Below are 43,531 nucleotides of genomic sequence, written 5' to 3' on the forward strand. Positions count from 1 at the left end.
CGAGTACAGCAGCCCGCCGGCACCGCCGGCGGGCTGCTGTCGTTCCACCCGGACACACACCCGAACCAGAACATCATCACCGACCAGATGTCCGTCTCATCGATCACTCTTGCCACCCTGCAACGTTCTCATTTGACATGACCCCGCAAGAGGCCACCTTGAGCTCGGCGCCGCTGGAAGGAACCGGCTCCAGGGCGACGCCGTCGAGGTGCCCGAGGGGCATTGCGGCTTCTCCGCACACTTCGCCCGGCCCGCGGCTTGCGGGCATGCAGTCAGCAACAGTCAGGGCCGCACCCGTTCGGGTGCGGCCCTGACTGTTTGGCTTATGGTTGCTCAGGAGGTGGACAGCACGTCTCTGAGCTTGTAGATTCCGGCTCCGACGCCGAAGATGGCTCCCGCCACCAAGAACGCGATCAATGACACGCTGACGAGTAGGATAGCGACTCCGACAGCTCCAGCGACACTGAAGAACGTGCTCACTTGGCCTCCTCCGTTGCAGGCTCGGTGGGACGGGTTTGCCCTCTATAACCATTGTCGCACATCGATGCATAGCTCGTAACACGCATCACAAGTTAGACAGGTCACACGAGTGTACAGTGAACCGATCTCACGCCTTCCGGTCACACCGCTGCCGGACTCGGTCCGTCGGCGACTAGCCGAAGTCGGGCGCGACCCCATCAACCTGCATCGCTCGCTCGCCCATGCGCCCGCGATGTTGGCGCCCCTCCTCGACCTCGTCCATGCCGTCCGGTACGAGGCGGAAGTCCCTCGGGCCTTGCGGGAATTGCTCATCTGCCGCCTCGCCCAGATCGAGGGCTCGACCTACGAACTCGCCCACCACCTCCCGATGGCGCGTGCCGCCGGCCTGAGTGAGGAGCAGTTGGAGCACCTGGATCGGTGGTCGGAGGCCGACTGCTTCGATGACGCCGAGACCGTCGTGCTGTCCTACGCCGAGCACCTCGGGAACGGTGCGGCGCTCGACGCTGATCTCCTCGGGGCGCACTTCAGCCCCGTCGAGCAGACCGAGCTCACTGTCACCGGCGCCACCTATATCGCTGTGGCACGGATCCTACGGGCGCTCGACGTGCGGATCGACTCCCATCTCGCGTGACAATGCGCCTCGTAACGCGCGGAGATTACGGCATTTCAGTACTAGTAACTGCAAACAGGCTTACGATTTCCCGAGTGCGGTGCCACCCAGTCGCATACGGGAGATGAAGCATGGCAACAGAGAACGAAGAACTGCTTGACGCCAAACCCCCAGCCAGCCCAGCAGCCGCGGTGTTCGTGTCGGTGGCGGCGGCTCTCGGAGGATTCCTGTTCGGCTACGACACGGCCGTCATCAACGGCACGGTCTCGGCACTCCAGGACGGGTTCGAGATCTCATCGGTCGCAATCGGTTTCGTCGTGTCATCGGCGCTCCTCGGCTGCGTCGTCGGCGCCTGGTTCGCCGGTGCCATCGCCAACCGCTTCGGGCGCACCAAGGTCATGCTCACCGCGGCGGTGTTCTTCTTCGTTTCCGCGCTCGGCAGTTCCTTGGCCACCGGGCCCTTCGACCTCACCGTGTGGCGCGTCGTGGGCGGCCTCGCCGTCGGCGCCGCCAGCGTCATCGCCCCCGCATACATCGCCGAGATCGCCCCCGCGCACCTGCGCGGCCGCCTCGGTTCCTTGCAGCAGTTCGCGATCGTCACCGGCATCTTCACCTCCCTGCTGATCAACTACGTCATCCAGGAGGTCTCGGGTGGCGCCAGCGAGGCGGCCCCCTGGGGCGGCACCGCCTGGCGCTGGATGTTCGCCGCCGAGGCCATCCCGGCGTTCATCTACTTCATGGTCGCCCTCCAGATTCCCGAATCGCCGCGCTATCTCGTCGCGAAGCGTCAGGTCGCCAAGGCCAAGGGCGTCCTCAAGCGCTACGTCGGCGGCGACGTCGATTTCCGCGTTCGTGAGATCGAAGACTCGCTCCACAGCGACAAGCCCATCAGGTTCGCCGACGTGCGCGGGCCGCGCCTGGGACTGCTCCCGATCGTGTGGATCGGCATCCTGCTGTCGGTCTTCCAGCAGTTCGTCGGCATCAACGTCATCTTCTACTACTCGACGACGCTGTGGCAGGCCGTCGGCTTCACCGAGAGCGACTCCTTCCTCACCAGTGTCATCAACTCGCTGTTCAACATATTGGCCACCATCGTCGCGATCATGCTCATCGACAAGGTCGGCCGTAAACGCCTGCTGCTCACCGGGTCGTCGATCATGCTCGTCACGCTCACCTCGATGGCCGCGATCTTCGCGACCGCGCCGATCGTCGACGGCGAACCCGACCTGACCGGCACCGGCGCCGTGCTCGCCTTGATCGCCGCGAACCTCTACGTCGTCGGCTTCGCGATGTCCTGGGGCCCGGTGGTGTGGGTGCTCCTCGGCGAGATGTTCCCCAACCGCATCCGCGCCTCGGCGCTCGCCATCGCCGCCGCCGCGCAATGGCTCGCGAACTGGGTCGTCACCACCACGTTCCCCGGGCTCGCCGATACCAGCCTCGGCCTCGCCTACGGGCTGTACGCCACCTTCGCGCTACTGTCGATCGTCTTCGTGTTCAGGTGGGTCCCCGAGACCAAGCACATCGAGCTCGAGGACATGGAGAACCTGGCCCGAGTCGGAACAGCGAAACCTGCCCGCTGATGCGACGAGGAGGGGGCGGTCCGTTTGGACCGCCCCCTCGCTCTCCCTGGTTTCCGGTCGGCAACGCCTATTCGTAGGCGATCGCGCCCAAGATATTGACCCTGGAGGCGCGCACCGCCGGCGCAATGGCCGCCAGCAGGCCCACGAGGACCGCCGCGGCGAGGTAGCCGATGATGAGGCCCGTCGGCAGCGCGAAGACCTCTACGCCGGTGTCGCTGAGCGCCTGCTGGAGCGTCCAGCCCAGGCCGATGCCGACGCCGATGCCCAGCAGCGCGCCGAACAGCGCGATCGTGACACTCTCGACGGTGACCATCCGCGTCATCTGGCCCCTGGTCATGCCGACCGCCCTGAGCATCCCCAGTTCCCTGGTGCGTTCGAGGACCGACAGGACCAGCGTGTTGATCACGCCGATCACGGCCACCACCATCGCGAGTCCGAGCAGCAGCTGGATCCCGATGATCGCGAAGTCGAAGAGCACCGTCAACTGTGCGACGTACTCGCCGTGGTTCTGGACCGAGACCTCCGGCTCGTCTGCGAGGATCCGCTCGAGCGCGGCGGTGACCGCCTCGACGTCGCCGCCGTCGGCCACGTCCACCAGCGCCGTCGTCGGTTTCGTCGTGTAGAACTCGTCGGCGTGGACCGAAGAGACGTACCAGCCGTCGGTGTTCTCGTTGTCGACCAGGATCGCCGCCACCGTGAACTCGTGGGTCTCGGTGCCGCGGCTGAACGTCGCCGTGACCGTGTCGCCGACGCCCACTCCGAGGCTGTCGGCGGCGTGTGCGTTCACGGCGATCTCGTCCTCACCCAGATCCGTGATGGACCCTTCGGCGACCTCGCCGCCGAACAGGCCGATGATGCCGTCGAAGTCGGTGGTGGCGTTGACGTACTGCTCGGTGCCGTCGATGTCGGACGGATCGTAGTAGAGCTCCACGGCGGCCTCGACGTCGTCGACGTCGCGGATCTCGTCCATCTTGGCCGGATCGAACGACGGCGCCACCGGCGAGGTCACCGGCCCGGTGACGAACAGCTCGGCCTTCACCGTGTCGCCGAAGTAGGCCTCGATGCTTTCCTTGACGCTCGTCAGCAGCGTCGCCGTGGCGGTCACCAGTGCGACGCCGATCATGAGCGCCGCCGCCGTGACCGCGGTGCGCCGCGGGTTGCGTGCCGCGTTGCGCCGCCCCAGCCTGCCCGAGAAGTTCCAGGACCACAGCAGCCCGAGCAGGCCCACCAGCGGCCGCGAGAGCCACGCCGTCAGCAAGGTCGCGCCGATGAACACGAGCCCGGCGCCGATGGCCGCGCCGGTGAGATTCTGGTCTCCGAGCCGCTCGGTGAGGCCCAGCGCGATCAGTCCGGCGCCGACGAGCGCGACGATCGCACCGGTCACGGTGAGGCCGGTGATCGGCTTGTCCGCCCTGACCGCCTCGCGCATCGCTTCGACCGGCGGGACCCGCGAGCCCCGCACCGCCGGGACCAGCGCCGCCAGCACCGTCACGCCGATGCCTACCGCGAGCGCGGCGATCACGGCAGAGAGCGGGACGGCCAGGGCCACGGTCGCGGTGCCCAGCAGCGCGCTCGAGGCGAGCTTCGTGAGCGCCACGCCGCCGCCGATGCCGAGCGCCGCACCGACGACCGAGGCGATCGAGCCGAGGATGAGCGCCTCGGCGAGCACCGACCGGACGATCTGGTCCCGGCCGGCGCCGATGGCGCGCATCATCGCGATCTCCTTGAGGCGACCGGCGATCACGATGGAGAAGGTGTTGGCGATGAGGAACACCGAGACGAACACGGCGACGGCGCCGAAGCCGAGCAGGAAGTTCCCGATGACACCGACCGTCTCGGCGGTCTCGGCGTTGGCCTCCGCGTTGTACTCCTCCCAGCTGACCACGGTGGACTCCTCGCCGACGACGGCGGCGAGCTCGTCGAGCAGCCGGTCGACGCTCGTGCCGTCGGCGGCATGGACGGCGACGGCGGTGTAGACGTCCTCGCCGTCGAAGACGAGGCGCTGGGCCTCGGCGGTCGTGAACGCGAGTTCGGTGGCGCCGGCGATCGAGTCGCGCCCGCCGGGATAGCCGTAGACGCCGACGATCTCGTACTCGGTCTTGTCGGTGGCGAGCGAGTACGCCGTGACCGTTTCGCCGAGGCCGAGGCCGGCGTCGTTGACGAACTGCGCCGAAACGGCGACCTCGTCGTCGGCGGTCGGCTCGCGGCCTTCGCGCAGTTGACGGTCGGTGGATTCGTCGTCCCAGTTCACGGCCATCGTCGGCGCGAGCGTGCCGACGACCTTGCCGTTGTCGCCGATGGCGCTGACCATCCAGTTGACGGTGGTGCTGGTGCGCTCGACGCCGTCGGCGGCCTCGACCGCCGCGAGGGTCTCGGCCGAGACGCCGTCGCGCACCATGCGCTCGCCCCGCGTCTCCGGCTCGACCGGTTGGACGAGCGCGTCGACGCCTTCGTAGGAGTCGGCGTTGAGGTCGTTGACGGTGGCCTCGATCGAGGCGGTGAGCACCAGCGCCGCGGCGATGAACGCCGAGCCGAGCACGATGGCGAGGCTGGTGAGGGCGAGGCGCGCCTTGCGGCCGGCCATGCCCTTGAGGGTCGCTCGCAGCATGGCTAGAAGGCCCGCCCTTCGGCCATGGCGTCGAGGCCGAGCTTCTCGAAGCGCTTCATCTTGTCGATGACGGCGTCGGCGGTCGGGTTGTTCATGTCGCCGACGACTTGGCCGTCGGCGAGGAAGATGACGCGGTCGGCGTAGGCGGCGGCGTTGGGGTCGTGGGTGACCATGACGATGGTCTGGTCGAATTCGTCGACGCTGGTGCGGAGGAATTTGAGGACGTCGGCGCCTGAGCGGGTGTCGAGGTTGCCGGTGGGTTCGTCGGCGAAGACGACTTCGGGTCGGGCGGCGAGTGCGCGGGCGCAGGCGACGCGCTGTTGTTGGCCGCCGGACAGCTCGGTCGGTTTGTGGTCGAGGCGGTCGCTCAGGTCGAGGGTGTCGATGATGCGCTTGACCCAGGTGGGGTCGGCTTTGCGGCCGGCGATCGCGGCGGGGAGGGTGATGTTCTCTTCGGCGGTGAGGGTGGGCAGCAGGTTGAATTGCTGGAAGATGAAGCCGATCTTGTCGCGGCGGAGCTTGGTGAGTGCCTTGTCGCCGAGTCCGGTGATGGTGGAGTCGCCGATCGTGACGGTGCCGCGGTCGGTCGTGTCGAGGCCGGCGAGGCAGTGCATGAGCGTCGATTTGCCCGAGCCCGAGGGGCCCATGATGGCGGTGAAGGCTCCGGAGGCGAATTCGACGGAGACATCGCGGAGGGCGACGACCTGCGCCTCGCCGGAGCCGTAGGCCTTCCATACGCCCTGAGCGGCAACGGCGGTGGTCTTTACGGGGGATGCGGTGGACACGACGCTCTCTCTTTCGATGCGGTGGCGGTGTTCCGAAGGATGAAGTTAAGTGACATCGATGCAACAGATTATGACATCATACATGATGTCAATTAGCATCGTGGTACTTCATGATCATGGTTCGACCCTAGGCGACCGCTCCGACGCACGCATCCGCTTTGAGAACGGTCTCGAGGTCCGACTTGAGTCGTAGGAACGAGTACCGGAGTACTACTCGCGCCGGGTCGTGCCGACTGGGGGCGGCGCCGGTCAGCGGGACGGCCGGACGAGGCCGCTCTCGTAGGCGAGCACGACCGCCTGGACGCGGTCGCGCACGCCGAGCTTGGTGAGCAGGTGTCCCACGTGTGTCTTGACGGTGGTCTCCCCGACGGTGAGCGCGTCGGCGATCTCGGCGTTGGTCAGGCCCTTGGCCAGGAGCATCAGGACCTCCTTCTCGCGTGCGGTCAGCGCCTGGAGCAGGGCCGGGGTCGTGTCGTCCCTCGAGCGCTGGTGCTCGGCGAAGCGGCCGAGCAGGGTCGAGAGGATGTGCGGTGCGACCACGGCGCCGCCACGGTGGACGGTGCGGATGGCCTCGACCAGGTCAGCGGCCGGGGCGTCCTTGGTGAGGAAGCCGGCCGCGCCGGCTCGCAGTGCCCCGACGACGTATTCGTCCAGGTCGAATGTGGTCAGCACCAGCACTCTGGTCTTGAGTGACGCCTCGACGATGTCGGCGGTGGCGGCGACGCCGTCGCGCCGCGGCATGCGGATGTCCATGAGGACGACATCGGGCACCAGGCGCCGGGTGAGCTCGAACGCCTCGACCCCGTCGGAGGCTTCGCCGACGATGTCGATGTCGGGCTCGGCGCCGAGCACCATCTTGAACCCGGCGCGCAGCAGCTGCTGGTCGTCGGCCAGCAGCAGCCGGATCGGACGCTCGCTCATGGCTTCACTCCCTGGAGGTGGGCGTTCTTGGGGAACCGGGCTTCGACGAGGTAGCCGCCGCCGGCCTGCGGACCGGCCTGGAGCGTGCCCCCGTAGAGGGTGGCGCGCTCGCGCATGCCGATGATGCCGTGGCCGCCGCTGAAGTCCGAGGTGACCGGTGCGCCCCGGCCTGAATCTCCTATGGAGACCCTGAACTCCCGTTCACCGTAGTCGACCACGACGCCGGCCTTCGCCTTCGGCCCGGCGTGTTTGATGGTGTTCGTCAGCGCCTCCTGCACGATCCGGTAGACCGCCAGGCTCACGCCGGTGGGCAGCGGATACTCCTCGCCGTGGACGCTGTAGCGCACCGGCAGACCCGCCTCCTTCGTCTGGGCGACGAGCGCGCGCAGCGAGTCGACCGTGGGTTGCGGCTCCAGCTGGGCGTTCTGGGACTCGTCGTTGCCGTTGCGCAGAACCGTGAGGATGTCGCGCATCTCCCGCAGTGCGGTGCGGGCGGTCTGGTTGACCGTCGTCAGCGCCTCCTCGGCCGCGTCGGGGTCGAGGCGCAGCACCCGTTTGGCGCCCTCGGACATGACGCCGATGACGGAGATGTGGTGGGCGACCACGTCGTGCAGCTCGCGGGCGATCCGACGCTGCTCGTCGGCCACGGCCTGCTCCGCGAGGGCCTCCCGGCTCTGCTCGGCGATCCGGGCACGGTCGGAGAGCTCTTCGATCTTCATGCGGCGATTGCGCATCACCCAGCCGACGAAGAACGTGGTGATGACGATGATCAAGTTCAGCAGGGTGAGGCTGAGCCGGCCCAGGGCGTCGTCGATGCCGAGCAGCTCGGGCCAGAAGTAGAAGTACAGCCAGAGACTGACCGGGACCCAGATGGCAGCGGTGACGGCGAGCGCGCGGCCCACCGGACGGTGCGCCGCCGCGGTATAGGTGAGGATCATCCATGACAGGCCGTTGTCGCCGATCAACCACGGCTCTTGGAGCAGCGTCGCCAATGCCAGAACGGCGATGACCATGCCCACCGCGCCCCACGGCCGTTTCCGGCGAAAGGCGATCGGAACCATCCCGACCGCCGTCCAGGCGGCCCCGGTCCAGCCGTACTCGGCGGGAGGCCCGGCCGCGGCGATGACGGCGGCGAGCGATAGGGCGGTGCATGCGTACAGCGCCGCCGTGAATATCACGTCAGCCGTGAACGGGTGTTCGCGTAGGAAGACTCGCAGGTATCCGAGACGGGAAGCGGCTTGCACGCTCTATACCGTATCGGCTGTACCGGCCGTCCTCATCGAACGCGAGGACGACAATCGCCTCCGCCTCAAGTAGGAGGCATCTCCAGGCCAGGGAGGACGGTCGTCAGCGGATAGTTCGGCGGCTCGCCCCCGAACTCGGGGCACAACCGCTGGTGGGCGCACCAGTCGCACAGCTTGGACTTCTGCGCCCGGAACTGGCCGGTCGCGATCGCCTCGCGCATCGTCGCCCACAACGCCTTGAGGCCCTTCTCGAAGCGCTCCAACTCGGCCTGGGTGGGGGAGTAGTCGAGGAACTGGCCGTCGCCCAGATACATGAGCCGCAGCAGCTTCGGGACCGTCCCGCGCGTGCGCCACCACACGAGCGCGTAGAACTTCATCTGGAATATCGGCTTCTCGGAGAACCGCTCGGGAGGGCGGCGTCCGGTCTTGTAGTCGACCAGGCGCACCAGGCCGTCGCCGTTGACGTCGGCGCGGTCGATGAAGCCCTTGAGCTGGGTGCCGTCGTCGAGCGTGGTCGTCACGAGGCACTCGGTGCGGTACGGCTCGAGTCGGGTCGGGTCCTCCATGCTGAAGTAGGTCTCCACCAGGCGGCGCACGCCCCGGATCCACGACGACTCGTCGTCCAGGCCGCTGAACAGCTCGGTGACGTCGGCGCCGGTCTGCAGCTTCGCCCACTCCGGCTCGATCAGCGCCAACGCCTCCTCGGGAGTGCGCCGGCCGGCCTCGACCTCGTACAGGCGCTCCAGGACCGAGTGGACCAGCGTCCCCTGCACCTGCGCCTTCGAGGGTGGCTCGGGCAGCCGGTCGACCGCCCGGAACCGGTACAGCAGCGGGCACTGCTGGAAGTCGAGGGCGCGCGAGGGTGAGAGCTGGGTCGGTCGGGTGGCCTGCGACATCCCTCTAGCCTATGACGCGGGCACCGGTGCGCGCGAGGCCGCTCCCGCCCACCTCACATAACGCGTGTACTGTTAGGTGCATGCACAGCGACGAGCGGCCCCCGGACGACCACGCCCGCTCCTTCGGGCAGGCCGCCGACCTCTACGACGCCGTCCGCCCCGACTACCCGCCCGAGGCGCTCGCATGGATGCTCGGCAGCGACCCGGTCGACGTCGTCGACGTCGGCGCCGGCACCGGCCTGCTCACCCGCGGCCTCCTCGCGCAGGGCCATCGCGTCACCGCCGTCGAACCCGACCGCCAGATGCTCGACAAGCTCATCGCCTCCAGCCCCGGCCTCGCCGCCTCCCTCTGCGGACCCGCCGAGCGTCTGCCGCTGCCCGACGCCGCGGCCGACGCGATCGTCGCCGGACAGGCCTTCCACTGGTTCGACCGCGACAGGGCCCTGCCCGAGTGCCGCCGCGTCCTGCGCCCCGGCGGCGTCCTGGCCCCGATCTGGAACGTCCGCGATGAGAGCGTCGACTGGGTCGCGGCGCTCGTGGACATCATCGGCCCCTCCAAAGGCGAGCTCACCGCGATCCACGCCACCGAGCCGGGCTTCTTCGGCCCGCACTTCCGGGAGGCCGACGTGCGCGTCTTCCGCCACGACAAGCCCATGGACGGATCCGGCCTCGTCCGCCTCGTCCAGTCCCGCTCCCCGTATCTCACCGCGAGCACCGAGCGTCGACAAGCGCTCGTCGCCGACGTCGAGGACCTGCTCCGCCACCACCCGCAACTGGCCGGACGCGAGACCTTCGCCATGCCCTACGCCACCTACGCCTGCAAAGTGCGCCCGAACCGACCGTCCGGGCCCCTCGCGTAGCATTGCGCGCGATGTCGACCAACGCGCTGTCGTTCCGCAGCTCCGGGTTCACCCTGTGCCGCGTCCGGGGCATTCCCGTCGTGCTCGGCTACACCTGGCTGCTCCTGGCCGCCATGGTCGTCGCCGTGTACGCCCCCATCGTCCACCGCTCCGTCCCCGGCATCGGCGACGGCAGCGCTTACCTCGTCGCCGCCCTCTTCGCGCTCACCCTGCTCGCCTCGGTGTTCCTCCACGAGCTCGGCCACGCCCTGGTCAGCCTGCGCGCCGGTATCGGCGTGCGCCGGATCAACCTCGACGCGCTCGGCGGCTTCACCGAGATGGAACGCGAGGCGCCCCGGCCCGGCACGGCCGCCGCCATCGCGCTGGCCGGGCCGGCCGTCTCGGCCGCGCTCGGTGCCGCCGGACTCGGCGCGCTGATCATCACCGAACCCGGCTCGCTCGCCTGGCAGCTGTGCTTCCAGGTCTGCGTCGCCAACGTCCTCGTCGCCGTCTACAACCTCCTGCCCGGACTGCCGCTCGACGGCGGCAAGGCCCTTCAGGCGGGCGTCTGGGCCGCCACCGGCGACCGGTGGACCGGCTACCGTCTCGCCGGCTGGGCGGGGCGCCTGGTCGCCGTCGCCACCGCCGGGGCGGGTCTGTGGCTGTTCGCGGGCGGGTGGTTCAGCTGGCTCGGTCTCGCTCTGCTCGCCCTGGTCGCCGTCGAACTGTGGCGCGGGGCGAGCTCGGCGATCAAGGCCGGTGGCATGGGGCCCAAGATCAACGGCCTCGACGCCGCCGCGCTGGCCCGGCCGGTCGCCGTCGTGCCCGCCACCGCCACGCTCGGCGAAGCGCTCGCGGCCGCCGACGGGCGCGATGTCGTCGCCGTGGCCGAGCGGCCCGTCGGCGTCCTCGACCGTGCCGCGGCCGAAGCCGTCCCGCCCGGCCGGGTCGCGTCGATGCCGCTCGACGGGCTGCTGCGCTCGGCCCGGGTGATCCCCGCCATCGAGGCGGGCCTGCGCGGCCAGGCACTGATCGACGCCATCGGGCACAGCGGGGCCGAGGAGTACTTCGTGCTCGATGAGGGCCGTCTGACAGGGCTCCTCCACACCGCCGACGTGGTGAAAGCCCTCCGCTAAGATGCTCCGGGCCTATCCGAAGGAGAATGCGACCGTGGCAGACGAGCTCAAGGCGGGCGACCGCGTCCAGCTGACCGACGCGAAGGGCCGCAAGGCCACCATCACCCTCGCCGACGGTGGCGTCTTCCACACCCATCGCGGCCAGATCCTCCACGACGACCTCATCGGCCGGCCCGACGGTGTCACCGTCACCTCCTCAGGCGGTACCGCCTACTTGGCGCTGCGCCCGCTCCTGCCCGACTACGGGCTCTCGATGCGGCGCGGGGCCCAGGTCATCTACCCCAAGGACATCGCTCAGATCCTCACCTTCGGCGATATCTTCCCCGGCGCGCGCGTCGTCGAGGCCGGCGCCGGCTCGGGGGCCCTGACCAACTGGCTGCTGCGCGCGGTCGGGCCGAGCGGCCACGTCCACTCCTGGGAGCTGCGGGAGGACTTCGCCGAGATCGCCCGCCAGAACGTCGCCGGCTGGTACGGCAAGGCGCCCGACAACTGGACGCTCACCGTCGGCGACGTCGCCGAGGCCGAACTCGAACCGGTCGACCGCATCGTGCTCGACATGCTCAGCCCCTGGGACGCCCTCGACACCGTCGAGCGGCTCCTGCGGCCCGGCGGCGTCTTCATCGGCTACGTCGCCACCACCACGCAGATGTCCGAACTGGTCGAGGCTCTGCGCGAGCGCCGGACCTTCACCGAACCCGAGGCTTGGGAGACGCTCCTGCGCGGCTGGCACCTGGAGGGCCTGGCCGTGCGGCCCGACCACCGGATGGTCGCTCATACCGCGTTCCTGGTGTGCGCGCGCCGCCTCGCGCCCGGCACCGTCGCCCCGACGCGGAAGTACAAGCCCTCCAAGGGGCAGCAGGCCCTGCGCGAGCGCAACGCCCGGCAGGCCCGCGAAGCCGGCGAAGCCGAGTCGGATTCCTGACGCCGGATCGTCCTATTCGGCTTCGGCGCCCGGCCCGGCCACGAGCGTCTGCTCGGCGCGGTCGCGAACGTAGATGCACTCGCCCGGGCAATCGTGAGCGGCATTCACAATGTCCAGACGCAGGCGATCGGGCACCCGCGTTTGCGAACCCTCCGTGGTCAACAGCTCGCCGTCCGCGTCCTTGACGTAGGCCAGTCCGTCGATGTCGAACTCGAACACCTCGGGGGCGTATTGGACGCACAAACCGTCTCCTGTGCAGGCGTCCTGGTCGATCGACACTTCGAGTTCACGTTCCTCAGCCATGCCCCCCACATTAATTGCCGCCGAGAATGTAGCGCAATGTCGGTGTCGAGTCTTACTATTGGCGTCCCCAGCCGGTTACGGTTGGAGGAGGACCCTCACTCGGGAGGTGTGATCCGTGGCACGAAGCAACGATGACCGTCGACAGGGACTGGGCCGGGACTCAGAGCACGACGAACTGTCAGGACAGGTCGAAGAGCTCCAAGAGGAACTGGCCGCGGCTCGCCGTCGACTCACTGAAACGCCCCGACACGTCCATATTCTGGAAGAGCGGCTCGCCGCCGCCCAATCCCAGATCGATCGACTGTCGGAGCAGAACGAACGGCTCGTGGCGACACTGAAGGAGGCCCGCGAGCAGATCGTCTCGCTCAAAGAGGAGGTCGACCGGCTCGCACAGCCGCCGTCGGGATACGGCGTGTTCCTCGGAGCGCGTGAGGACGGCACTGTCGACGTCTTCACCTCTGGGAGGAAGTTCCGCGTCGCGCTCGCGCCGTCGATCGACGCCGACGAGCTCGAACGCGGACAGGAAGTCCTGCTCAATGACGCGATGAACGTCGTCGAAGTGCTCAATTACGAGCGCATAGGCGAGGTGGTGACGCTCAAGGAGCTCATCGAGACCAATGACGGCGGGCCGCCCGATCGGGCGCTGGTCACCAGCCACGCCGACGAGGAGCGCGTCGTGCTCCTTTCGGACGCGCTCATGAACCAGCCGCTCCGAGCGGGCGACTCGATCATGATCGAGCCGCGCGCCGGCTACGCCTACGAGCGCATTCAGAAGAGCGAGGTCGAAGAGCTCGTCCTCGAAGAAGTGCCCGACGTCGACTACTACGACATCGGGGGGCTCGACGGCCAGATCGAGCTCATCCGGGACGCCGTCGAGCTGCCGTTCCTGCACGCGGACCTGTTCCGCGAGCACGAGCTGCGCGCCCCCAAGGGCGTGCTGCTGTACGGCCCGCCCGGCTGCGGCAAGACGCTCATCGCGAAGGCCGTCGCGAACTCGCTGGCCAAGAAGGTCGCCGAGATGCGCGGCGAGGAGGCCTCCTCGAAGAGCTACTTCCTCAACATCAAGGGCCCCGAGCTGCTGAACAAGTACGTCGGCGAGACCGAGCGGCACATCCGCCTGGTCTTCCAGCGGGCGCGCGAGAAGGCCAGCGAGGGCATGCCGGTCATCGTCTTCTTCGACGAGATGGACTCGATATTCCGCACCCGCGGATCCGGAGTCTCCTCGGACGTGGAGAACACGATCGTCCCCCAGCTGCTCAGCGAGATCGACGGCGTGGAGGGCCTGGAGAACGTCATCGTCATCGGCGCCTCGAACCGCGAGGACATGATCGACCCGGCGATCCTGCGGCCCGGCCGCCTGGACGTCAAGATCAAGATCGAGCGGCCCGACGCCGAGTCGGCGAAGGAGATCTTCTCGAAGTACATCACCACGAACCTGCCGCTGCACGACGGGGACCTCGCCGAGCACGACAAGGACCGCGACGCCACCGTCAACGCCATGATCCAGGCGGTCGTCGAGCGGATGTACTCCGAAGTCGAGGAGAACCGGTTCCTGGAGGTCACCTACGCCGACGGCGACAAGGAGGTCCTGTACTTCAAGGACTTCAACTCGGGCGCGATGATCGAGAACATCGTGGCCAGGGCCAAGAAGATGGCGATCAAGGACTTCCTGACCCACGAGTCCAAGGGTCTGCGGCTCACCCACCTGATCGACGCGACCGTCGACGAGTTCAGGGAGAACGAGGACCTGCCGAACACGACCAACCCCGACGACTGGGCGCGGATCTCCGGCAAGAAGGGCGAGCGGATCGTCTACATCCGCACGCTGGTCTCCGGCAAGGGCTCCGACTCCGGACGCAGCATCGACACCGTGTCGAACACCGGGCAGTACCTGTAGCGAAGCGGAAGGTACCGGAAGGCGCGGTCTGGAGCGAAGCGGAAGGTACAAGGGGGACAGTCTGTAGCGAAGCGCAGTATGTAACGGCGCTCGCACCCGAGACGAGTGAGGCGATCGGCCGGCGGCTCAGCCCGCCGGCCGATCGGCGTCCAGGCCCACCCGCAGGATCAGCAGCGAGGAGTCGTCGGTGCGGATGTAGCCGCCGGACTGGAAGTCCTGGCGCAGCACCGAGCGCAGCCGGTGCGGATCGCGGTCGCCTTCCCGAACGTGGCGGTCGATCAGCTCCAGCAGCGGGAACGTCTCGCCGGCCCGGTTGCGCGCCTCGACCAGCCCGTCGGAGTAGGCGAACACCAAGTCCCCGGTCGCCAGGGGCCGCTCGAGCACCTCGGCGGCGGTCGGCGCGAACTCGGCCAGACCCAGCGGCGGGCGCGGCTTCGGCGACAGCGGTTCGGATCGCTCGTGCACCAGCAGCGGCGCCGGGTGCCCGCACAGCATCACCCGCACCGTGTGCTCGCCCGGCGGGATCTCGATGAGCGCTGCCGTCGCGAAGGTGTGCTCCCACTCGCCGCGCTCCAGGTTGTCCAGGGCCACCCGCCGCTCCAGGCGCGAGGCCAGCGCGGTCAGGTCCGGGTCGTCGAGGACGCCCTCGCGGAAGCTCCCGAGGATCGCCTCGGTGATGCGCACCGTGCTCAGGTCGTGGCCCTGGACGTCGCCGATCACGACCCGCACCCCGTGGTCGGTGCACTGGACGTCGAAGAAATCGCCGCCCACCAGGCCAGGGCTGCCCTCGGCGGTGCGGTACGAGGAGGCGACCTGGAGCCTGCCGACGTGGTCGGGCAGCTCGGGCAGGATCGCCAGCTGCGTGGTCTCGGCGACGCTCGTCATGTTCAGCAGCCGAAGTACCACCCGGTCCCTGATCCAGGCGAGCAGGATCGACAGCGAACCGACCGACAGGACGGCCACGACGTCGAGCCAGCTGCTCGCCGGCAGCTCCACCAGTCCGAGCGCATCCTTGCCCGAGGCGACGAGCCCGGCCACCGCCAGCACGGCGATCAGGGTCGCGATCGGGCCGTTCACGAGCGCGGTCAAGGCCGGGAACGTGAAGATCAGGTACGTGTACCGCAGGAACTGCGCGTCGATGGCGAACAGGGCCAGCGGGGTCATCGCGAGCAGGGGGAGCAGGCGCAGCCACAGCACCGAGCGTGGATCGCCGCCGGTGATCCGCGACCACGGGCTCTCGTGCGGCAGGTACGCGCGGGTGAAAGCCTGGTCCTGCGCCTCCTTGATTCTCCCCATCGGGCTGATCGTATGCGGCAGTGCCGGATCGGGAAGGCCGATTGAGAATTCCCCAGGTCCGCGCCCGCCTGTTGCGCATAATTTGGATTGGAAGCGGGCGCAAGGAGCCGATCGGGCCCAGGACGGACTACGCTCGAAGGCATGACCGTACGCCGCATTATGGGCACTGAGATCGAATACGGGATCAGTGTGCCCGGTCAGCCGGGTGCGAACCCGATGGTGACCTCATCCCAGATCGTCAACGCCTACGCCGCCCGGCCGGAGCTGTCCAAGGGCGGCCGGGCGCGGTGGGATTACGAAGAGGAGACGCCGCTGCGCGACGCGCGCGGCTTCACCTACACCGGCGCCCTGTACGACCCGGCCGAGAACCTGGCCGACGAGGACACCGGGCTGGCCAACGTCATCCTCACCAATGGCGCGCGGCTGTACGTCGACCACGCCCACCCCGAGTACTCCACGCCGGAGGTCACGAACCCGCGCGAGATCGTGCTGTTCGACAAGGCCGGTGAAATGACCATGGCCGAGGCCGCCCACCGGGCCGCCCACACGCCGGGCATCGGGGCGATCAACCTGTACAAGAACAACACCGACAACAAGGGCGCCTCCTACGGCGCGCACGAGAACTACCTGATGTCGCGACAGACGCCGTTCGCCGACATCGTCGCCCACTTCACGCCGTTCCTGGTCACGCGCCAGGTGTTCTGCGGGGCCGGGCGGATCGGCATCGGCCAGGACGCTTCGGAGCCGGGCTTCCAGATCTCCCAGCGCGCCGACTTCTTCGAGGTCGAGGTGGGCCTGGAGACGACGCTGAAGCGGCCGATCATCAATACCCGCGACGAGCCGCACGCCGACGCCGAGCGCTACCGGCGCCTGCACGTCATCATCGGCGACGCCAACCTCGCCGAGTACGCCACGTTCCTCAAGGTCGGGACCGCCTCCATCGTCCTGTCGATGATCGAGTCCGGCGCCTTCGACGGCTCCCTGGCGATCAGCGAGCCGGTGGCGGAGCTGCGCGCGGTCAGCCACGACCCGGGCCTGAAGCACAAGATCGAGCTGCGCAACGGCAAGCGCATGACGGCGGTCGAGTTGCAACAGTCGATTCTGGAGCAGGCCGAGGCGTACTGCGGCGAGGACGCCGACCCCGACACGCGCGAGGTGCTCGACCAGTGGGCACACGTGCTCGACGCGCTGGCGCGCGACCCGTTCGAGCTGCAGGACATGCTCGACTGGCCCGCCAAGCTCGCCCTGCTCCACCGCTACCGCGATCGGGAGGATCTCGACTGGGGCGCCTCCAAGCTCCAGGCGATCGACTTGCAGTACCACGACGTGCGACCGGAGAAGGGCCTGTACCACCGGCTGGTCAAGCGCGGCAAGATGCGGCGCCTCCTGACCGACGCCGAGGTCATGGACGCCATGGTCGAGCCGCCATCGGACACGCGGGCGTTCTTCCGCGGCCGCTGCCTGGCCCGCTACCCCTCCGAGGTCGTCGCGGCCTCGTGGGACTCGGTGATCTTCGACGTCGGCGCGGACTCCCTGGTGCGGGTGCCCATGATGGAGCCCGAAAGAGGCACCAAGGCGCACGTGGGGGAGCTGTTCGACCGCTGCGAGGCCGCCAAGGACCTCCTCGACATCATCACCGCCGAATAGCCGATCGCCGCTTGTTCGCCCACGGCGTATATTCGCCGCCCAGGCGAACCCCGCCGAATCGCCCTGTAACGTGACCGGCGCCACTTGCGTACCTGGTCAGCGGTAGTCTGGCGATCGCACTGCGTGGCCGCGCCCCGGTGTGCCCCGAGTGTCGGAAACGGAAGATTACGGGCGGGTACGGCGCCGAATCTGGCGTGGTGTCGTCCCTTCGCGGTACGGTTTAGGCACAGTCGGTCAAAGGTAGAAGGGAAAAGCGATGGCAGCGAAAGACTCCGGCGGGCAGTCGCAGTCGCAGCGGTCACGGCAGGACACGGATGCCGAGGCCACAGAGGCCGCTGTCGACCCCGAGATTGCCGAGCGTCACGAAGAGATCACCGAAGAAGTAGACGACCTGCTCGACGAGATCGACGACGTCCTGGAGACCAACTCCGAGGAATTCGTCCGCTCGTTCGTGCAAAAGGGCGGCCAGTAAGCAGGCCCCCTGCCAATGGACATAGGGTTGCCTGGTGCGCCTGCCGCGGACGATCATCGATGCGTCGTTCGGCACGGTGCACCAGGTGCTCTATACCATCGACGGCCCTCCGGCCCGACAGGCCATCGAGCGGGCCGCGCTTTTGAATAGGGAAATAGGGAGGTCAAGTCGTGACAGGTGAAGGATTCCCAGGCAAGCTACCGAGCGCGTATATGACGGCTGGAACCTCCTCGTTCTCGGAGTTCCTCATCCAGGCCGCCCCGGAGCTGCTGCCAGGCAGACGGCCACTGCCGCCAGGAGACTACGCCCAGATCAGCGGGCACGCCACCACCATCGTGGCGATGAAGACCGATGAAGGCGTCGTGATGGCGGGCGACCGCCGGGCCACAATGGGCAATTACATCTCCAGCCGCGATATCGAGAAGGTCTTCGCCGCGGACGGCTACTCGCTCATCGGCATCGCCGGCACGGCCGGGCTCGGCATCGAGCTCGTCAAGCTCTACCAGGTCGAACTGGAGCACTACGAGAAGATCGAGGGTGCGCCGCTGACGTTGAGCGGCAAGGCCAACCGTCTCGCCACGATGCTCCGCGGCAACCTCGGCATCGCCCTCCAGGGCCTCGCCGTGGTCCCCCTGCTCGCCGGCTTCGACACCGACGACGGCAAGGGCAAGATCTACAGCTACGACGTCGTCGGCGGCATCTACGAAGAACGCGACTTCGACTCCATCGGATCGGGCTCGATCTTCGCCAAGAGCGCCTTGAAGAAGCGCTACCAGCGAGGCATCGACAACGCCGAGGCGATCAAACTCGCCGTCGAATCGCTCTACGACGCCGCGGACGACGACTCCGCCACCGGCGGACCCGACCCCACCCGCGACCTCTACCCGGTCGTCATGACCGCCACAGCCGAAGGCTCCAAACGCGTCGACGAGGACGCGGTGGCCGAAGTCGCGCGCGCGGTCATCGCGTCCCGCACCGAGAACCCCTACGGCTAAGAGAGGATCACGGACATGGGAATGCAGTTCTACACCAGTCCCGAGCAGATCATGCGGGACCGGTCCGAGTACGCCCGCAAGAACATCGCACGCGGGCGCAACGTCGTGGTGCTCTCGTGCGCCGACGGGGTCCTCTTCGTCGCCGAGAACGTCTCCACGGCCCTGCACAAGCTCTACGAGCTGTACGACCGGATCGGCTTCGCCGCCGTCGGCAAGTACAACGAACTGGAGAACCTGCGCACCGCCGGCGTCAGGATGGCCGACCTGCGCGGCTACTCCTACGACCGCCGCGACGTCACCGCGGCGTCGCTGGCCAAGGCCTACGCCCAGACGCTCGGCGCGATCTTCACCGAGCAGACCAAGCCGTTCGAGGTCGAGATCTGCGTCGCCGGCGTCGGGCCCGCGCCCGAGGCCGACGAGCTGTACCGGCTCACCTTCGACGGCTCGATCCTCGACGAACCGGGCTGCCTCGCCATGGGCGGCCAGGCCGACCAGCTCGTCGAGGTCCTCAAGGACGGCCACGACTTCAACGCGCCGCTGGCCGACGCCTTCGCGCTGGCGATGCGAGCCCTCACCTCCGGCGGTGACAACGGCTCGCCCCGCGAGCTCACCACCGATGTGATGGAAGTGGCGGTGCTCGAACGCGCGCGCCCGGGCCGGGCCTTCCGCCGCATCGAGGGCGCCGCCCTCGATGCGCTCATGCCGAGCGCACAGGCCGCCGCATCCGACGAGACCGACGAGACCGACGAGACCGAGACCCCCGGCGGCGGCGCCGAGCCGAGCGAGTCCTGACGAGCCCTGCGGCGGTCCCCGCCGCCGAGTCGCGTTTTCGCGGCCCGGCGGCGGGGAACCACTGGAAGGTCGGCGGCGACCGGAACCGGGATCGAGACAGGCACGGCCGTCTACCGGTCCCACTCAAGTGGACGGTCGTCGCCGCATGGCTCGACCAGCGTCACCGGCAGGTGTCGACTAAATTCCATAGTGCCCGTCGCGGTCCGGAATCGTTTGATCGCGAGGGGTGTTCTCCTCATACGAATAGGGGTAGGGTTTCGACATGGACAGGCGCATTTTCGGACTAGAGACCGAATACGGGGTCACTTGCACATTTAGGGGACAGCGCCGTCTCTCCCCGGACGAGGTGGCCCGCTACCTATTCAGGCGCGTCGTCAGCTGGGGGCGCTCCTCGAACGTGTTCCTGCGCAACGGCGCCCGCCTGTACCTCGACGTGGGAAGCCACCCCGAATACGCCACCCCCGAATGCGACTCGGTCGAAGACCTCGTCAAGCACGACCGGGCCGGAGAGCGCATCCTCGAGGGCCTCATGATCGATGCCGAGAAGCGCCTCCACGACGAGGGCATCGCCGGCGACATCTACCTGTTCAAGAACAACACCGACTCGGCCGGCAACTCCTACGGCTGCCACGAGAACTACCTGGTCAGCCGCCACGGCGAGTTCGGCCGCCTCGCCGAGGTCCTCATCCCGTTCCTGGTCACCCGCCAGCTCATCTGCGGCGCCGGGAAGGTCCTCCAGACGCCTCGCGGCGCGCGCTACTGCCTGTCCCAGCGCGCCGAGCACATCTGGGAGGGCGTCTCCTCGGCCACCACGCGGTCGCGGCCGATCATCAACACCCGCGACGAGCCGCACGCCGACGCCGAACGCTACCGGCGCCTCCATGTCATCGTCGGCGACTCCAACATCAACGAGATCACCACGATGCTCAAGCTCGGCTCCGCCGACCTCGTGCTGCGAATGATCGAGACCGGCGTGACGATGCGCGACCTCACCCTGGAGAACCCGATCCGGGCCATCCGCGAGATCAGCCACGACACCACCGGCAAACGCCTGGTCCGCCTCGCCTCCGGCCGCGAGGCCTCCGCGCTGGACATCCAGCGCGAATACCTCGAGAAGGCCATGGACTTCGTCGACCAGCGCGGCGCCGACGCGGTCACCAAGCGCGTGCTCGAGCTGTGGGGGCGGGTCCTCCAGGCCGTCGAGACCGGCGACCTCGACTCGGTCGCCCGCGAGATCGACTGGGTCGCCAAGCTCAAGCTCATCGAGCGCTACCGCGAGAAGCGCGGCCTGGCCCTCTCCAGCCCGCGCGTCGCCCAGCTCGACCTGGCCTACCACGACATCCGTCGCGGCCGCGGCCTGCACCACCTGATGGAGGCCCGCGGCGATGCCGAGCGCCTCACCCACGACGTCGAGGTCTTCGAGGCCAAAGAGGTCCCGCCGCAGACCACGCGCGCGCGGCTGCGCGGCGAGTTCATCCGCAAGGCCCAGGAGCGGCGTCGCGACTTCACCGTCGACTGGGTCCACCTCAAGCTCAACGACCAGGCTCAGCGCACCGTGCTGTGCAAGGACCCGTTCCGCTCCCGCGACGAGCGCGTCGACAAGCTCATCGCCAGTATGTGAGGACAGCAGTGAGTCAACCCGACTCCCAGCGGCCCGAAGGCCGCGGCCCCGAGCGGCGCCGCGGCATGTGGGACCCCGTCGAGGCCTACCACCGCCGCACCGAACGGATCCGCGAGGAGATCGCGCGCAACCGCCGCGGCGAGTACACGGTCCCCACGTGGGTGCTCGCGCTCGCGCTGGCGGGCGTGATAGCCCTGTGGATCCTCGTCCTGTTCGTGCTGTAGCGCCGCTCAGTCCCGCGCCAACGCCAAGAGCGCGGCGTGCCGTCCCGCGGCGGCCTCGGCCATGAAGTACACGCGGTCGCCCTCCAGCCCGCGGCCCATGGTCGACAGCCGCACCGGCAGCGCCTCCATCGCCTCGGCCAGGCCCGAGCAGTCGATCTCGACGAGCCGGTGCCGGTCGGGCAGCTCGGCCAGCTGCGACTTGATCTTGCCCTCCAGCTCGGCCGGCAGCTCGTCGGGCACCGGGACGTCGGCCCCGGCGAGCGCGACCTTCCCGTAGGCGGTCATCGAATGGTGCGAGACGCCGCGGTGCCGCTCGCGCGCGTCGCCCTCGGAGATCCGCAGCGAGGCCACCGGGCGGCCGCCGAGCACCGAGGCGGCGTTCACGGCCTCGCCCGCGGCCGTCCCCGAGAACCCCCAGACGGTACCGGTGCCGAGATTCCCCGGCCCCTGGGCGACGATGGCGATGTCGGCCCCGCCGACCACCTTGGCGGCAATGAGCGCGTTGTGGACGTTCGTGGCCTCCAAGGCCCCGCCGAAGCACTGGCCGGCGGTGACGACCGTGCACAGCCGGTCCGAGAGCTGGTCGAGCTGGCGGGAGAACCACGCCGGGAGCGCACCGCCGTCGGTCATGACGTAGGCGACCCGCGCGTGGGGCGCCGTCGCACCGATCCCCGCGAGCACCGGCGCGAGCGCCGAGTGCAGGTCGGCGACGACCACCGGCATCCCGCCCAGGCCCTCGCACGCCTCCACGGCGGCCCGGTGCGGCGAGTCGTCCTCGTCGACGGCCAGCCGCATAGCCTGCATCGGCGTGTAGCGGGCCTTGACGATGTGCCCCGGGGCGTCGACGTCGGCCGGGAGCCGGTCGGGCACGGCCACGACCAGCGCGTACCCGCCGGTGCCGAGCCCCTTGGCGATGGCGTTGCAGTTGAGCAGGACCCGGTCGCCCTCGCGCGGGGCCCCCACCAGTTCGTCATAGGCCAGAGCCCGGCACGAGAAGGCCGCTTCGCCCTCGCGCGACTCGACGTCGACCTCCAGCTCGGTGCAGCCACTCCAGCCGCCGCGAACTGCGCGAACGGTGCCGTATCGCCATCTGATCACGCCCGGACACTATCAAGCGGCTCCGCGCGGGCGGCCCATGGCTCGCGAGCGTCACCGGAGCGCGGCCTGCGTGGCGCCGCCGCGCCCGAGGGCATAATCTTGGCGGGTGTCGAACGATCGCACTGAACGGCTGGTGAACCTGGTGTTGTGCCTGCTGTCGTCGCGGCGGTTCCAGACGGCGAGCAAGATCGCCAGGACCGTCCCCGGCTACGAGCACGACCCCGAGGACAAGCGCGCCCACGAAGCGTTCCAGCGCAAGTTCGAGCGCGACAAGGCCGAGCTGCGCCGCATCGGCGTGCCGCTCCAGTCCGGCGTCGATCCCTACTTCGACACCGAACCGGGCTACCGCATCGCCCGCGGCGACTTCGAGCTGCCGCAGATCGAGTTCACCGACGCCGAGGCCGCCGCCGTCGCGGCCGCCGCCAGGCTCTGGCAGCAGCCCGAACTCCAGTCCGGCACCGCCCAGGCCCTGCGCAAGCTCCGCGCCGCCGGCATCGACGTCGAGTCCCACGCCGGCTCCAGCCCCGTCAAGGCCCTGCCCGGCACCGAAGCCGCGCTCTCGCCGCTGCTGGAGGCCATCGCCTCCCGCCGCGTCGTCGCCTTCGACTACCTCGGCGCGCGCGACGAGACCGCGCAGCGCCGCCGCCTCCAACCGTGGGGCTGCGCCGCCTGGCGCGGCCGCTGGTACGTCGCCGGCTACGACCTCGACCGGAGCGCCCAGCGCGTCTTCAAACTCGGCCGCATCACCGGAAGCGTGCGATTGACCGGGCCCGAGGACGCCTACACGATCCCCGAGGACGTCGACGTGCTCGCCTTCGCCTCCGCGGCGGAGGAGCACCAGGCGCCCTCGCGCGCCCGCGTCCTGGTCCGGCCCCGCACCGCCTGGGGCGTGCGCCGCCGCGCCGACCAGATCGGCCCGCGGACCGCCGAAGGCGACCAGGCGTGCTTCTCGTACACCGACACCGCCCTCACCGCCTCCTGGCTCGCCTCCTTCGGCGCCGACGTCCTGGTGCTCGAACCGCCCGAACTGGTCAAGGAGACCGTCGCGTGCCTCCAGAACCTCGCGGAGGACCCAGCATGACCAACACCCGGCTGGCCAGGCTGCTGAACCTGGTGCCCTACCTCGTCGCCCGCCCCGAAGGCGTGCCGATCGCCGAGCTCGCCGTCGACTTCGACGTTTCGGTCGCCCAGATCCGGGCCGACCTGACGCTGCTGTGGATGTGCGGCCTGCCCGGCTACGGTCCCGGAGACCTCATCGACATCGCCTTCGACGCCGACACCGTCCGCGTCAACTTCGCCGCCGGCATGGACCGGCCGGTGCGTCTGGCCGGCCACGAGGCGCTGGCCCTGTCGGTCGCCCTGCGGGTCCTCGCCGACACGCCCGGCGTCGGCGACCGTGCCGCGATCGCCTCCGCGCTCGACAAGCTCGCTGCCGCCGCCGGGGTCGAGGCCGCCGAGGTGCCCGTGCGCGACACCGTCGCCGAGACCGACGTGGAGCGCTACGCGGCCCTGGTCGAGTCCGGCAACGCCGCCCGCATCACCTACTACTCGGCCAGCCGCGACTCCACCTCCGAGCGCATCGTCGACCCGATCGAGGTCCTCGCCGCCGACGGGCACGCCTACCTGCGCGCCTGGTGCCGCACGGCGGGGGAGGTCCGCCAGTTCCGGCTCGACCGGATCGACGCCTGCACCGTCATCGACGAACCGGCCTCGCCCCACGCCGAGGCCGAGGGGCCGGCGCCGACGGCGTTCCTGGAGGCCGAGCTGCCGCTCATCGAGCTGCGCGTCGGCCCCGGCGGCAAGTGGATCGCCGACTCCTACCCGTGTGAAGAGGTCATCGGCGAAGCCGAAGGCCGCCGCCGGGTCAGGATGCGCGCCCGCGACCTGGAGTGGGCGCGGCGCTTCGTCCTCAGTCTCGGCGGCGAGGCAGAGGTCATCGCGCCGGTCGAGCTGCGCGAATCGGTCAGGGACGCCGCGAGGGCTGCGCTCGAGCGATACGCCGGGGCCGCTAGACTGTCGCCATGATCTGGGCGATATCGGGCGTACTGGCGCTCGCCGGGCTCGTGCTCCTGGCGGTCGCGGCCATGAAGCTGCTGAACGGGGTCCGAGAACTCAACGTCGGTCTCGACCTGCTCAAAGACCGCGCAGAACAGGCGCAGGAGCTGCAGGAGCGACTGAACGCCACCATGACGGACGTCGAACGCATAGCCGGAAGCACGCCCCGGCAGTGACGTCCACCCCGCACGGCAGCCACATTCTGGTAAAGATCGGCTCATCCAGAGCCTCCTGAGTTGACGGAAAGGTCAACGGTCGGTCATGCTTGTCCGGCTCGACGATGACGCTTCCGGCCTCGCTGGCCGTCGCTGCTCGGACGGGCATACGATGGTCACGTCACTGACTTACATCCGGAGGGATCCAACAATGGGCGCATTGAAACCCTGGCACATCATCGTTCTCGTCATTGTGATCCTGCTGCTCTTCGGCTCCAGGAAGCTTCCGGACATGGCCAGGGGCCTGGGCCGTTCGATGCGGATCCTCAAGTCCGAGACCGAGGCGATGAAGGCCGACTCGAACAACCCTGAGACCGACACCGACCCGCGTGCCGAGCCGAAGCACTCCCGTGAGCCGCTCGAGCCCCCGCAGCCGGTCGACGAGTCCGTGATCGACGGCGAGTCGGTCGACGCCGACCGCAAGAAGACTCGCTAGTCCGGACACGGCCAAGCGAATATGGCTGTGAAACCGGGACGCGAAGGAAAGCGTAAGTCCAAGTTCCAGCGGGCCGCCGACGGCTCCATGACGCTCATGGAGCACCTGGCGGACCTACGGACCCGCCTGCTGATCTCGGTCCTGGTGATCTTGGTCGGCACGGCGGTGGGCATGGCCTTCGCCGAGCAGATCATCAAATTCCTGTCCGACCCGTACTGCAACTCGAGCGCCTCCGCAGCCGAGGCGGGTGACGGAGCCACCTGCGACTTCGCGCTGGACTCGCCGATCTCCCACATCGGCCTCTACCTCAAGGTCTCGCTGTACATGGCCCTGGTCGGAACCGCGCCGGTCTGGCTCTACCAGCTGTGGGCGTTCATCGCACCGGGCCTGCACCGCAACGAGCGGCGCTACGCCTACCTGTTCATCGCCATCGCCGCGCCGCTGTTCCTGGCCGGCGCGGTCCTGGCCTACTTCGTGGTCAGCCACGGCATCCAGTTCATCATGCTCTTGCAGAGCGAAGAACTGGTCATCATCCTGAACCTCGAGAGCTACATCAACTTCTACATCGCGGTCATGATGGTGTTCGGGATCGGCTTCGAGTTCCCGCTGATCATGTTGATGCTCAACGTGCTCGGGCTGGTCACCGCGAAGCGGATGCTCGGCTGGTGGCGGATCGTGGTCCTGATGAGCTTCGTGTTCACCGCGGTGTTCACACCCACGCCCGACCCGTTCGGCATGACCGCGCTCGCGATCTGCATGCTCATCCTCTACCTCGCCGCATGCGGCGTCGCCCACCTCAACGACAAGCGGCGTGGCGTCACCGACCCGGACCAGTGGTCCGACGACGAGGCCGCCGACATCGGCAACGTCGATGACGTGGGACCCGCCGCACCGGTCGGACCCGACGACCTCGGCGACGACGACGCCCAGCCCGAACGACGCAACCGCCTCGGCAGGCGCGTCGACGGCTACGACGACATCACGTGATCCCGAGCGGATCGAACAACCGGATAGCCGATCGAATGGCCGAGTCAGTGTGAACGGGCCGGGGTCTCAGACCCCGGCCCGCACCAGTCGCAGGACCGCCTCGAGGCCGACGATGCGCCCGGCCTCGGCGTGCGGCAGCAGATAGGTGCGCGCCCCGATCCGGCTCGCCCCGGCGTCGGCGATCGAGTCGCCCACCATGAGCACCCGGGACGGCTCGACATCGAGCGCGTGGCAGGCGGCGTAGAAGATCTTCTCGTCGGGCTTGCAGAAACCCACCTCGTACGACAGGATCCACGCGTCGATGAACCGGTCGATGCCCAGATGGCGCAGCACCGGGCGCGCGTCGAAGCCGATATTGCTCACCAGCGCGATCGGATAGCCCTGCGCCTTGAGCGACACGAGCGTCGCGAGGGTGTCCGCGTACGCGACCCAGCCCTCGGGGGACGCCAGACGGTCGTACAGGGCCTCCGCGAGGCCGTCGAACACGCCGTGGGCCTGTGCGGCCAGCTCGGTGAACGCCTCTCGGTGGGAATCCTCGTCAAGATCGCGGTCGGACCACGCCTCAGCGAAATGCGGGCGCACCCGCGGCTCCATGCCGGAACCGAGCCAACCCTGCGCGCCGATCGCGTCGGCCAGCGCCGTCACGCTCAGCGGGTTCAGGCTTCGCCCGCAGGCCTCGGCCGCGAGCGACACCGACCGTGTCAGGGGTTCGAGCTGCGCCAACGTGCCGTGGAAATCGAACAGGACCGCGTCAATACCGCCGCGGCCCCCCTCATCGTCGCCTGGTGAGGAATCCTGGTGCACACCCGGACGATACCTGGCCGTGTAGGCGTCGTCACAACCGGGTGACCATGTGCGGCGCGCCCGTGCCGGTGTCGGCCTTGGGCACTAGGCTTGAACGCATGGTGTCTTCCACCGGCGACGTGCACTACGCCGACGACCGATCCCCGGCCCAACGCCACGCCGCCGACAAGGCACGGCGGAGCTGGCCCGAACTGGCCTCGTTCGCCGAGGACTACCCGTTCGCGCTCGACGACTTCCAGATCAAGGCCTGCCGCATCCTCGAGGACGGCCACGGCGTGCTCGTGTGCGCGCCCACCGGCGCGGGCAAGACCGTGGTGGGGGAGTTCGCCGTCCACCTCGCGCTGGCCGAGGGCGCCAAATGCTTCTACACCACGCCCATCAAGGCCCTCTCCAACCAGAAGTTCAACGACCTCGTCGCCGCCCACGGCGCCGAGAACGTCGGGCTGCTCACCGGCGACACCGTCATCAACGGCGAGGCCCCCATCGTGGTCATGACCACCGAGGTCCTGCGCAACATGATCTACGCCGGCTCGCCGACCCTGGGCGGCCTGCGGTACGTGGTCATGGACGAGGTCCACTACCTCGCCGACCGCTTCCGCGGCGCCGTGTGGGAGGAGATCATCATCGAGCTGCCTCAGCACGTGCGCGTGGTGAGCCTCTCGGCGACCGTCTCCAACGCCGAGGAGTTCGGCGACTGGCTCAAGAGCGTGCGCGGCTCCACCGAGGTCGTCGTCTCCGAGACCCGGCCCGTGCCGCTGTGGCAGCACATGATGGTCGGCGGCGCCCTGCTCGACCTGTTCGAGCCCGACGGCGACTACGTCTCCAAGGATCTGCTCAAGAAGGACGCCCGCGCCCGCGAGCGCTCCGAACGCCACGGCGGCGGGCGGCGTCGCGGCCGTCCGCACGTCGACCGCGGACGCGTCGTCGAGCGCCTCGACCGGGCCGGGCTGCTGCCGGCCATCTACTTCATCTTCTCCCGCGCCGGCTGCGACGCCGCCGTCGACGAGTGCGTCCGCGCCGGACTGCAGCTCACCGGCGGCGCCGAGCGCGACGAGATCCTCGACTACGCCACCGCCGCCACCGCGCACATCGACGCCCGCGACCTCGAGGCCGTCGGCTTCGAGCGGTGGCTCGACGGGCTCGCCGCCGGCATCGCCGCCCACCACGCCGGGTTGCTGCCGGTCTTCAAGGAGGTCGTCGAGAAGCTGTTCGAGCGCGGCCTGCTCAAGGCGGTCTTCGCCACCGAGACCCTCGCGCTGGGCATCAACATGCCCGCCCGCTCCGTCGTGCTCGAGCGGCTGATCAAGTACGACGGCACCGACCACGTCATGCTCACCCCCGGCCAGTACACGCAGCTGACCGGCCGGGCCGGGCGGCGCGGCATCGACGTCGAGGGACACGCCGTCACCGTCTGGGCCGAGGACATCCGCCCCAAGGAGGTCGCCGGGCTCGCCTCCAAGCGCACCTACCCGCTGAACTCGTCGTTCGCGCCCTCCTACAACATGGCCGTCAACCTCATCGGCGCCGCCGGCGTCGATCGCGCCCAAGAAGTGCTGGCCTCCTCGTTCGCGCAGTTCCAGTCCGACACCGAGGCCGTCCACATCGCCGAGCAGGCCCGCGCCCTCGGCCGCAAGGCCGCCGAATCGGCCGAGGCCGCCGCGTGCGACTTCGGCGACTTCCTGGAGTACTACGAGATCACGCAGCGGCTCTCGCAGGCCGAACGCGGCGCCCAGAAGCGCCGCAAGGGCGCGCGCCGCGACGCCGCCCGAACGTCGCTGGGGGAGCTGCGCGGCGGCGACGTCGTGTGGATCAACCGCGGCAAGCACGCCGGCTGGGCCGTGTTCCTGCGCACCACCAGCCACCGCAAGGCCGGGCACGACCCGCGCTGGGCCGTGGTCACCGCCGACGGCTGGACCGGCAGCCTCGACACCTCCGCGTTCGACGGCGGCGTCGAGGTCGCCACGCGTATCCGCATTCCCAAGCACTTCAACCGCAAGGACCCGAAGGAACGCGCGGACCTGGCCTCGGCGCTGCGCGAAGCCACCCGCGACGCCGCCAAACCCACCAGGCGGGGAGGCGCACCCGAGACGCCCGAGATCGCGAAGCTGCGCGAGGAGGCTCGCGCCCACCCGTGCCGCTCGTGCCCCGAGACCCACCTGCACACGGTCCACGCCTCGCGCTGGATGCGGCTCCACCGCGAGGAGGAGCAGCTGCGTCGCCGCGCCGGTCGGCGCGAGCACTCCCTGGCGCGCCAGTTCACGGCTGTCCGCGAGGTCCTCTCCGAGTTCGGCTATCTCGAAGGCGAGACCGTCACCAAGGCGGGCCGCCTACTGCGCAACATCTTCTGCGAAACCGATCTGCTGGTCGCCCAGTGCCTGCGCGACGGCGTCTGGGAGGGCCTCGACGCCCCGTCGCTGGCGGCCGTGGCCTCCACGGTCATCTACGAATCGCGCTTCGAGGAAGACGAGTTCTTCGTGGCCGTGCCGGGCACCATCACCGACGCCGTCGCCGCCACCGCCAGGCGCTGGGAGGCCATCCGCCGCGCAGAGAACCAGCGGGGCCTGTCGCTCACCTCGAAGCCGCAACTGGGCCTGGCCTGGCCGATATACCGATGGACACGTGGCGAGGAGCTCTCGAAGGCGCTGGCCGCCTCCGACGGGCCTTGGCCGATGCCCGGAGGCGACTTCGTGCGCTGGGCCCGGCGCACCGCCGACCTGCTGCACCAGATGGGCACCGCGGCGCGTGTGATCGGCACGAAGCCGTCGAACCAGCTGGCCGACGAAGCCTTCGACGCGGTCGACGCCATCAAGCGCGGCGTCGTCGCCGACATCTGACCGGCAGAAAGCCGGCCACACCCGATGTTGTCGGCCGAAGCCGGGCCTCCTGCGGCCCTTGGAACGGCGTGCGCGGCCATCGAGAGCGAGCGCCAGGCTCCCGCGCGAGCCGAACAGCGGGACTCCTAGTCCGCCTTCCCGAGCGGGTCCCGCGGCGTGGGCGACGTAGTCCGCGTGGTGCAGCTCGTCGCTCTTGAGCTCCCCGAAGGCCCAGAAGCCGGGGTCGTCCAGGTAGTCGATCCGGTCGCCGTCGATTCAGGGGCGGTCCTGGTAGGCGTGCGGGCGCCCGCCCCGGGTCTCGTCGTAGCGCCTGTCGGCAGTGAGCTTCTGGTGCAGGAAGTCGTTCGTGTCGATCCAGACGTCGAGACACCACTCACGTCAAACCTCAAGCTGAGGTCCGGCAACGGAGACTCTTGGCCGTCGGCATGGGGGCCTCCAGTGCTGCCATCCGCCGCCTCCTTGCCGCACAAGGGGTCTCGGGCACGGCATGTAGACAGCACCACCGCGGGAAAGAAAAATCTGTTAATTGAAGCGTCAATCAATTGAGTTTGTGTCGGGTTTGCGGTAACGTCCCTCGCACCAGGTCTCAGGGACTACCGGTACCAGCTCTGGCGGGGGAGGCCACGAGGTACCACGGCAGGAAAGATGTTCATAATGAGAACGATCTCTCGCCCCATCAGGTTGATGCTCGCAGCGGTAGCCGGACTGGCGATGTGCTTGGCGTTCAGCGTCTCGGCCGCCTCGGCCACTTCGGCCACCTGGGATCTGTCGGACGACGAGCAGCGGTACTGCGTTCCCGCTGATCGGCCGCACCGCTATTTCATCATCGCCGCCGTCGCCGGCTCCTGGGACGCCCCGCTCATACCCGAGCTGCAGGGCCTGCCCGAAGGCGGCACCGTCCTCAGCTACACCGAGTCGGTCCCGCCGGGCGACAACGGCTCCGACTATGTCAACATCCTCGGATTCTTCGTAGTCCTGCCGGGTCTGGAGTACGGGGAGCACCAGGCCACCCTCCACGTCACGGACGGGACGGTCTCGCAGACGATGCCGATCGTGTTCGATGCCGGAGACGGGTGGAGCTGCTGAACCGCAGCCTCGGGGCGCGGCGGCCGGATCCGACCCATGGCCGTCCCGCGCCCCCTCTCGTGCTTGAGCTCGGGATTCGGGTTCGAACAAGCTTGAAGTCAGCCGTGAGCGGTGTCTCGGGCTATGTTGCGGGGCATTGGGAATGACGCCTGGCGGGCGTGTGGTTGCTGGGACGGGGCGCCCCCGGAATGAACGAAGTCCCCACCTGGCGGCGGTACCAAGGTTGCCCCGCCCAGGCGTGCCCATGTACCTTGTGCTGCAAGACAAACCGGACACTGGTTGGCCCCCGGCCCACACCTCGTCCGAACGCCCGTCAACACAACCTCCGCAAAGCACCGCCCCTTTCGTCGTTGACGCCTGTAGCGCAGCGCGACCACCATCCCACACCGTTCCCGCCGTTCCCACAAGTTCCATTGCGGGCCTCACCAGGCCTATCGCGACCCGATAGCCTCATGGAAGCGGCGCAGCGCCGACGCGATGCCCCACCGCTCGCTCAATACCTCGACCGTCTCCGGATCGGCCGGCTCGCTCGGCAGGCCTGAATCGATGAGCGGCAGCTCGACATCTGACACCACAGTCGAGACCTTCAGCGCCCGATCGAGGTACCCGGAGGCCTCCAGGATCGCCCGGCGCTGCCTGACCGGCAGATCGGAGTCTTCCTCCATCGCGGCGGCGGCGCGGATCCCGCTGATGCCGCCGTAGGCGTTCACCAGGCTGATCGCCGTCTTCGCACCGATGCCCTTGACACCGGGCAGGCCGTCGGACGGGTCGCCGCGGAGCACCGCGAAGTCCACATAGTGGTTCGGGGCGACGCCGAACTTCGTCGCGACCGCCTCCCCATTGAACACTTCAGCTTTGGATATCCCACGGGCGAGGTATACGACTGTGCGGTCCCGCTCGTCATCGACCAGTTGGAACAGGTCCCGGTCGCCGGTGACCACGCAGACCGGCTCCGCGGTGCGCTCCGCGAGGGTCGCGATCACGTCGTCGGCCTCGAAGTCCGGGTGCGTCGCCGTGGCGATCCCCAGCGCAGGCAGCAGCGCCTCGATGGCCGCGACCTGTTCGTCGAGCCCCTCGGGCGTGGCCTCCGAGCCGTCATCGAGGGCCCTGGCCGCCTTGTATTCCCCGATGAGGTCGAGGCGCCACTGCGGCCGCCAGTTGCCCTCAAGACAGCAGACCAGCTCGGTGGGGGAGAAGCGCCTGGTCAGCGTCGCCAAACCGTCGAAGAAGCCCCGCACCGCGCCCGAGCGCGCCCCGTCGGGCGCCTTGATCGAGGAGGGGAGACCGTAATACGCCCGGTACCAAAGGGACGCGGCGTCGATGAGCATGAGCATGCACACCACTGTCTCACGGCGGACCGACCGTGATGAGGAACGGCGATTCGATGCATCCCATAATGCGAAACCTGCCACAATCTCGGCCGGGTGCCACAACGATGGAGGAACGAGACCTGGAAGATCGGCATTCGACCGCAAAGAAATAAGGAGCATTCCGGTGAACACCAATGCCCGCCGCGCCGCCGCGGCCCTGGCCCTGATCGGGACCGGGCTCGCCGCCGCAGCATGCTCGTCCGAGGACGACGACACCCTCAGCGTCTGCACGAACGTCCCGTTCGTGCCCTTCGAATCCGTCGAGGACGACGAATACGTCGGCTTCGACATGGACCTGATGCATCTCCTCGCCGACCGCCTCGACCAGACCGTCGAGGTCGTCGAGATCGACTTCGACGCCATCCAGTCGGGCAGCGCCCTCAATGCCGGCACCTGCGACATCGCCGCAGCCGGGATCACCATCACCGAGGAGCGCCAGGAGGCCATGGGCATGTCCCAGCCCTACTACCGGGCCGACCAGGCCCTCGTCGCCCCGCAGGGCTCCGGCGTCGAAGGGCTCGACGACCTCGACGGCGCCCGAGTCGCCGTCCAGTCCGCCACCACCGGCCAGGACTACGCCGAGTCCGTCATGGACCAGTACGGCTTCGAGCCGGTCGCCTACGACACCATGGGCGACATCGCCACCGCGCTCACCTCCGACCAGGTCGACGCCTCCATCGCCGACCTCGCCACCTGGACCGAGATGATCCAGGTTGCCGACGGCCTCGAACAGGTCGAGACCATCGAGACCGAGGAGTACTACGGCTTCGCCGTCGCCAAGGACGACACCGAGCTGCTCGACGAGGTCAACGCCATGCTCGACGCGGCCTTCGAGGACGGCACCTACGCCGAGATCTACGAGAAGTGGATCGGCGAGCCTTACACCGAGGACGCACTCGAATAGTGACCGCCGAAGCCAAGACCGGACTGACGGTGCGCCAGCGCCGACGCATCGCACGCGCCGTTCAGTACGGCATCGCCCTGGCCGTCGTCGCCGTCATCGCCCTGCTCGCCGACTGGGGCCGCATCGCCGACTCCTTCCTGCGCGCCGACATCGCCGCCGACATGTTCCCGGACGTGTGGTCCTCCTTCGGGAACACCGTCGCCTACACGCTCCTCGCGTTCGCCTTCGGCATGGTCGTCGGCGTCCCCATCGCGCTCATGCGCATCTCCAGCGTCGCACCCTACCGCTGGTTCGCCGCCGCCTACGTCGAGATCTTCCGCGGACTGCCGGCCCTGCTGGTGCTGTTCCTGGTCGGCTTCGGCGTCCCACAGGCATTCCCCGGCATCCAGTACCCCGGCGGCGTCTACGGGCAGGTCGCCCTCGGCCTCGGCCTGACCTCGTCGGCCTACATCGCCGAAAGCGTCCGCGCCGGTATCCAAGCCGTCCCGAAGGGACAGATCGAGGCGGCCAGATCCCTCGGCATGAGCTACACCCGCACCATGATGAGCGTCGTGCTCCCGCAGGCGCTCCGCATCGTCGTGCCCCCGCTGACCAACGAACTGGTGATGCTGACCAAGGACTCCTCCCTGGTGTTCGTCCTCGGCGTCACCAGCGCCACCATGGAGCTGACGAAGTTCGCCCGCTCCGAGCTGACCGCCACGGCCAACGCCACCCCGCTGCTCATCGGCGGCCTGCTCTACCTGCTGTTGACGGTGCCGCTGTCCATGCTGGCCCGCCGTCTCGAGAACAAGGGGGACCGCCGATGAGCGAGCCTTTGGTGACGATCCGCGGCCTCCACAAGCGCTTCGGCGACAACGAGGTCCTGCGCGGCATCGACCTCGAACTCGCCGAAGGCGAAGTGGTGTGCCTCATCGGGCCATCGGGGTCCGGCAAGTCGACGCTGCTGCGCTGCGTCAACCTTCTCGAGGCGCCCACCGAGGGCACCGTCGAGGCCGCGGGCCACGACATGACGAGCCTCGACGTCGACCTCGACGCCGCCAGGCGCGACATCGGCATGGTCTTCCAGCACTTCAACCTCTTCAGCCACCTCTCGATCCTCGACAATGTCGCGATCGCCCAGCGCCGCGTCCTCGGCCGCCCCAAGGAAGAGGCCTACGCCGAGGCCCGCCGGCGCCTGGACGAGGTCGGCGTCGAAGGCAAAGAGGACGCCCGGCCCGCGCAGCTGTCCGGCGGCCAGCAGCAGCGCGTCGCCATCGCCCGCGCGCTCGCCATGGGCCCAAGGCTCATGCTGTTCGACGAGCCGACCTCCGCGCTCGACCCCGAACTGGTCGGCGAGGTCCTGTCGGTCATCAAGCGGCTGGCCTCCGAGGGCATGACGATGTTCGTGGTCACCCACGAGATGGGCTTCGCCCGCGAGGTCGCCGACCGGGTCGTCTTCCTCGACGGCGGCGTCATCGTCGAGCAGGGACCGCCCGCCCAGGTCCTGACCGACCCCAAGACCGAACGCGCACAGAGCTTCCTCCACCGCGTCCTCCATCCGGTCGACTGAGACACTGGAGGCATGAGCCACCTCAAGACACTGTGGCGCGGCGGCCGCGTCCTGAGCCGGACCAGGCCCGACGCCACGGCCCTGCTCGTCGAAGGAACCACGATCGCCTGGGTCGGCACGGACGCCGAGGCCCCCGCGGCCGACGAGACCGCCGAGCTCCACGGCGCCCTGGTCACGCCCGCGTTCGTCGACTCCCACGTCCACCTCACCGGCACCGGCGCGTCCCTGACCGGCTTCCACCTGGCGGGAGTGCCGTCCGCGCGCGCGATGCTCGACAAGGTCGCGGACTTCTCGCGCTCCCTGCCGCCCGACGCGGTCGTCCTCGCCCACGGGTGGGACGAGACCACCTGGGACGACCCCGCCCTGCCGAGCCCCGAAGCGGTCGAGAACGCCGCCGGCGGCCGCCTGGTCTATCTCTCGCGCGCCTGCGGGCACATCGGCATCGCCGGCCCCCGCGTCCTCGACGAGTACCCCGAAATCCACACCCTCGACCACGCGGTCGGCAGCGGCGTCCTCAAACGCATGGCCCACCGGGCCGCCCGCGGCCACCTCGGCGCCGCCGTCCCGGTCGCCCAGCGCCTCGCCACCGCCCAGGCGGCGCTCGACCGCGCCGCGAGCCTCGGCATCGCCGCCGTCGTCGAACACTCCGTACCCGTGCAGGCCGACCCGAACACCGAGGCCGAGTTCGCCGGCCTCGTCGCGCTCGGCACCGAGCCCGGCAACCCCGCCGTCTACGGCTGGTGGGGCGAACTGTGCGCCGCCGAGAAGGCCCGCGATCTCGGCGCCCACGGCTGCGGCGGCGACCTGTCCGTCGACGGGTCCCTCGGCGCCCGCACCGCCTACCTTCGGCGGCCCTACCGCGACGACGACGCCACCAGCGGCTCCCGGTACCTCACCGCCGCGCAGGTCCGCGACCACCTCGCCGACTGCCACCGCGTCGGCCTGAGCGCCGCCTTCCACGCCATCGGCGACGGCGCCATCGAAACCGTCCTCGACGGCCTCGACCTCGCCGAGACCGCGATCGGCCTGGACGCGCTCCGCGAGGCCAGGCACCGCATCGAGCACGCCGAACTGCTCGACACCGCCCTGACCGCCCGCATGGTCCACCACGGCGTCCACGCCTCCGTCCAGCCGGCCTTCGACGCCGCCTGGGGCGGCGTCGAAGGCATGTACGCCGCGCGCCTGGGCATCCCGGCCGCCCTCGAGGCGAACCCCCTCGCACGCATGGCCGGCGTCGGCATCCCGCTCGCCTTCGGCTCGGACGCCCCGGTCACCCCGCTCGACCCCTGGGGCGGCGTCAGAGCCGCCGTGCACCACCACAACCCGAGCATGCGCCTCGCGCCAGCCACCGCGTTCACCGCCGCCACCAGAGGCGGCTGGAGGGCGCTGGGCATCGCCGATTCCGGCTCGCTCGCGCCGGGCATGCGGGCCAATTTCGCCGTGTGGGACCTCACTGACGGCGCCCTCCCCGATATGGGCGACCCGCTCACACCCGATCCGACGTGCGCCATCACCGTCGCCGAAGGACACGTCGTCTACCGCCGCAGTTGACCAGCGATGACGATGCGCCGCTCCCGGATGCGAGAAAAATTACCGGGCCAATATTCCGACCCGGTTGACGCCAGCGGCACGGATTGGCTTACGGTGGTCTGGTCCTCGGCGAACGACCGGAAAGCGGAAGATCGCCGAACGTCGGGGGCGACTCGACTTGCTTTGCTCCCACGCAGACTGGACAAGGTGGCGGCGCGGCCGCACCGCCACCGGCGGCCAGGTCCAGATCGCGGGGGTCGGCGGAGGAAGGCGAGCCGGTCGCCGGTGGTGGACCCGCAGCAGACGTAGGTGATCCCTAGACAACAGCTCGCAGCCGATCAGCCAGATGGCTGCGAGTTGGTCCGAAGATCACCAGCCGACGCGGCAGGGGACACCGGCCGTACAGGGACTGGGAGAAACCCGTGCGAGGGGCGTAGCCGGACACAGCTACGCCCCTTTGCCGTGCCCGCAGGTAGGCTTGAGCGGCACTGATACGACGAAGGAGCCACACCTCTTGAGCACCGTCATCGACCGCGAAGCGCAGCCGCAGCCGCAGGCGCGGACCAGACGCGGGCTCACCCTCCTCGTAGACTCGCCCTACGGCCGCCGTCCGGCGCTCCCCGCCGCGCTCGCCCTCGCCCTCGCCTCCGGCGCTCTCGCCGTGCTCGCCTTCCCGCCGTACGGCTGGTGGCCCCTCGCGGCCGTCTCCGTCGCCGGCCTCGGCGCGGCCGTCCACCGCCGCCGCCTCCGCGGTGGCCTGGGCATCGGCTTCGTCTACGGCCTGGCGTTCTTCATGCCCCTGCTCGCCTGGTCCTCGACGCAGGTCGGCCAGTGGCCCTGGATCTTCCTGTCCGCGCTCGAAGCGCTCGGCACCGGCGCCCTCGGCGCCGGTCTCGCCGTCGCCTCACGCCTGATCGACCGCTACCGGTGGGCCTGGGCGCCGCTCACCGCGCTGGCCTGGGTCGCGCAGGAGTCCCTGCGCTCCCACCAGCCCTTCGGCGGTTTCCCGTGGGGACGCCTGGCATTCAGCCAGGCCGAGGCGCCGACCGCGTACGCCGCCTGGCTCGGCGGAGCGGCACTGGTCTCCTTCCTCGTCGCCCTGGCCGGCGGCTTCCTCCTCACCGCCGCGGTGCACCTTCACGGCTCGCAGGCTTCGCCGATGACGCGGCATCCCGACTGGCGCAAGAGCGCCGCGTTCACCGCCGCGGCCGCCGTGGCCGTCTTCGGCCCCCTCGCCCTTCCCATCGGCTCGACCGCGCCCGCCGGCGAGCGCGTCGACATCGCCGTCGTCCAGGGCAACGTGCCCCGCCTCGGCCTGGACTTCAACGAGCAGCGCCGCGCCGTCCTCGACAACCACGTGAACGCCACGCTCGAACTGGCCGAGGCCGTCGACGAGGGCAGCGCCGTACGCCCCGACCTGGTCGTGTGGCCCGAGAACGCCTCCGACATCGACCCGGTCAACAACCCCGACGCCTACCAGCTCATCAGCCAGGCCGCCGCCGCGATCGGCGCGCCCATCGTCCTCGGCGGCCTGGTCACCGACGACGCCGGCGACCGCTACAACATGAGCATCGTCTGGGACCCGGTCGAGGGACCGGTCTTCATGTACGCCAAGCAGCACCCCGTGCCGTTCGCCGAATACGTCCCCTACAAGGGCTTCTTCCGCACCATCGCCGGCTGGATCGACCCGCGGATGGCCGAGGGCATCGACGCGGTCGCCGGCTTCACGCCCGGCACCGAACCCGGCGTCATCCCCGCCGCGGGCTTCACCATCTCCGGATCGATCTGCTTCGAGGTCGCCTTCGACCACGAGACCCGCGAGTCGATCCGCGAAGGCGCCCAGCTCATGGCCGTCCAGACCAACAACGCCACCTTCGACGCCAATGAGGCCCGGCAGCAGCTCGCCATGGTGCAGCTCCGCTCCATCGAGCACGGCCGCGACGGGCTCATGGCCTCCACCGTCGGCGTCTCCGGCTTCACCGACCACACCGGGACCGTCGAGCAGGCCACCGGCTTCAACACCGAGGCCGTCATCCAACAGGAACTCACCCTTTCCGAGGAATCCACACCGGCCACCCGAGCCGGTATCCTGCCCGAAGCCGTCCTCACCGGCGCCGCCTTGGCCGCCCTGGCCGCCGCAGTCGCGTTCAACCTGCGGCAGCGCCGGTCGGACGCCGAGACGGCGGCGCAAGCGGAGACCGAACCGACCTAGAGAGCACCGTCATGAGCACCACACCGGACCGGCAGGAGCGCACGGAGACGAGCGATCCCGGCCCGGCGCTCGTCGCCATCCCCACCTACAACGAACGCGACAACCTCGAGCACACCGTCGCGGCCGCGCGGCGCGCGTGCCGCGCCGCGGACCTGCTCATCGTCGACGACAACTCGCCCGACGGCACCGGCCGGATCGCCGACGCCCTCGCCGCGGACGACGACCAGATCCACGTGCTCCACCGCGCCGAGAAGCAGGGTCTCGGTGCGGCCTACGTCGCCGCGTTCGCCTGGGCCGGCGAGCACGGATACCGCACCGTCGTCGAGATGGACGCCGACGGCTCCCACGACCCCGCCGACCTGCCGCGGCTCCTGGACGCGCTCGGCGAGGCCCATCTGGCGATCGGCTCGCGCTACGTGCCCGGCGGCAAGGTCCGCAACTGGCCCTTCCACCGGCTCCTGCTCTCCCGGGGCGCTGGCGTGTACACCCGGCTCATGCTCGGACTCGACGTCCAGGACGTCACCGCCGGCTACCGCGCCTATCGCCTCGACGCCCTCAACAAGCTCGAGCTCGACACCGTCACCTCCCTCGGCTACTGCTTCCAGATCGACCTGACCTGGCGCGCGGTCCGGGCCGGGCTGGCCATCGCCGAGGTGCCCATCACGTTCACCGAACGGCGCGCCGGGGCCTCCAAGATGAACCGCTCGATCACCGTCGAGGCGCTGCGGAACGTGACGCGCTGGGGCATCGCCCATCGCGCCCGACAACTCCGGAGCGCCTTCGGGCGTGGCAGGATTGAACGGTGACGCAACGCCGAGAGCCGAACGCGCCCGTACGGGCGCCCTATCCCCTCCGGGTCGCACTCGCGGTCTGGATCGTCGCCGAGGCCGCGGCGTTCTTCGGGCTGGTATCGCTCATCGGGGTGGGGTATACGCTGCTGGCCTTCATCGCCACCAGCTTCATCGGGGTGGCCCTGATCCAGTACGTGGGCGCGAAGTCCTTCCGGGCCGCCCGCGACTACCTCAACTCGGGCGGCACCCGCGAGATGCCGAACGGCTACGCGGTGGCCGGGGCGGTGTGCCTCATCGTCCCCGGGTTCGTGACCGACCTGGTGGGCCTGCTGCTGCTCTTCCCGCCCTCGCGGCTGCTGTTCCGCGGCCTGGGCCGCTACATCGCCTCCAGGACGCCTCCGGTGCGCTTCGGGCGCGGCGGAGGCGTCATCGACGGGGAAGTGCTCGACGAGCGCGACTCCGGACCGGACTCCGGACACGAGAAAGGGCCCCGGTCCATCGAGTGACCGGAGCCCGAGAGCCTTGAGCTCTAGCGCTCGCCGCGGCGGGCGCGCATCTCCTGGAGACGCTCGTCGAGGATGTCCTCGAGCTCCTCCATCGAGCGGCGCTCCAGCAGCATGTCCCAGTGCGTGCGCGGCGGCTTCGTCTTCTTCGTCTCGGGCTCCTCGCCGTCGACGAGCTTGGCCGTGGAGCCGTCGAGCCGGCACTCCCACGTGAGCGGGATCTCGGCCTCGACGGCGAAGGGCACCTCGAAGCGGTGGCCCTGCGGGCACACGTAATCGCGGGTCTGGCGCGGGGCCAGCTCCGTGTTGCGGTCTGATTCGTAGCTGACGGCGCCGAGACGTGAGCCCCTCAGCATTCTGTCGCCCATGTTCCCCTGCACTTTCTTGAGCACTTGCCCGGAAATACGCTGCTGACCTTGCCCTGGTGCGGCTCGCGAGCGTCGCCGCGAAGGCGAACTCGCTGTTCGCCGCGAGGGCGGCCACCCCAGTCGATCACGCCGAGTTCTGGGATCCACACTGTGTAACGCCGCGACCGGGCCCAATGTTTCCCGACGTCGACCCCCAAGTGTGACGCGGGACGGCTCGGTCCGCCACGGTCGTCCCCTTGAAGTGTGACACAACACCGTCACAATTCCGCCACGACGATGCGCGAAATCGATGCGGCGGCTTCACCGCTGCGCTCCGACGCCCCTGTCGCACCGTCCCGGTCGCCCAGTCCGCCGGCGCCCGCGCGGAACGGGCCCCACGGCCCGGCGAGCGGGCGCGAATCGCAGGTGAAACGGAAGCCGGCCGATATTACCGATCAGTAACCGCGCCGGTGGCGAAACCGCCGGTCGGCGGCCGTCCCGCGCCGCCGCGCAAACGTTCGCCAACACTCCGACGACGGCCGACAGGGTCTCAGCCGGAGTGGACGGAACCAGTATGGTGTGGGGCAGACAAGGAGTACTCACATGCACGTGCTTGGAATCGATTTCGGAACCTCGAACACCGTCGCCGTGCTGCGCTCGGCCGACGGCCGCGTCCGCCCGCTGCTGTTCGACGGTGCGCCGATCCTGCCCTCGGCGGTCTACTACAACTCCGACGGCCGCATGCTCGTCGGACGCGACGCCGAGCGCAACGCCCGGATGGACCCCTCCCGCTTCGAACCGAACCCGAAGCGCCGCATCGACGACGGCTCGGTCTTCCTCGGAACCTCCGAGATCCCGGTGCCGCAGGTGTTCGCCTATGTGCTCCAGCAGGTGGCCCTCGAGGCGCAGCGCCAGGCCGGCCAGATGCCCGGGCAGGTCCGCCTGACCCACCCGGCGCGGTGGGGCGAGCGGCGCCGCTCGATCCTCGTCGACGCGGCCCGCCTCGCCGGACTGCCCGCGCCCCAGCTCATCCCCGAGCCTGTCGCGGCGGCGTCCTATTTCACCTCCGTGCTCGGCACCGCCGTCCCGCCCGGACGCAGCCTGGCGATCTACGACCTCGGTGGCGGCACCTTCGACGCGACCGTGGTGCGCCGCACCCAGACCGGCTTCGAAGTCCTCGCCGAGGAAGGCATCGGCGACATCGGCGGTCTCGACTTCGACCACGGCATCGTCGAACACCTCGGCAAGACCTACGGCGCCTCACACCCCGAGGACTGGCGCCGCCTGCTCAACCCCGCCGACGACCGCGACCGCCGCTACCGGCGCATGCTCTATGAGGACGTCCGCGGCGCCAAGGAGACGCTCTCGCGCACCGCGAGCGCCGACATCCACCTGCCGGCCCTGGAGGTCGACGCGCACCTGACCCGCCCGGAGTTCGAGGACATCGCGCGACCGCCGCTGGAGCGCACCGTCGACTGCCTCCAGAAGGCCATCGGCGCCGCGCGATTGAACCCGGCCGACCTGGTGGGCATCTTCCTCGTCGGCGGCTCCTCGCGCATCCCGATGATCTCGCAGCTGATCCACACCAAGGTGGGCGTGCCGCCGCAGACGTTCGAGCAGCCCGAGACCGTCGTCGTCGAAGGCGCCGTGCGTGCCTCCACCGGCCCGGCGCACGCGGAGCTGCCGCCGACCGGGCCGACCTCGGGCGGCCCCGTCTCCCCCTCGGGCGCGATGACCTCCGGGCCGCGTCCGCCGGTGCAGGCGCCGCAGATGCTCCCTCCGCAGAACCCGATCATGCACCCGCCCCAGCAGTCGCCGCACGTGATGGCGCAGCAGGCCCCCGTCGGACGCAGGCCGCTCCATCAGGAGCCCGCGGTGCTGGTCACCGCCGTGACCGTGGTGGTCCTGCTCGTGGTCTTCTTCATTCTGCTGCTCAACATCCTCAACTGATCTCCTCGCCGCTGCGCTGGCGCACCGTGTAACCGGCGCGCCGGTTGAGCTCGGCTATCTGGCTCTCCAGCCAGTCGATCTCGGTCAGATTCACCGAGCGGTGGATCTGCATGAGGCCCTTGCGGAACGGCGATTCGAGCTGCTCGGCGGGAATGGGCCTGGAGTGCTCGTCGAAGAACAACTGCGTGGGCTGGTCGAGGAAGGTGCGCCGCCTGGCGAGCACGAGCGACTGCTCTCGCGGGTTCTCCAGGTGGTGGAGGAATGCCAGGAGCACGTACCACTTGTTGTCGTCGGTGATGAAGACCGGCTCGGGGTTGCGCAGCCACCGGCGCAGCTGGTCGGTGCCCTCCTGGGTGATCTCGAGCATATGGCGGGGCGCGGCGACCGAGCCGGGCGCCGTGCGCCTGGTGAGGCACCCGGCCTCTTCGAGCTTCTTGATGGTGGGATAGAGCGTGCCGTCGGCGATGGGCCGGACGTGGCCGGCCAGTGCGGCGACGCGGTTCTTCAGGTCGTAGCCGTGGAGCGGGAAGTCCCGCAGGAATCCGAGTATGGCCATCTTCAACATGCCCGTATCATCGCAGATTCCACAATATATATCGACTCCAAGGCAAACACTGTCCGTCGCGTCCAACGCCATCGGGTCACGTTGGTTCTCAATGGAATATATATCGACTTCGAGGTAATGGACCTTCTCTGCATCCCAAGGCCATCCGAAGCCAGAAGAAGGAGCGCGGGCTTCGCCCGCGCGCTCACCGAACAGACAGACCGGTGCGCCCCCGCTGACGGCCCGTCAATCCTTGTATCGCCCGAGCTCGCGGATCGATTCAGCGCGCGGGTACACGTCGGCGAGCGACCTGAGTGGAGGGCGTGTCCCGACCTTGTCGGCGTCGTGAAGTCACTGGCACCGACCTCGAGCGAGCCGGTGGCCGTCAGGCTTTCGGCACGGTGTCGTTCGCGGCATCGGGGGCGGAGACGGCCACCATGTAGTCGAGGCGCTCCCTGGTGGCGGTCAGGTGCTTGACCAGGTTGTCGATGCGGTCGCGCTCAGCCTCCAAGATCGCCACTTCCTCGGCGGTGGCCTTCCCGTCCTTGTCGCACTTGCGCAGCTTCACGATCGCCCGGCTCGGCACTCCTGCCGCAAGCAGCTGCCGGATCCACCGCACCTTCTCCACCGCCTCCGGCCCGTACCGCCGCTGCCCTCGCGCGCTCCGCTCGGACTCGAGCAGCCCCTGCTCCTCGTAGTACCGCAGCGCCCGCACACTGGCGCCCGTGGCCTCGGCAAGCTCTCCGATCCGCATCCGCACCTGTTCCCTTACCCCTATGGGCTGCAACACATCGCTTGCCCCTGACCCTGGCGTCAGGTCTTAGCGTAGGCCATGAACCCACCGTTCGACACCTACGCAAGCCTCCTGGAGTCCCCATGAAGATCCACGACTCAGCCGCCCTCGTCACCGGTGCCAACCGCGGTATCGGCCGCCACTTCGCGCAGCAGCTCCTCGAACGCGGCGCGACCAAGGTCTACGCCGCGGCGCGCAATCCCGAGAGCATCGACCTTCCCGGCGTCGAACCCCTCCAGCTCGACATCACCGACC

At 69.3% G+C, this 43,531-nt stretch carries 40 protein-coding genes and 1 pseudogene; 27 read left to right on the forward strand and 14 right to left on the reverse strand.

Features of this window, described 5'->3' with window-relative positions:
- Positions 1 to 712: 712 nt before the first annotated feature.
- A complete protein-coding gene (locus ACYVK3_RS18080; protein ID WP_460498736.1) occupies positions 713 to 1,111 on the forward strand; it encodes a carboxymuconolactone decarboxylase family protein in 399 nt (132 codons plus the stop codon).
- Positions 1,112 to 1,221: 110 nt separating this feature from the next.
- Positions 1,222 to 2,670 carry a sugar porter family MFS transporter gene (locus ACYVK3_RS18085; RefSeq protein WP_460498737.1) on the forward strand — a complete coding sequence of 483 codons (1,449 nt, stop codon included), beginning with the start codon at positions 1,222 to 1,224 and terminating at the stop codon, positions 2,668 to 2,670.
- Between the two features lie 67 nt (positions 2,671 to 2,737).
- On the opposite strand, the gene ACYVK3_RS18090 is transcribed toward ACYVK3_RS18085, so the two are convergent.
- From ACYVK3_RS18090 to ACYVK3_RS18110, 5 genes are all read right to left on the reverse strand, one after another.
- Positions 2,738 to 5,278: an ABC transporter permease gene (locus ACYVK3_RS18090; RefSeq protein WP_460498738.1), complete on the reverse strand. Its 2,541-nt coding sequence runs from the start codon at positions 5,276 to 5,278 to the stop codon at positions 2,738 to 2,740.
- A gap of 2 nt (positions 5,279 to 5,280) precedes the next feature.
- Positions 5,281 to 6,063 carry an ABC transporter ATP-binding protein gene (locus tag ACYVK3_RS18095; RefSeq protein WP_460498739.1) on the reverse strand — a complete coding sequence of 261 codons (783 nt, stop codon included), beginning with the start codon at positions 6,061 to 6,063 and terminating at the stop codon, positions 5,281 to 5,283.
- A 249-nt stretch (positions 6,064 to 6,312) separates the two neighbouring features.
- On the reverse strand, positions 6,313 to 6,984 hold the full coding sequence (locus tag ACYVK3_RS18100; RefSeq protein WP_460498740.1) for a transcriptional regulator: 672 nt from the start codon (positions 6,982 to 6,984) through the stop codon (positions 6,313 to 6,315).
- Positions 6,981 to 8,228, reverse strand: a complete 1,248-nt coding sequence (locus tag ACYVK3_RS18105; RefSeq protein ID WP_460498741.1) for a sensor histidine kinase — start codon at positions 8,226 to 8,228, stop codon at positions 6,981 to 6,983. Before ACYVK3_RS18105 ends, ACYVK3_RS18100 begins: the two co-directional genes overlap by 4 nt.
- 65 nt (positions 8,229 to 8,293) lie before the next feature.
- Positions 8,294 to 9,124 (reverse strand): RecB family exonuclease, encoded by an 831-nt coding sequence (locus tag ACYVK3_RS18110; RefSeq protein WP_460498742.1) that lies wholly within the window; start codon positions 9,122 to 9,124, stop codon positions 8,294 to 8,296.
- 80 nt (positions 9,125 to 9,204) lie between these two features.
- Between ACYVK3_RS18110 and ACYVK3_RS18115 the strand changes: the two genes are divergently transcribed.
- The 3 genes from ACYVK3_RS18115 to ACYVK3_RS18125 are packed head-to-tail and all read left to right on the forward strand — an operon-like array spanning position 9,205 to position 12,021.
- Positions 9,205 to 9,984 (forward strand): class I SAM-dependent methyltransferase, encoded by a 780-nt coding sequence (locus ACYVK3_RS18115; RefSeq protein ID WP_460498743.1) that lies wholly within the window; start codon positions 9,205 to 9,207, stop codon positions 9,982 to 9,984.
- Positions 9,985 to 9,995: 11 nt separating this feature from the next.
- The gene (locus ACYVK3_RS18120) at positions 9,996 to 11,099 is read left to right on the forward strand and encodes a zinc metalloprotease (RefSeq protein WP_460498744.1); all 1,104 of its coding nucleotides are present in this window, start codon (positions 9,996 to 9,998) and stop codon (positions 11,097 to 11,099) included.
- Position 11,100: 1 nt separating this feature from the next.
- Positions 11,101 to 12,021 carry a tRNA (adenine-N1)-methyltransferase gene (locus ACYVK3_RS18125; protein WP_460498745.1) on the forward strand — a complete coding sequence of 307 codons (921 nt, stop codon included), beginning with the start codon at positions 11,101 to 11,103 and terminating at the stop codon, positions 12,019 to 12,021.
- A 12-nt stretch (positions 12,022 to 12,033) separates the two neighbouring features.
- Here ACYVK3_RS18125 and ACYVK3_RS18130 read toward each other — a convergent pair whose 3' ends face one another.
- Entirely contained in the window at positions 12,034 to 12,324 is a 291-nt protein-coding gene (locus tag ACYVK3_RS18130; protein WP_460498746.1) for a ferredoxin, read from the reverse strand.
- Positions 12,325 to 12,439: 115 nt separating this feature from the next.
- Here ACYVK3_RS18130 and arc point away from each other — a divergent pair, with 115 nt between their 5' ends.
- Positions 12,440 to 14,221 carry a proteasome ATPase gene (arc, locus tag ACYVK3_RS18135; RefSeq protein ID WP_460498747.1) on the forward strand — a complete coding sequence of 594 codons (1,782 nt, stop codon included), beginning with the start codon at positions 12,440 to 12,442 and terminating at the stop codon, positions 14,219 to 14,221.
- Positions 14,222 to 14,347: 126 nt separating this feature from the next.
- On the opposite strand, the gene ACYVK3_RS18140 is transcribed toward arc, so the two are convergent.
- Positions 14,348 to 15,517: a PP2C family protein-serine/threonine phosphatase gene (locus ACYVK3_RS18140; protein ID WP_460498748.1), complete on the reverse strand. Its 1,170-nt coding sequence runs from the start codon at positions 15,515 to 15,517 to the stop codon at positions 14,348 to 14,350.
- A gap of 141 nt (positions 15,518 to 15,658) precedes the next feature.
- Between ACYVK3_RS18140 and dop the strand changes: the two genes are divergently transcribed.
- The 6 genes from dop (at position 15,659) to ACYVK3_RS18170 (ending at position 21,268) form a co-directional block, all read left to right on the forward strand.
- Positions 15,659 to 17,164: a depupylase/deamidase Dop gene (gene dop / locus ACYVK3_RS18145; RefSeq protein ID WP_460498749.1), complete on the forward strand. Its 1,506-nt coding sequence runs from the start codon at positions 15,659 to 15,661 to the stop codon at positions 17,162 to 17,164.
- 256 nt (positions 17,165 to 17,420) lie between these two features.
- Complete coding sequence (locus ACYVK3_RS18150; RefSeq protein WP_241377976.1) at positions 17,421 to 17,636, forward strand: ubiquitin-like protein Pup; 216 nt, start codon at positions 17,421 to 17,423, stop codon at positions 17,634 to 17,636.
- 212 nt (positions 17,637 to 17,848) lie between these two features.
- Positions 17,849 to 18,631: a proteasome subunit beta gene (prcB, locus tag ACYVK3_RS18155; protein ID WP_460498750.1), complete on the forward strand. Its 783-nt coding sequence runs from the start codon at positions 17,849 to 17,851 to the stop codon at positions 18,629 to 18,631.
- A 15-nt stretch (positions 18,632 to 18,646) separates the two neighbouring features.
- On the forward strand, positions 18,647 to 19,423 hold the full coding sequence (gene prcA / locus ACYVK3_RS18160; protein WP_460498751.1) for a proteasome subunit alpha: 777 nt from the start codon (positions 18,647 to 18,649) through the stop codon (positions 19,421 to 19,423).
- 262 nt (positions 19,424 to 19,685) lie between these two features.
- A complete protein-coding gene (gene pafA, locus ACYVK3_RS18165; RefSeq protein ID WP_460498752.1) occupies positions 19,686 to 21,044 on the forward strand; it encodes a Pup--protein ligase in 1,359 nt (452 codons plus the stop codon).
- A gap of 8 nt (positions 21,045 to 21,052) precedes the next feature.
- Positions 21,053 to 21,268 carry a hypothetical protein gene (locus tag ACYVK3_RS18170; protein WP_460498839.1) on the forward strand — a complete coding sequence of 72 codons (216 nt, stop codon included), beginning with the start codon at positions 21,053 to 21,055 and terminating at the stop codon, positions 21,266 to 21,268.
- A 6-nt stretch (positions 21,269 to 21,274) separates the two neighbouring features.
- Here the strand turns inward: ACYVK3_RS18170 and ACYVK3_RS18175 are convergent, their stop codons facing one another.
- Positions 21,275 to 22,366, reverse strand: coding sequence for a DUF3866 family protein (locus ACYVK3_RS18175; protein WP_460498753.1), 1,092 nt, complete (start codon positions 22,364 to 22,366; stop codon positions 21,275 to 21,277).
- Positions 22,367 to 22,472: 106 nt separating this feature from the next.
- Between ACYVK3_RS18175 and ACYVK3_RS18180 the strand changes: the two genes are divergently transcribed.
- The 5 genes from ACYVK3_RS18180 (at position 22,473) to tatC (ending at position 26,059) form a co-directional block, all read left to right on the forward strand.
- Complete coding sequence (locus ACYVK3_RS18180) at positions 22,473 to 23,447, forward strand: helix-turn-helix transcriptional regulator (RefSeq protein WP_460498754.1); 975 nt, start codon at positions 22,473 to 22,475, stop codon at positions 23,445 to 23,447.
- On the forward strand, positions 23,444 to 24,391 hold the full coding sequence (locus ACYVK3_RS18185; protein WP_460498755.1) for a helix-turn-helix transcriptional regulator: 948 nt from the start codon (positions 23,444 to 23,446) through the stop codon (positions 24,389 to 24,391). The genes ACYVK3_RS18180 and ACYVK3_RS18185 overlap by 4 nt, the downstream gene beginning before the upstream one ends.
- Positions 24,388 to 24,597, forward strand: a complete 210-nt coding sequence (locus ACYVK3_RS18190) for a hypothetical protein (RefSeq protein ID WP_460498756.1) — start codon at positions 24,388 to 24,390, stop codon at positions 24,595 to 24,597. The genes ACYVK3_RS18185 and ACYVK3_RS18190 overlap by 4 nt, the downstream gene beginning before the upstream one ends.
- A 190-nt stretch (positions 24,598 to 24,787) precedes the next feature.
- Positions 24,788 to 25,072, forward strand: coding sequence for a Sec-independent protein translocase family protein (gene tatA, locus ACYVK3_RS18195; RefSeq protein WP_460498757.1), 285 nt, complete (start codon positions 24,788 to 24,790; stop codon positions 25,070 to 25,072).
- Positions 25,073 to 25,093: 21 nt separating this feature from the next.
- Positions 25,094 to 26,059, forward strand: a complete 966-nt coding sequence (gene tatC, locus ACYVK3_RS18200) for a twin-arginine translocase subunit TatC (protein WP_460498758.1) — start codon at positions 25,094 to 25,096, stop codon at positions 26,057 to 26,059.
- A gap of 66 nt (positions 26,060 to 26,125) precedes the next feature.
- Here the strand turns inward: tatC and ACYVK3_RS18205 are convergent, their stop codons facing one another.
- Positions 26,126 to 26,815, reverse strand: coding sequence for an HAD family hydrolase (locus tag ACYVK3_RS18205; RefSeq protein WP_460498834.1), 690 nt, complete (start codon positions 26,813 to 26,815; stop codon positions 26,126 to 26,128).
- A 146-nt stretch (positions 26,816 to 26,961) separates the two neighbouring features.
- On the opposite strand from ACYVK3_RS18205, the gene ACYVK3_RS18210 reads away from it, so the two are divergent.
- The gene (locus ACYVK3_RS18210; RefSeq protein ID WP_460498759.1) at positions 26,962 to 29,697 is read left to right on the forward strand and encodes a DEAD/DEAH box helicase; all 2,736 of its coding nucleotides are present in this window, start codon (positions 26,962 to 26,964) and stop codon (positions 29,695 to 29,697) included.
- 162 nt (positions 29,698 to 29,859) lie between these two features.
- On the opposite strand, the pseudogene ACYVK3_RS18215 reads toward ACYVK3_RS18210, so the two are convergent.
- Positions 29,860 to 30,063, reverse strand: a pseudogene (locus ACYVK3_RS18215) (Atu4866 domain-containing protein); the annotation flags it as partial.
- A gap of 318 nt (positions 30,064 to 30,381) precedes the next feature.
- Between ACYVK3_RS18215 and ACYVK3_RS18220 the strand changes: the two are divergent.
- Positions 30,382 to 30,783, forward strand: a complete 402-nt coding sequence (locus ACYVK3_RS18220; RefSeq protein ID WP_460498760.1) for a DUF5980 family protein — start codon at positions 30,382 to 30,384, stop codon at positions 30,781 to 30,783.
- A 431-nt stretch (positions 30,784 to 31,214) separates the two neighbouring features.
- On the opposite strand, the gene ACYVK3_RS18225 is transcribed toward ACYVK3_RS18220, so the two are convergent.
- Positions 31,215 to 32,117 (reverse strand): 5'-3' exonuclease, encoded by a 903-nt coding sequence (locus tag ACYVK3_RS18225; RefSeq protein WP_460498761.1) that lies wholly within the window; start codon positions 32,115 to 32,117, stop codon positions 31,215 to 31,217.
- Between the two features lie 160 nt (positions 32,118 to 32,277).
- Here ACYVK3_RS18225 and ACYVK3_RS18230 point away from each other — a divergent pair, with 160 nt between their 5' ends.
- From ACYVK3_RS18230 to ACYVK3_RS18260, 7 genes are all read left to right on the forward strand, one after another.
- On the forward strand, positions 32,278 to 33,057 hold the full coding sequence (locus ACYVK3_RS18230; protein WP_460498762.1) for a type 2 periplasmic-binding domain-containing protein: 780 nt from the start codon (positions 32,278 to 32,280) through the stop codon (positions 33,055 to 33,057).
- Positions 33,057 to 33,863, forward strand: a complete 807-nt coding sequence (locus tag ACYVK3_RS18235; protein WP_460498763.1) for an amino acid ABC transporter permease — start codon at positions 33,057 to 33,059, stop codon at positions 33,861 to 33,863. Before ACYVK3_RS18230 ends, ACYVK3_RS18235 begins: the two co-directional genes overlap by 1 nt.
- Positions 33,860 to 34,606 (forward strand): amino acid ABC transporter ATP-binding protein, encoded by a 747-nt coding sequence (locus ACYVK3_RS18240; RefSeq protein WP_460498764.1) that lies wholly within the window; start codon positions 33,860 to 33,862, stop codon positions 34,604 to 34,606. Before ACYVK3_RS18235 ends, ACYVK3_RS18240 begins: the two co-directional genes overlap by 4 nt.
- A gap of 12 nt (positions 34,607 to 34,618) precedes the next feature.
- Entirely contained in the window at positions 34,619 to 36,157 is a 1,539-nt protein-coding gene (locus tag ACYVK3_RS18245; RefSeq protein ID WP_460498765.1) for an amidohydrolase, read from the forward strand.
- Positions 36,158 to 36,650: 493 nt separating this feature from the next.
- Positions 36,651 to 38,348 (forward strand): apolipoprotein N-acyltransferase, encoded by a 1,698-nt coding sequence (gene lnt / locus ACYVK3_RS18250; protein ID WP_460498766.1) that lies wholly within the window; start codon positions 36,651 to 36,653, stop codon positions 38,346 to 38,348.
- Between the two features lie 11 nt (positions 38,349 to 38,359).
- The gene (locus ACYVK3_RS18255) at positions 38,360 to 39,154 is read left to right on the forward strand and encodes a polyprenol monophosphomannose synthase (RefSeq protein WP_460498767.1); all 795 of its coding nucleotides are present in this window, start codon (positions 38,360 to 38,362) and stop codon (positions 39,152 to 39,154) included.
- Positions 39,151 to 39,645, forward strand: coding sequence for an FxsA family protein (locus ACYVK3_RS18260; protein ID WP_460498768.1), 495 nt, complete (start codon positions 39,151 to 39,153; stop codon positions 39,643 to 39,645). Before ACYVK3_RS18255 ends, ACYVK3_RS18260 begins: the two co-directional genes overlap by 4 nt.
- 23 nt (positions 39,646 to 39,668) lie before the next feature.
- Here ACYVK3_RS18260 and ACYVK3_RS18265 read toward each other — a convergent pair whose 3' ends face one another.
- A complete protein-coding gene (locus tag ACYVK3_RS18265; protein ID WP_026924704.1) occupies positions 39,669 to 40,010 on the reverse strand; it encodes an RNA polymerase-binding protein RbpA in 342 nt (113 codons plus the stop codon).
- Between the two features lie 582 nt (positions 40,011 to 40,592).
- Here ACYVK3_RS18265 and ACYVK3_RS18270 point away from each other — a divergent pair.
- Positions 40,593 to 41,939, forward strand: a complete 1,347-nt coding sequence (locus ACYVK3_RS18270; RefSeq protein ID WP_460498769.1) for an Hsp70 family protein — start codon at positions 40,593 to 40,595, stop codon at positions 41,937 to 41,939.
- Here ACYVK3_RS18270 and ACYVK3_RS18275 read toward each other — a convergent pair.
- Both ACYVK3_RS18275 and ACYVK3_RS18280 read right to left on the reverse strand, forming a co-directional pair.
- Complete coding sequence (locus ACYVK3_RS18275) at positions 41,932 to 42,504, reverse strand: PadR family transcriptional regulator (protein WP_460498770.1); 573 nt, start codon at positions 42,502 to 42,504, stop codon at positions 41,932 to 41,934. The genes ACYVK3_RS18270 and ACYVK3_RS18275 overlap by 8 nt on opposite strands.
- Before the next feature lie 364 nt (positions 42,505 to 42,868).
- Positions 42,869 to 43,237, reverse strand: a complete 369-nt coding sequence (locus ACYVK3_RS18280; protein WP_460498771.1) for a MerR family transcriptional regulator — start codon at positions 43,235 to 43,237, stop codon at positions 42,869 to 42,871.
- Positions 43,238 to 43,531 lie beyond the last annotated feature (294 nt).

The sequence above is a fragment of the Glycomyces tarimensis genome (assembly GCF_054776215.1).

Bases quoted from the DNA above. Each gene is read 5' to 3' on its own strand.
- ACYVK3_RS18080 (WP_460498736.1), top strand. From the start codon at position 713: ATGTTGGCGCCCCTCCTCGACCTCGTCCATGCCGTCCGGTACGAGGCG.
- ACYVK3_RS18085 (WP_460498737.1), top strand. From the start codon at position 1,222: ATGGCAACAGAGAACGAAGAACTGCTTGACGCCAAACCCCCAGCCAGC.
- ACYVK3_RS18090 (WP_460498738.1), bottom strand. From the start codon at position 5,278: ATGCTGCGAGCGACCCTCAAGGGCATGGCCGGCCGCAAGGCGCGCCTC.
- ACYVK3_RS18100 (WP_460498740.1), bottom strand. From the start codon at position 6,984: ATGAGCGAGCGTCCGATCCGGCTGCTGCTGGCCGACGACCAGCAGCTG.
- ACYVK3_RS18110 (WP_460498742.1), bottom strand. From the start codon at position 9,124: ATGTCGCAGGCCACCCGACCGACCCAGCTCTCACCCTCGCGCGCCCTC.
- ACYVK3_RS18115 (WP_460498743.1), top strand. From the start codon at position 9,205: ATGCACAGCGACGAGCGGCCCCCGGACGACCACGCCCGCTCCTTCGGG.
- ACYVK3_RS18120 (WP_460498744.1), top strand. From the start codon at position 9,996: ATGTCGACCAACGCGCTGTCGTTCCGCAGCTCCGGGTTCACCCTGTGC.
- ACYVK3_RS18125 (WP_460498745.1), top strand. From the start codon at position 11,101: ATGCTCCGGGCCTATCCGAAGGAGAATGCGACCGTGGCAGACGAGCTC.
- ACYVK3_RS18130 (WP_460498746.1), bottom strand. From the start codon at position 12,324: ATGGCTGAGGAACGTGAACTCGAAGTGTCGATCGACCAGGACGCCTGC.
- ACYVK3_RS18140 (WP_460498748.1), bottom strand. From the start codon at position 15,517: ATGGGGAGAATCAAGGAGGCGCAGGACCAGGCTTTCACCCGCGCGTAC.
- dop (WP_460498749.1), top strand. From the start codon at position 15,659: ATGACCGTACGCCGCATTATGGGCACTGAGATCGAATACGGGATCAGT.
- ACYVK3_RS18150 (WP_241377976.1), top strand. From the start codon at position 17,421: ATGGCAGCGAAAGACTCCGGCGGGCAGTCGCAGTCGCAGCGGTCACGG.
- prcB (WP_460498750.1), top strand. From the start codon at position 17,849: ATGACGGCTGGAACCTCCTCGTTCTCGGAGTTCCTCATCCAGGCCGCC.
- prcA (WP_460498751.1), top strand. From the start codon at position 18,647: ATGGGAATGCAGTTCTACACCAGTCCCGAGCAGATCATGCGGGACCGG.
- pafA (WP_460498752.1), top strand. From the start codon at position 19,686: ATGGACAGGCGCATTTTCGGACTAGAGACCGAATACGGGGTCACTTGC.
- ACYVK3_RS18185 (WP_460498755.1), top strand. From the start codon at position 23,444: ATGACCAACACCCGGCTGGCCAGGCTGCTGAACCTGGTGCCCTACCTC.
- ACYVK3_RS18190 (WP_460498756.1), top strand. From the start codon at position 24,388: ATGATCTGGGCGATATCGGGCGTACTGGCGCTCGCCGGGCTCGTGCTC.
- tatA (WP_460498757.1), top strand. From the start codon at position 24,788: ATGGGCGCATTGAAACCCTGGCACATCATCGTTCTCGTCATTGTGATC.
- tatC (WP_460498758.1), top strand. From the start codon at position 25,094: ATGGCTGTGAAACCGGGACGCGAAGGAAAGCGTAAGTCCAAGTTCCAG.
- ACYVK3_RS18210 (WP_460498759.1), top strand. From the start codon at position 26,962: ATGGTGTCTTCCACCGGCGACGTGCACTACGCCGACGACCGATCCCCG.
- ACYVK3_RS18220 (WP_460498760.1), top strand. From the start codon at position 30,382: ATGCTCGCAGCGGTAGCCGGACTGGCGATGTGCTTGGCGTTCAGCGTC.
- ACYVK3_RS18225 (WP_460498761.1), bottom strand. From the start codon at position 32,117: ATGCTCATGCTCATCGACGCCGCGTCCCTTTGGTACCGGGCGTATTAC.
- ACYVK3_RS18240 (WP_460498764.1), top strand. From the start codon at position 33,860: ATGAGCGAGCCTTTGGTGACGATCCGCGGCCTCCACAAGCGCTTCGGC.
- ACYVK3_RS18245 (WP_460498765.1), top strand. From the start codon at position 34,619: ATGAGCCACCTCAAGACACTGTGGCGCGGCGGCCGCGTCCTGAGCCGG.
- ACYVK3_RS18255 (WP_460498767.1), top strand. From the start codon at position 38,360: ATGAGCACCACACCGGACCGGCAGGAGCGCACGGAGACGAGCGATCCC.
- ACYVK3_RS18265 (WP_026924704.1), bottom strand. From the start codon at position 40,010: ATGGGCGACAGAATGCTGAGGGGCTCACGTCTCGGCGCCGTCAGCTAC.
- ACYVK3_RS18270 (WP_460498769.1), top strand. From the start codon at position 40,593: ATGCACGTGCTTGGAATCGATTTCGGAACCTCGAACACCGTCGCCGTG.
- ACYVK3_RS18275 (WP_460498770.1), bottom strand. From the start codon at position 42,504: ATGTTGAAGATGGCCATACTCGGATTCCTGCGGGACTTCCCGCTCCAC.
- ACYVK3_RS18280 (WP_460498771.1), bottom strand. From the start codon at position 43,237: ATGCGGATCGGAGAGCTTGCCGAGGCCACGGGCGCCAGTGTGCGGGCG.